Source organism: Streptomyces sp. NPDC016677 (assembly GCF_055562815.1).
This window is the reverse complement of the sequence record NZ_JBVHEO010000007.1, coordinates 256,611-313,760: the sequence shown is the minus strand read 5'-3', so window position 1 is coordinate 313,760 and position 57,150 is coordinate 256,611. Positions and strand designations below refer to the sequence as shown.

The window sequence follows — 57,150 nt, the reverse complement described above, 5'->3', positions numbered from 1 at the left end:
GGAACTCCTGCGGGCCGGTGGCGCGGACGGTGTGATGCTGATGGCGCTGCGCGAGGACGATCCACTGATCCGGATGGCCGACGAGGCGCAGATGCCCGTCGTGTTCGGCGGGCGCCCGGTCGGTCCGGCTCCCCGGTGGTACGTGGACGTGGACAACGTCGGCGGAGCGCGCGAGGCGACCGAGCATCTGGTCTCCCTCGGCCGGAGGCGCGTGGCCGTGATCTGCGGGCGGCTGGACACCGAGGCCGGGCGTGCCCGGTACCGCGGGTACCGGGACGCCATGCTGGGCGCCGGTCTCGATCCGTTCCCGCCGCTGGAGGGGGACTTCACCGAGCCCAGCGGAGCCGCCGCCATGGCCGCGCTGCTGGCGCGACACCCCGATGTGGACGGAGTGTTCGCCGCCAACGACAACATGGCGGTGGGGGCGTTGCGCACCGTGTGGGAGGCCGGCCGACGGGTCCCCGCCGACGTCGCCGTGGTCGGCTTCGACGACCTGGCGGTCGCCCAGGTCGCCGATCCGCCGCTCACCACGGTCCATCAGCCCGTGGAGGCTCTCGGACGGGAGATGGCGCGCATGCTCGTCGCGCTCGTCGACGGGCAGGAGCCCACCCCGCTGGTCCTCCCCACTCGCTTGGCCGTCCGGGCCAGCGCCTGACTCCTCACTGTCCGGGCGGGGCGGGCCCGGGTCCGGACGGGTTGCTCTCGGACGTGGCGCGGGGCGCCCGGGGAGCCGGCCGGGTGGTCGGGATCCAGCAGCCTGAAGCGGCGACCGCCGTCAGCTTCGATGGCTTGGGCACTGGTTGCGGCCTGCTCCCTCTTTCTGGGTGATGCCGGTCGCGGTGCCGGGTCCATCGCGGTCGATGGATCGGTTCAGGGTGTGGACACCTCGAACCGCGTGACGCGGACCGCGCCGCCGAGGGCGTGAGTGGCGTGGTTGAAGAGGGCGAACCGGTAGCCCATGAAGAACCGCCAGTCGTTGCCCATGGAGAAGGCGGGTCCGAGACGGGTGAACGTGATCCCGTCGGTGCTGTAGGAGAAGGTCCCGGGGCGCGGTGCGCCAGGGCGGATGTCCGCGTTCGCGCGCAGCCAGACGCGGCCGCCGGAGACGGTCGCGCTCGCGGTCTCGGTGCCGGTGCCGGTGGTGTTCCAGTTGCCGTCCATGGTCAGCCCGGTGACCATCACCACCCGGGTCGTACCTCCGTCGCGCTTGAGGCCGATCCAGGCGGAGGAGTCACGCAGCAGCGCGAGCCCGGCCCGGTCACCGTCCCGCATCGCGGAGTGGTCGAGCTGGACCGTGGCGGTGGAGGTGGGACCCTGGACGCGGTGGGTGAGGGTGTTGCGGGCCCAGTAGAGGTCGTCGGTGACGGTCGCGGTCCGCAGGGTCAGGCCGTCGCCGACCGACCACTTGGTGTTGTCGGGGTTGTGGTTCCACTCCCATCTCGGTTTCAGGGCCGTACCGTCGAAGGTGTCGATGCCGGTCATCGGGGTGACCTGGCGGGGCGGAGCGGGTACGGCCGGACTGGGGTACGTGGTGCCCCACGCGCCGTTGACGAGCTGTACGACGGGCCAGCCGTCCGCGGTCCAGGTGACCGGTGCCAGGGCGGGCACGCGGCCGCCGGGGTAGGCGTCGACGAAGGCCATGTAGTACCAGGCGCCGCTCTGCGTCCCCACCAGCCCGCCCTGGTGGGGCACGCCGCCGCCGGGGATCGGTCCGCGGAGGTCGAGGAGGACCTGCCGCATCGTGTACGGGCCGAAGGGGCCGTTCGAGGACTTGAGGATGTACTGGCCGTTCGCGGGACGGGTCAGGAAGATGTAGTACTGCCCGTTGATCTTGTAGAACCGGGCGCCCTCCAAGGTGCCGACGTTGGACGGTGTCCTGAACACCTCCTGCGTACGGACCTGGTTGCGGCCGTCGGGCGAGAGCTGGGCCACGCTGATGGTGGTGTTGCCGTACGCCACGTAGAGGGTGTCGTCGGTGTCGACGAGCAGGCCGGCGTCGTAGTAGGGGGTGCTGATCGTCGTCAGCCTGTTCCACGGCCCCTCCACCGCGGTGGCGGTGTAGAGGTACGTCCGGGCGAAGTCGATCTGGCCGAGCCAGTAGAAGGTCCTGTTGCTGGGCCGGTAGGCCAGTGACGACGCCCAGATTCCCCTGACGTAACCGCGGGCGCCGTTCAGGTCGTACTTGGCGCCGAAGTCGAGGACGGGTACCGAATGGCCGGCGATCTCCCAGTTCACCAGGTCGTACGACCGCAGAACGGGCGCGCCCGGCGAGTAGTGCATCGTCGAGGCCGAGGCGTAGTAGGTGTCGCCGACGCGAACGATGTCGATGTCCGCGAAGTCCTGCCAGATCACCGGGTTCGTGTACTGCGCCGCAGCCGCGAGGGCGGCCCCAGGGGGGAGGAGGGCGCCGACGGCCAGGCCGGTGGCGGCCGCGAGCGTGCGGCGACGAATGAAAGGTTGATGTGGCCATGACATGCCCATGGAGGTATTCACCTTGACTTCATCGTCCGGAGTGGCCCTGTCGCATTCGAAATGTCGAACATGGTGCGACGTGTCGAGCATTCTGGATGATAGGAGGTCGGCGTACCCCGTCAACCCTTCCCGCACAAGTCGTGCGCCGTCACGAAATGTTCGTGGCGCCTGGTGTCGAGCCGGTGCGTCTCGGCCTTGCCGCCTTGTCGATCACGCGACGAATCCCGCTCCCCGAGGAAGTGTTGACATGGCCCGTCGCCTCTCTAGTATCCGTGGGGCATCCGAAGTTTCCGAACGGCAACCGAAATTTCGAACCCTCTCCTGTCTCTTTCCCGCCGAAGGAGTCCCGGTGCCCAGACGATCAGTCGGACGACTGTTCCGCCTCCTCACGGCCGCCGCGCTGACGGTGACCGCGTCCGTGACGGCCTCAGCGCAGTCCACCGCCACGGCCGCGCCGGGCAGTCCTGCGCTCACCCCACCGCTGGGGTGGAACAGCTGGAACAGCTTCGGGTGCGGAATCACCGAGGCCCAGGTCCGCCAGGCCGCCGACGCGATGGTGTCCTCGGGGATGCGGGACGCCGGCTACCGGTACGTGGTGGTCGACGACTGCTGGTTCGACCCGCAGCGTGACGCGCAGGGCAACCTGCGGGCCAACCCGACGAAGTTCCCGAGCGGGATGAAGGCCCTCGGGGACTACATCCACAGCAAGGGCCTGAAGTTCGGCATCTACCAGGTGCCGGGCGAGCGGACCTGCGCGCAGACAGTGGGCACTTACCCGGGCTCCACGGGCAGCAGGGGCCACGAGGTCCAGGACGCCGCCACGTTCGCCTCGTGGGGGGTCGACTACCTCAAGTACGACTGGTGTTCCTCGAGCGGCACGCGTGACGAGCAGGTCGCGCGGTTCAAGCTGATGCGTGATGCCCTGCGCGCCACCGGCCGGCCGATCGTCTACAGCATCAACCCCAACAGCTTCCACGCCATCACGGGGTCCACGTACGACTGGGGCGAGGTCGCCGACCTGTGGCGGACGACGGAGGACCTGCTCGACATCTGGCAGAACGGCAACACCAACAGCTACCCGATGGGCGTCGGCAACGTCCTGGACGTCAACGCGCCGCTGGCCGCACAGTCCGGCCCGGGGCACTGGAACGACCCCGACATGCTGGTCGTCGGCCGCCCCGGCCTGTCGCTGACCGAGTCCCGCTCCCACTTCGCCCTGTGGGCGCTGATGAGCGCCCCGCTGATGGCCGGCAACGACATCCGCACGATGTCCGCCGACGTCAGCGCGATCCTGCGCAACCCGCGCCTGCTGGCGGTGAACCAGGACCCCTTGGGCGCGGGCGGACGCAGGGTGCGCGACGACGGCGACGTCGAGGTGTTCGCCAAGCCCCTGGCGGACGGTTCGGTCGCGGTGGGGCTCTTCAACCGGGGCGGGAGCGCGGCCACGGTCACCACGACGACCGCCCAGATCGGCCTGGGCGGAGGACCGTTCACCCTCACCGACCTGTGGACCGGCGGCACATCGAGCACGTCCGGGCAGATCTCGGCGAGCGTTCCCGCGCACGGCGTCGCCGCGTACCGGGTGAGTGGCGGCACCCCGCTGGCCGCCACCACCTCACGCCTGCGGGGCAACGCCTCCGGCCGCTGCGTGGACGTGGACAACGCCTCCACGGCCGCCGGTGCCGCGACTCTGCTGTGGGACTGCCACACGGCTGCCAACCAGCTGTGGACCACATGGGCGGGCGGCGAGATCCGCGTCTACGGCGACAAGTGCCTGGACGCCTACGACCAGGGCACAGCCAACGGCACCCGTGTCATCACCTGGCCCTGCAACGGCCAGGACAACCAGAAGTGGACCGTCGGCTCCGACGGCTCGATCCGCAACGTCCACTCCGGACTGTGCCTTGACGCCAACGGGGCCGGCACCGGCAACGGGACCCCGCTGGTGCTGTGGACCTGCAACGGCCAGGGCAACCAGAAGTGGACGCGCGCGTGAGCGGCACGGCACCGGGGCATGGCCGAAGCGACGGCACCCCGGTCCCGGCCTCCCGCACGGCCGCCCATCCGCCGCCAAGGCCGCCCCGTACGGAGAACCCGTACGGAGAACCCGTGCGGGAGAAGTGCTTGCCTCACCCGACGTCCGGTCAGCGCGGTTACCCCCTATGGGCATCACCGGACAGGTCAGCCCCGCACGCCCGGACCGGCCGTCCGGGCGCCGCGTCCGGGTCCGCGCCGTGACCGGCCTCGCCCCCCTCCCGGTGGCCTTCGCCGTCGCCGCCCCGCTCTGGCTCCACTGCGCCGACCAGTACGCCCACGCCGGCGGCGACTGGACCCCCCACTGGCCCATCGGCCTGGTTCTGTTCGCCGCTTCGGGCACCGTCGGCCTGCTCGCGCTGCTGCTGCTCCGGGAACCGCTGATCTGGGTCCAGTCCGTCCTGCTGATTCCGGGCGGTGGTGTTCTTCTCGGTCGTCTGAGCACACCTGTCCGGACCGCCAGAAGCGCACCTGGATCACCACAGGGACGACGCCGGCTGGAGAAGGGCGGAGGAGCCGGTCACCGAATCCCGAGCGGGCCAGACTCGACCGGCACACCACCGATCACCGGGAAGAATCCTCCGTCGCGCTGGCAGAGTGATCAACCCCCGAAGGGCTTTCTGGAGCTGACCGATCTGGGCTTCACTCATGTTGCGGTGGGCAATGGGCCCCTGGACAGCGGTTTCGGCCTCGATACGGATTCACTCGTGGCCCGTGTTCTTCGTAGGCTTGCCGGGCCGCCCAGGGCCACCTCGCACTCTGCGCCGGGCACCTCACTCGGCAGGAAAGGCGACGCCGATCTGGCGCCGGCCGAACGCCTCGGGGCTGCCATCGCACACTGCCCTGGCGCTTCGCCTCTCGGCTCGGCAAGCTCCCCACGCACCTCTCGACTCGTTGATGATCGGACAGGGCCGGAAGGTGTCATCGTGTCGGCCGCGGGGGACTGGGGGTCACCAGGTGACGGGCAGTTCATGGACGCCGTAGATCAGCGCGTCGTGCTTGAAGGGGAGCTTCTCGAGCTGCGTTGCGACCTCCAATGTGGGGATGCGGCGGTGCAGGGTGCCGAAGACGACCTGGAGCTCGATCCGGGCCAGCGTGTGACCGAGGCACTGGTGCGCCCCGTGGCCGAAGGCGACGTGGCGGCGGGCGTCACGGCGGAGGTCCAGGCGGTCGGGGTCGGGGAATTTCTCCGGGTCGCGGTTGGCCATGTCGTAGGACAGGAACAGGCCCTCGCCGGCCCGGACCAGCTGTCCGCCGATCTCGATGTCCTCCCGCGCCACCCGAGGACGGTCCTGGACGACGGTCAGATAGCGCAGCAGTTCTTCCACGGCCGCCGCGATGAACGTCGGGTCGTCGGATTCACGCAGCTGGGCGAGTTGCTCGGGGTGTTCCATGAGGGCGAGCGCGCCGAGCGCGATCATGTTGGCGGAGGTCTCGTGCCCGGCGAGCAGCAGGAGGACGCCCATCTGGGCGGCCTCCTGCCGGGTCAGCTCGCCCGCCTGGACCCTGGGCACGAGACCGGAGAGCAGGTCGTCGGCGGGGTGGGCCAGTTTCTGCCCCATCAGGTCGCCGAGGTAGTCGGTCAGCGTGGCCAGGGCGGACGTCCTGTCCTCGGGGGACGACGACCGCCTGGCTATGATGTGGGTGTTCTCCCGGAAGAACTGGTGGTCGGAGTAGGGGACACCGAGCAGCTCGCAGATCACCAGCGACGGCACGGGCAGTGCGAACACTTCCACCAGGTCGACCGGGGTGGGCCCGGCGAGCATGTCGTCGATCAGGCCGTCTACGATCCTCTGCACGGAGGGCCGCAGCTTCTCCATCTTCTTCGCCGTGAACGGCGCGGTCACCATGCGTCGCAGCCGAGCGTGCTCGGGGTTGTCCATCACGATGAAGCTGAGGGCGTCCTCGCCGTCGCTGGGAACGGTCTGTGGGTATCCGGGCAGGGTGTTGTCGGCACTGATCTTCGGATCGAGGGACAGGGCACGCAGATCGGCATGGCCGGTCACCAGCCAGGGGGTATTCCCGTCAAAGGTGCGAACCCTGGTGACGGGGCCTTTCCGCTGCATCGCTTTGAGTGCCGGGGGCGGGTCGAATGGGCAGCCCGTCGCCCTGGGCATCGGGTAGTCAGGGGCCGGCGTGGTCGCTTCGGTCGGGCTTCCGGCCAGGGGGTCGGACATGTCTCTCCTCGATGGTGGGGAGTACTCCAGCGGGCGGGTCGGTGAGCCGCGGCTCGGGAACGTGCTGCTGCGCCGTCAAGCCGCACAGGACACGACTTCCACGGTTCAGCGACTCTGTGCCTGACCAGCGAAGACGCCGTCATCAGGCAGGGAAGGGCAACAGCTGCCAGGGCACCTCAGAAGAGGCCACCGCTTGCGTGGATGGTCTGGCCGTTGATCCATGCGCCTTCGTCCGAGACCAGGAACCCGACCACCGATGCGATGTCGGCCGGCTCGCCCAGGCGGCCGAGGGGCGTCTGGCTACGGATGGATGCGGCCACGTCAGCCGGCATCTGAGCTTGCAGGGCATCGGTGAGGGTAGCGCCGGGCAACACGCTGTTCACCGTGATTCCGCGCTGTCCGAGCTCGTGCGCCGCCGTCCGGGCCAGTTGCTCGGATGCCGCTTTGCTCGCGGCGTAGAGGCCCGCGCCAGGATGTGCCACGACGGTCGCACCGCTGGAGATCACGACGACCCGCCCACCGTGGCGCATGTGGAGTGCGGCCTCCTTCAGGGCTCTGAAGACGGGCCAGGTGTTGATGGCGAAGTGCAGCTCCAAGTCCTCGTCCGTGGCATCCGCCAGGGATGTGGGGCGCGCCATCCCCGTATTGCTGACGAGGACATCCAGCCCGCCGTACTCCGCAACGGCCGCCTTGAACAGAGAGCTCAGTTGCGTCGCGTCGCGCACATCGGCTCGCACTGCGGTGGCCTGTCCGCCCGCACGCTCGACGGCGGCCACGGCATCCTTCGCCGCGATCTCGTCCGAGTGGTAGTTGACGATCACCCGCGCTCCATCCGCCCCCAACCGTTCGGCGACAGCGCGCCCGATCCCCCGGGACGCTCCCGTCACGACTGCGACCTTGCTTTCCATGCGTATGCCCGAGCCCTCTCGAAAGGTGGTGATGTCGATAGGTGAGATGCTCTCCTAAATTGTCGATGAGGTCAATCATCTAGACTGTCTCTCATGACCTCGCATGCCCTCGCTGCCGCCGTGACCACGCTGCACCGCGAGGCCGCCGCCCTCTACGCGCTCATCGGGCGCGAGTTCGGCCTGACCACTCAGCAGGCCCAGCTGCTGTGCGTCCTGACTTCCGATCGGCCGTCCTTCAGCGAACTGGCCACCACTCTCGGCTGCGACAGGACCAATGTCACCGGCATGATCGACCGGCTGGAGAAGCGGGGGCTGTTGGCGAGAGAGCGCGACAGCGAGGACCGCAGGGTGAGTCGCGTAACGGCCACCCAGGAGGGCGAACAGCTGATTGTGCGCCTGCGGGAGCGCTTCGCCGAGTCGGTCGCCGACCGGTTCAGCCGTCTCACACCCGAGGAACATGACCGCCTCGCCGCCCTGGCAACCGCACTGACCCCCGGAACGGCACCGCACTCGAAACACTGATGGCCCTGGTGGGAGATCCGGCCGCGCCGGCACCGGACCGTGTCCGGACGCGGGCCGGTCTCCCGGGCGATGCGCGCGTTGGAGCGCCCGCGTGCGGCCTGCAGGGACGAGCTGCGCGCGCATCCGCAGCCGGTACCCGGTCTTGTGGCCGTGGGCCATCGGTTTCAGCCGCTCGCGCTCGGCAGCACGCAAGGTGATGGGACGGGCAGCGGCAACAGGCCAGGCAGACAGGCCGATCGAGAGAAGCGGATCAACGACAGGCCGTAAGCCTGCCGCGTCCCCGGGCGGCCCGGCTTGCCGGGCGGGACGGGTGCCATGCCCACACCCTCGGAACACACCCGCCCGTCCGTGGAGGCACGCCTGGGCGAGCACGCCCGTACCACCTGGCCGCGGATCGATCAGCCGCACGTCCGCCATCGCGGAGCCTTCGCCCACGTCGAGGCGGAACAGGCCCATGGCACACGGGGCAAGCCGACGCGGCTGCGCTGTGCCGGTGCCGTCGGCAGGTGGGGCTTCCCCCGCTACCTGGCCAGCGGCGACCGCTACAAAGACGCCCTGCTGCCCACCGGCAGCGCCACAGGCACCCCCGCGGACGCACTCCACTGCGCCTGCCCACTCCACCTCGCCGCCCCCGACATCCGACCAGACGCAGCCCACAGCACCGCCTCCGCAGTCGACCCCCGGAGAACTCACCGAGCCGATCCGACGGATGCCGTGTTCGGCGGCGTCGGCGAGGTGGTCGCCGGCGAGGTTGGCCGGCTCGCGGGTCGTGATGGCCGACCACAGCCCGTCCACCGTGTCGAGTCCGGGTGCGTAGGCCGGCAGTCGCTCCGGCGTCAGCCAGTCCTGCCCGGCTGCCCAGGTCCGCATACCCCGGCTCCAGTGGGCCGACAGACCGTCCCGTACCAGCGCCACCGGCCCGCCGGCGCAGAAGATCTTGATCTGCGGCGTACCTGCGGCAGCGGCGACACGCCCGATGCGTCGAAGAAGACGATCCAGCACGGTGTTCACTGCCCCTTTTTGATGCGCGGGCACTCGTGGGCGACCCATCGGGCGATCCCGGACTCGTCCCGTTCGACGGCCTGCCGTCTCGACCGCTGCAGAGTCCAACCCAGCCGCACGGTCAGCAGGCGCCGTAGCGAGGCCCGGGCCAGCGTCACCCCACTCACCCGCTGCACCACCACGCCGACCCGTTCCAGGGTCCACAGGTCCGCCTCGAAAGCACAGGCAGTCAAGGAGATGCGCCACCGGCGAGCGGAGGTGCAGGGACAGGCACCGTGCCGGTGTCAGGCCACGTGCGCTCCCAGACCGGTCACCCCCGGTGACACGTCCGGTCGCAGCACGAGGTCATGGTCGTAGTCTCCGCCGTTCTGCGGTCGGTACGCGATCGGCTCGGTCGTCGGAATCGCGAGCAGGCGTTCACGCAGTTCCTCGGCCGCCGCCTTGCCCTCCTCGGGCGTGAACCGGTCGGCACCCGTGATCAGTACCGGGGGCAGCACCTCCGCGCCCGCGTAGAACAGGGTGCCGTGCTGCAGAGGGAACAGCAGTTCGTCGACGGATCCGTGAATGCCCCGCTCACCGTAGAGCCCGGCCGGCCCGCCCATGGTCACAACCGTCATCGCACGCTTGCCCGCGAGGAACCCGTCCCCGTAGCCGATCCACTCGCCGTTCGGACCGCGCATCCCGTATGCGAAGCCCTGGTGCCAGACCCGGTCGAACCAGCCCTTGAGGATGGCGGGCATTCCGAACCACCACATCGGGAACTGGACCACGATGGTGTCTGCCCGGTTGATCTTTTCCTGCTCGGCTCGGATGTCGGCGCTCAGCGCGCCGTTCTCGTACGCCTGCTTCGCAGCGGCAGCGACCTGGAACCGCTTCGCCGGGGGGTGGGCGTAGCCGGCGGTGTCGACGACGGGGTTCCAGCCCATCGCGTACAGGTCCGACACCTCGACCTGGTGACCTTCAGCGCGGAGCGCGCGCTGTCCCTCCGCGGCGAGGTAGCTGTTGAGCGAGCGGGGTTCGGGGTGGGCAAGAATCCAAAGAATGTTCATGACGTCGATGGTGACCGTGCGGCACCGCCACGACGACTGGCCGGATGGACAATATGTGCGAGGATCGGGCCATGGCTGCTTTCGCTGAGGACGGGCGCCACCGAGTGGCGGTCCTGGTCCGTGACAAGGTGCTGTCGTTCGAGCTCAGCATCGTCCACCGGATCTTCGGCCAGGCGCGCTCGGCCGCCGGCGCCGCGCTCTACGAGATCGTGACGTGCGCGACCGAGCCCGGCGCGATGCACACGGACGCCGATTTCTCCATCACCGTCGCTCACGGCCTCGAGGCACTGGCCGAGGCCGACACTGTCATCGTCCCCGGCTCCGAGGACGACTTCGAACCCTGGAGCGGGCCGCTCGACCCCTCGCTCACCGCCGCGCTGACGCGGACTCGACCGGGCACACGGATCGCTTCGATCTGTACGGGCTCGTTCGTGCTGGCAGCGGCGGGCCTGCTGACAGGGCGGCGGGCAACCACGCACTGGCGCTCGTCCGCCCGCTTCCGGGAGCGGTTCCCGGAGGTCGTATTCGACCTGGACGTCCTCTACACCGACGACGACGGCGTCCTCACTTCTGCCGGAGCGGCGTCGGGCATCGACTTGTGCCTGTACATGATCCGCACCGACTACGGCGCAGCGGTCGCCAACGACGTGGCGCGCGGTTCCGTCGTCCCGCCACACCGCGACGGCGGGCAGGCGCAGTACGTGCAGCGGCCGATGCCGGACCCGAGTGTCTCCTCGACCGGCAAAGCGCGCCAATGGGCACTCGCGAATCTCCACCGGCCCGTCACGCTCCGGGAACTGGCAGAGCAGGAATCGACGAGCACGCGAACCTTCACCCGCCGCTTCCGCGAGGAGATCGGCACATCGCCGGGACGGTGGCTCGCCCGACAGCGCGTCGAGCGCGCCTGCTCCCTGCTGGAACGCACCGACCTGCCCATCGAAGAGGTCGCCGTCACCGCGGGCTTCGGCACCGCCGGCTCATTGCGATTGCATCTGCAATCCGAACTAGGGGTCTCACCCAGCGCCTACCGCGCCACGTTCCGCGGCCCCTGACCCGCCACGCGCAAGGGTCAGGGCGACCGTCCCGTCAGGAGTTCTGCGCTTCAGTCCCTGCGCATAGGGCAGGCCACGCTGCGAATTCCCCTGGGGAACGAGCACACCGACGCCCGCACCGGCGTTCGTCCCGTTGTCGGCGGCGTTTCCGAAGCGGTGAACCAGGCAGCCCTCCCGTGATGGGAGACTTCCAGCATGGACATGGGGCGTGAGTCGCGGTGGGAAAAGGACGCGATGACGGTGGAGATCGGTTTCGCCCTGGTGACCGCCGCCGTGCTGGCTGGGGTGATCTTTGCCGGCGCCTGGACGCTCGCCATGGTCCTTGACCTCTCCAGTGCGGCGGACAAGGGCGTACGGGGAGGGGGCGCACTGCTCGGCGCGGTGGCCGGGGTGTGCCGTCTGGTGCGGGTGCTGCTCCGATTCGACGATCAGCGCCGAATGGGCCGCTGACTGCGAGCCCGCTGCCCGCGTGACGCGTTCGACTCGTCATGCGGTTTGTCTTCCAGCGCTGCCCTCGGGGACGCCGCATTCGCGATCGCAGCCATGACGGACGATGTCCCGAGCGGTTGAACACCGAGGCGTCCTTTGCCGCCCTTCGTGGAGCTGGCCCCATTGAATACTCCTTCGGCTGAAGTAGTACGCGCCGGGCGCCTTCGGGATGCGTTCGTCGACGTCTTCTCCCACGAGGCCGGGACGCGGGTCCGTGACGACCTGGCGACGACGTTCTGCAAGCGCGTCGCCACGAAGATCAAGAAGCTCGTACTCAAGGACCTCCACGCGGACGGCCCGGCCCAGCTGGCGCCGGCGAAAGCCGCGGAGCTGACCGCCGAGACCAGGGCGGCCCTTGAGGGGCTGGACGAGGACGCGTCGGCCGACGAGGTGGTCCGGCGGCTGGGCGGCAAGGTCTCCCCGGCCCCGCTCGCCTTCGTCAAGGCCCTGGTCACGGGGCACGCCGAGTCTGTCGGGGGATCCGCCGGACGGTCTTCTCCCGCTCGTCGTCGCGCAGCCGCTGGACGCGCACGGCCTGGTCCGCGGCGAGCCCGATCCGCGCCCGCTGTCTGTTCCGGCGGCGGATCCAACGCGTTCGGCGCGGGATTCCATCCCCACGCTCACGTCACTCCACCTGATCAGAGAGACTGACGAGGTGCCGCGAGTACGTCCCTGAGTACCTTCTCGAGCGTGACGCGGGCCAGTTCGTGTCTCAGGGTCTCCTCGATGTCCTGGTAGATGCCCCGCATTGCCGGCTGGATGCCGTGACCCACCATGCATCCCTGGTCCGGGGTGGTGCGGTGCATCGCGAACAGCGGGCCGGGTTCCACTGCGTCGTACACGTCGAGCAGGGTGATCGACCCCAGCTCGCGCGCCAGCGACCAGCCCGCGCCCGCGCCCCGCCGGGACTCCACGAGGCCGGCCCTGCGCAGCTCGCCGAGCAGCCGCCTGATCACCACGGGGTTGGTGTTCGCACTGGTCGCGATCTGCTCGGAGGTGGCGACCTCGTGGCCCTGGCGCTGGTACAGGCCGATCCAGGCCAGCGCGTGGGCGGCGATGGTCAGCCTGCTGTTGGCGCTCATGATCCCTCCTCCGGTCGCAACGCTCCATGTTACGACAGCGCAGTCGCAACAGTGAAGGTTGCGACAATCTGCCGTAACAATTATCGTTACGACAACCGGGGGAGGGTCGATCACGGACAAGCGCGGACCGTGAGCGTGTTGCGAACTCGAAGGAGAACAGGAATGGAAAGCAACGAAAAGACCATTCGCGAGGCTTACCGGCTCGCGGAAGGGGACGTTCTCGACGGTGACGGTTTCCTGGCCTTGTTCACCGAGGACGGGTCGTTCAACGACATGTCGACCTCGCAGAGTTTCCGCGGAGAGCAGATTCCTCAAGTGATCGCGGGCCTCGCCCGCTCGTTCCCCGATGTGCACCGTGAGCTGCTCGCGGTACATGCGTTCGGTGATGTCGTCGCCGTCGAGTTGCGCATCCAGGGCACGCATCTCGGAGGGTTTCCGACTCCGGTCGGCGAGATTCCACCGACCGGGAACCGGATCGACGTGCCGGCGGCGGACCTCTGGTACCTCCGTGACGGAAAGATCGAGAGGTTCAATTGCTACAATTCGTTGAGCGTGTGGCTTGATCAAATCGGGGTCCACCCTGACTTCAAGTCCGCGGTCGAAGCCACCGAGACGGCAGCCACGAGGGCGTAACTCTGCCGGTCAGCGCCGAGCATGCGACAAGACGCTCCCTTCCTCGGGCCGCATACCCGGCGCTGCTTCTTGAACGAAGTCGTTGTTCGCGCCCAGCCGCCGGCACGACCCGGCGGGCCGACTCATCGAGTATCAGCAGCCCTGGCCGGCAGGTAGGGCAACGACCCACATCGAGTGACGTTCTCCGGGCCCGCCTCCACGAGGCACACGGCTGCGACGAGACCGCGCCCCGAAGGTCATCGAGGTACACGGGGCCGGACTGGCCTTCCCCATGCCGCCAAGCCCTGCGCATCCGACGCTGACCGTGGAAGAGTTCCACACGTGCGCGGACCGTGGAGGGCTCGGCCTGCCATGAGTCCGTGACGATCACGAGAACCGGCGCGGAGGCCGGCGTAAGAGACGGCATCAACCGCGTCCGCGGAAGGCCCAGTTCGAGGAGGCGCTCGTACGGCGCGGGAGATCAAGGCCCACGCCCCGCACTGCGGCGTGACCCCGGTCATCACCGCCGACGTGCTCCACACCGTGCTCCGCCGCCGCGCGGACACCTCACCCGCCAAGGCTCCCTCACCCACTTCGGACGAGGCCGCCACCAGCAGTGGACTCGACGTCCGCCGAGAGCCACCGGCCGGGTCCCAGCACTGTCCCGGTACTGACGTAAGCGAGCCGTCGGCCGGATGTCAGTCAGCTGACGGAGGCTGTCGGTACGGCGGCCGAGCCATTCTCGTGGAGACATCGAATCCGCCCGGCACCCGGGTGGGACCACGAGGAGCGGACCATGAACACCATCGCACAGCACTGGATCAACGGACAGTGGACCGGCTCCGGCTCGGTTCTGGAATCGATCAACCCGGCCGACGGCACCGTCGTCGGCTCGTTCTACGACGGTGGCGAGGCAGAGGCGGCGGCCGCCGTGGACGCAGCCGCCGCCGCGTTCGAGACCACCGAATGGGCGCGCACTCCCTCGCTCCGGGCGACCGCGCTCAGCCGGCTGGCCGACGCCCTCGAGGCCCGGGTACCCGAGGTCGCGGCCATGTTGTCCCGGGAGAACGGCAAGCTGCTGGGTGAGACCACGTGGGAGGTCAGCGGTGCGGTCGGGTGGCTGCGGTACGCGGCGGCCTCGGTGCGCACCCAGACCGCCGGGCGCGCCGCCGAGACGGCACCCGGCCAGTACACCCACTCGGTGCCCGAGCCGCTCGGTGTCGCCGGGATCATTTCTCCCTGGAACTCTCCCGTCATGCTGACCGTGCGGGCACTGGGCCCGGCGCTGGCCGCCGGCTGCGCCGTCGTGGTCAAGCTTCCGGCTCAGACGGCGTTGACCAATGAGCTTTTCGCGCAGGTCCTGGCCTCGGTCCCGGAGATCCCGGCCGGCGTGGTCAGCGTGTTCACCGAGTCCGGCAACACCGGGGCCCCGTTCCTGGTCTCCTCGGACAAGGTCGACGTGATCAACTACACCGGCAGTACGCCGGTCGGGCGCCGTATCGCGGCCGCGGCCTCCACCACACTCAAGCGGCTCGGTCTGGAACTGGGCGGCAAGGCGCCCATGGTGATCTTTCCCGACGCCGATCTGGACATGGTGATCCCCACCGTGGTGCAGTCGCTGGTGCTGATGAACGGGCAGTTCTGCTGCACCGGATCCCGTGTGCTGGTTCACCGGGACATCGCCGACCAGGTGCGCACTCGGCTCACCGCCGCGCTCGCGCAGGTGCGGCTCGGGTCGGGCGACGACGAGAAGGCCCAGCTCGGCCCGGTGATCGACCGGGCGTCCGCCCAGCGGGTGGACGCGATCGTCGAGGAAGCCGCCTCGTACGGCACGGTGCTTCTGCGCGGCGGTGTGGTCACCGACGGCCCGCTGGCCGCCGGAGCGTTCTACCGGCCGAGCCTGATCGAGGTGGACCGCACCGACGTCCGGATCGTGCAGGAAGAGGTCTTCGGTCCGGTCCAGACGTTCGAGATCTTCGATGACGAGGACGACGCCGTGACCAAGGCGAACGCCACCATCTACGGCCTGGCCGCCTCGGTGTTCAGCTCGGACTCGATGAAGGCCCGCCGGATCGCCCGGCGCATCCGCACCGGCACGGTATGGATCAACACCTGGGGAGCCATCAGCGAGGACTTCGAGGAGGGCGGCGTCAAGGGAAGCGGTTACGGCTACCTGTGCGGCCCGCGAGCGATCGAGGAGTTCCAGGCCCTCAAGGTGTACGTGGAGCAGGACCACACCCAGTCCGCCCACTGACCAGATCATCACCTGGCCCGGCGCCCACCTGGGCGCCGGGCAGCCCTCCTGCGCAGGAAGGGCGCACCATGCCTCGCTTCCGTCACCGGAGCGACGAACGCTCTTGGTCTCGCTCTGGCTGAGGAACTGGCGGAAGCCGCGCACCAGTTGCTTCCGCACGTTCGTAACCCGCGGCGACCGGTGCCGGTCGCGCGACGTTTCGGGGCCGGGCAGTACATCGCCGACCTGTCCGCTCTGGCCGAGACCCAGCGACCCGCGGCCGAAGCCACGGCACGGCGCGGTCGCCTCGACGTGCTGGTCGACAACGCGGGTGTGGTGCCACCTGGAACGGCACCATCCGAGGCATGCCGGCGGACGGATACCAGCAGCGGCCGGCGGTGAGCCAGCTGAGCCCTGTGCTTCGATTCGGAGTGCTCCATGAACGAGAGAACTGTTTCCGATGCCTACGGCGCCGACGATCCTGGACTGCCAAGCCCACCGGCGGTGACAGACGTCCGGCACACGCTCCGGGAGCAGAGCCGATCCCTGCCGGTGCGACTCGCTGTACTCGTCCCGGCGGCGGCAGCAGCGATGGTCTGGCAGATCAATCCCCGACGGCAACGGCGTTTCGGAGCTTGGCTCACCAGATGACAAGCAACCCGGCTCCGCCGCCGATGTGCTCCGCGGCGCCCGCACACCACAGACCCACTGCGCAGGCTCACGGCGCGAGGCCGCGACGAGACCCGCCGCGGCGACTCCTCACTGGAGCTCTTCTTCGACCTGTGGTACCGGATCGTCACGCTGATCCAGACAGCCGGCGTGCTCGTCCTGACGGCAGGCGTCGCCCAGGTGTTCGAGCAACACGCGTACCTGGTCGTCGTCCTGGGCTATTTGATCATGCGGCTCGCCATGACGGCGCAGTGGCTGCGCGTGGCGCGGGCGAGCCAGGGCCCCGAGCGGACGATGGCGCTGCCGACAGCGCTGTTCCTGCTCACGGTGTGGGCGCTGCACTCGCGTTTCTACAAGGCGGGGATCGCCCAGCAGTCGGTGCTGCCGGCCACGGTGCTGCTGGTGGTCGTCTGTACGTTCCTGGGGCACTGGGCGGTGCTCGCGGCGGGGCTGGTGGCGGCGCTGGCGGTGGCAGCCGGGGTGACGCTGACGGCGCTCGGGGCGAGCTCGGAGCGCGGGAGGGACGATGAAGGCGCCGCAGTGGCCGGTTCTGTGAGGCCGCCGACGTCGACGCCACCCACATCACCGTCATGAGGCGACTCGAAGGGCTCCCCAAGAAGGCTGACATCGAGGACCTGTTCTCCACCAAGGACTACCTTTGGCTCCACAACAGGGCCACGTCGCCGTCGACGAGGCGGACCTGATCGCTACCGACAAGCCCTTCCCGATCCTCAAGCGCGTTCGGCGAGCTGCTCGACGCGTCTCATCATGACTGCGCAGGACTCTGGAGGACGGCGACGAGGGGGCGGTAGCTGGCGGAGGCGACTGTGTCGGCACGTCTCTGCCGGGGGGAGGAGGAAGACCGGCACGGTGATCCGCGCCCTTGGTGCCGTCGTTGCGGTGGGGCTGCGGCGCCCGACGGGTGTTCCGCATGATCTTCGTTTGGGAGCTGCGGGTGTCGGCGAAGCAGATGGCTTCAGGCTCCGTTCGCCGGTGGGTGCAATACTTCCTGGTCAGGCGCGTGGCCAGTGTTTCGGCTGCTTCGCGAGGCAGGACGAGGGACGCGGCGTATGTGGGCGAAGTCAGGGACAGGCATGGGCGTCGGCCCGACCGGACTGGTCGGGCGGGAGGGCGAGCTCGCCGAGCTTGCGGCGTTCCTGGACATGGCCGGGATGGACGGCGCTGTTCTGCTGCTCACCGGTGATCCGGGCGTGGGGAAGACGGCGCTCCTGGACGCGACCGCCGAGCTGGCGGTGGCGAGGGGAGTGCGGGTCGTCCGCGGGAGCGGTGTCGAGTACGAGACGGACATCAGCTTCGCGGGGCTCCATCAGCTCGTCGGCTCGCTGCCGGACGAGCTCGGTCGTCTGCCGCGTTCCGTGCGGGAGGCCCTTGAGGTCGCCCTCGGTCTCGGCGCCGGTCCCGCGCCGAGCCGGATCGCCGTCCTGAACGCGGCCCTGTCCCTGTTCGACGAGGCCGCGAAGGAGCGGCCGTTGCTCCTCGTGGTCGATGACCTTCATGTCGTCGACCAGGCGAGCCGGGCCGCGGTGGGTTTCGTCGCCAGGAGACTGGGGGGCCGCCGCATCGGGCTGCTCGGAGCACAGCGGGCGGAGTCCGGCGAAACCTTCCGGTCCACCGGTCTGCCGGAGCTCGAGGTCGGGCCGCTGGGCGACGCGGACGCCCTGCGGCTGCTGTCCCGACGTTTTGCTCACCTTCCCCGCCGGGTTCTTTCGACCGTGGCCCACGAGGCGCAGGGAAATCCCCTGGCGCTGCTCGAGTTCGCCGGGTCCACCGGAGTGTCCGGCGACCGACACGGCCGAGAGACGGGCTGGGCGAGCGGCCCGGGGCGGGATGTCCGCGCTCTGTACGGCGCCCGCGTCGGACGGCTGCCGCGGGGAACGCGTGAGGTACTGCTGCTCGCGGCTCTCGAGGGCTCCGGCGACATCGGCGTCCTCGAGGCGGCCGGCGGGCCGGGCAGCCTCGAGGAACTCGCTCCCGCGGAGCGTGACCACCTGGTCATGGTCACGGAGAACGGCCGCGCGGTGCGCTTCAGGCATCCGCTGGTCAGGTCCGCGGTGGTCGACGGTTCCACCGGTGAACAGCGGCGCGACGCCCACCGCCGGCTGGCCGACGCGCTGGCCGACCAGCCCGAGCGGCGCGGTGATCACCTCGCGAGAGCCACGACGGCGCCCGACGAGGCGGTCGCCGCCGTGGTGGAGTCGGCGGCCCGGAGCAGCCTGCGGCGCGGTGACGCCGACGGCGCGATCGCGAGATTGCGGCGCGCGGCCGAGCTGAGCACCGACCGAGCGGACCGCAGGCGTCGCCTGTCGCAGGCCGCCTATGCCGCCGCCTGGGTCACGGGCCATCTGGAGGTCAGCCACGAGATCATGCGTGAGGTCGAGGGCAACCCGGCGGCCCGGTCGCTCTCGGCGGCCGCGACGGCCGGCTTCCTGGTGCTCGTCACGGAAGGCGACGCCGATACGGCCCACGCACTCCTGATGGAGGCGGTCGAGCAGGCCCCGGTGATGCCCGGACCGCCGCACGAGGAGCTGGAGACCGCGCTGTTCACCCTCACCCTCGTCAGCCAGTACTCGGGCCGGCCCGAGCACTGGCAACCTCTGGTCGACGTGCTCGCCGGGGTCCCCGAGGCGGCGCCCGCCGCCGCGGCGTCGCTGGGACGCGTCCACTACGACCTCGGCTCCGTCACGGACGGGATGCTGCGCCGCCTGGACGAGGAGATCGCGCGGCTGAGGGACCAGAGTGACGCCGACGTGGTCATCCGCACCGCCTTGACCGCCTCGTACCTCGACCGGCTTCCGGGCTGTCGCGAGGCCGTGTCCCGGGTCATACGCGACGGCGGCGCGGTGGGGTCGAGCATGCCGGCCCTGATGTTCGTCGCCCTGGACGACCTGTACGCCGGCCGGTGGCAGGCGTCGGCCGGCGCCGCGGCCGAACTCATCGCACTGTCCGAGGAGACGGGGTACCACCTGTTCGCCCAGGTGGGGCATTACGTCGCCGCAATGGCCGCGGCCCAGCGCGGCGCCCTCGACGCGTGCCGGGAGCACTGCGAGGACATCTGGGGGTGGTCGGGTCCCAGGGGTCTGCGGCGGCTGGAGAACTGCGCCCACCAGGCGGCGGCCCGGGCGGCCCTCGGCGCCGCCGACTTCGAGACGGCGTTCCGGCACGCCACGGCGATCTGCGCCCCGGGCGTGCTGCCGGCGTTCAACCCCGAGGCCGTGTGGTCCGCGCCGGATCTCGTCGAGGCCGCCGTGCGCTCCGGGCGGCACGCGGAGGCGCGACGGCACGCGGACGCGCTGCGCGACGCCGGTGTCGGTCACCTCTCGTCACGGTTCGCGCTGAGCGCGGCCACGGTCACGGCGATGACATCGGCTGCCGAGGACATGGTCCGGTGCTTCGAGGAGGCGCTCGGGCTGCCGGGCATCGAGCAGTGGCCCTTCGAGGTCGGCCGCGCTCATCTGGCGTACGGCGAGAGGCTGCGCCGGCAAGGGCTCAACCGTGAGGCCCGGGCGCAGCTGGCCGCCGCCCGCGCCCGCTTCGAGCAGCTCGGGGCCCGTTCGTGGGAGGCCCGGGCCGCGGCGGAGCTCCGCGCCACCGGGATGACGCGAACCGGGCGGGGCAAGGCCGGCGAGGCCCTCACCCCGCAGGAGCTGGAGGTCGCCAGGCTGGCGGCGACGGGGCTGTCGAACCCGCAGATCGCGTCGCGTCTGTTCCTTTCGCCGCGGACCGTGTCGTCGCATCTCTACCGTGTGTTCCCGAAGCTGGGGATCACGTCGCGGGCCGGGCTCCGTGACGCTCTGGAGGCGCTGCCTCCCGAGCCTCCGGCCACCCCGCTGTGAGAGCCACCGGTCGGGTCTCGCCACTGCCCCGGTACTGACATAGGCGAGCCGTCGGCCGGATGTCAGTCAGCTGACGGAGGCTGTCGGCACGGTGGCCGAGCCATTCTCGTGGAGACATCGAACCCGCCCGGTACCCGGGCGAGACCACGAGGAGCGGACCATGCCGTTCGTCACCACCGGCGACGGAGTCGAGATCTTCTACAAGGACTGGGGCTCGGGCCGGCCGGTCATGTTCCACCACGGCTGGCCGCTGAGCTCGGACGACTGGGACGCCCAGTTGCTGTTCCTCGTCCGGCGGGGCTACCGCGTCGTCGCCCACGACCGCCGCGGGCACGGGCGCTCGGCCCAGGTCGGCCACGGGCACGACATGGACCGTTACGCGGCGGACGCCGCCGCCGTGGTGGCGCACCTCGGTCTGCGCGACGTCGTCCACGTCGGCCACTGCGCCGGTGGCGGAGAGGTCGCCCGGTACGTCGCCAGGCACGGTGCCGGCCGGGTTGGCAAGGCCGTCCTCATCGCAGCGGTCCCGCCGCTCATGGTCCAGACGGCATCCAACCCCGCAGGGCTGCCGGCGGAGGTCTTCGACGGCTTCCGCGAGGGCGTGGCCACCGACCGCTCCCAGTTCTACCTCGACATCGCCTCCGGGCCGTTCTACGGGTTCAACCGTCCGGGCGCGGACGTCTCCCAGGGCATCATCCAGAACTGGTGGCGCCAGGGGATGGCCGGCAGCGCGCAGGCGCACCACGAGGGGATCAGAGCGTTCTCGGAGACGGACTTCACCGACGACCTCCGGGCGATCGACGTGCCCACGCTCCTCCTGCACGGCGACGACGACCAGATCGTCCCGGTCTCCCACTCCGCCCGGTCGGCGGTCACGTTGGCCGAGCACGTGACCCAGAAGGTCTATCCGGGCCTGTCGCACGGCATGTGCACCGTCAACGCCGACACCGTCAACGCAGACCTCCTCGACTTCATCAAGAGCTGACCCGGCTCGGTACCGACACACAGCCCGTCAGCTCGGAACACACCACTGAACAGAGAAGGACTCACCATGACCGCAACACCCACCGGCTACGTGACCGTCGTCTGGGACGCGAAGGCGAAGGCGGGCAGGGAGGACGACCTCAAGGCGTTCATCACCGCCGCCGTCACCCCCTCGCGCAACGACCCCGGCAACATCGACTACGAGTCTCACGAAGTCGAGGGCCGACCCGGCGAGTTCGTCATCTACGAACGCTGGGAGACACGCGCCCACCTCGACGCCCACCTCGCCGCGCCCCGGATGCGGGAACTCGTCCCGCAGATGCTCGAACTGATCGACGGATCCATCGAGGACGGCATCCGCCTGCTGCGTCCGTTCCGCCCCGCTCAGTAGAGCAGGGCGCCCGCCGACGTCGGGGTCGACGCCGACGGAGCACACCGCCGCGGAACCAATCCCTCGGGTGCTCCCGGTGACCGCTTTCCGGGAGCGCCCGCTGCGACGACACGTACGGGAGAGACACGACGTGACCACCACATTGATCACCGGCCGCAACAGGGGCCTCGGCCACGAGATCGCGCGCCGACTCGTCCAGGCGAGCCAGACGGTCTGGACCGGAGCCCGGGACGCCGGGAACGGACGCAAGGCCGCCGACCGGCTCGGCGGTCGAGACGCTGGGCGCTCGGGCGGGCCACCTGGACATTCTCGTCACCAACGCCGGGATCCTCGGCGAAGTGACCACGCCCGAGGACATGACGGCCGACCAGATCCGCCACGTCTGCTTGAACCAACTGGGGTCATGCACGCTGACCCACGACCCGGAGCGGGTCGAGTCGCGGTATCCGCTCGCCGCCTACGGCTCGTCGAAGAGCGCGGTCACCCTGCTGGCCATGCGGTACGCCAGGACGATCCCCGACGTCCGCTTCAACGCGGTGGACCCCGGCCAGACCGCGACCGAGTTCACCGGCCACATCGGGCAGAGCGTCGAGGAGGGCGCTGAGGCGGCGGGTGCCTATCACCACCCTGGGGCCCGACACGCCCACCGGCACGGTGACCGACCGCGCCGGCGCACTCCCCTGGTGACGGCGGCCGGCCCTACCCGCCGGCCTTCGGGCCGCGCACCTGACGCGGACCGTGTTGCCCGTTGCTCCGGCATCCCGTCACGACGCCCTGCCCGCCTCGCGCCCCGGGCGTCTACGCGTCGTCGGTGGGGGAGCGCCGGGCGGCGCGGCGGCGCAGGAGCGGCGGCAGCACGTACCGGCGTTTCGCACCTGCGTGACCCACGGCCCACGGCCCACCCGACGGTGGGGGAGACGATCGGCCTTTCCGCCCACCGTCATGCCTCCTTGGCGGTGAGCCGGCCGACGGCCCGGATGACCTGGCGCCGGGTGGCCAGGCGTCGGGCGAGGAAGGCCATCACCCGGTTCATGCGGCCTGCTATGACGCTGGGCGGCGGGTTCCTGCGGTCCAGGGCGGCCAGCGCGGTGCGGACGACGTCGACGGGCGAGGCGAGCCGGGTCCCTCCGGCGGCCTGTGGGGTGCCCACGACGTCGAAGAACTCGGTCCGGGTCGCGCCGGGGGACAGGGCCAGCACCCGCAGACCGGTGCCGCGTGACTCCTCCCACAGAGCCTCGGTGAGGCTGAGCACGAACGCCTTGGTCGCCCCGTAGAGCGCCATGCGCGGGTTGGGCTGGTAGGCGGCCATGCTCGCCACGTTGACCAGTACCCCGCGGCCCGCCGTACGCAGTTGGCCGATGAAGGCACGGCTGATGTCGGCGACCGCGGTCACGTCGACCGCGATCTCCCGGCGCAGCCGGTCCGGGTCCGCCTGGTGGAAGGGGCCGAAGGTGGCGAACCCGGCGTTGTTGACCAGGCTCGTGACGCGCAGGCCGAGCTGGGCAACCTGCGCGGCCAGCGCCTGCCCGGGGTGGTCCGTGGCCAGGTCCATCTCCACCACGTGCACCTGGATCCGATGCTGTTCGCGCAGTTCGGTGGCCAGCTTCTCCAGGCGTTCCCTGCGGCGTGCGACCAGCACCAGGTCGGAGCCGCGGGCGGCGAGCTGGCGGGCGAACTCGGCGCCGAGGCCCGCGCTGGCCCCGGTGATGAGGGTGGTGTGTCCGTGGTAGTCGACGGCCGGCATGGTCATCCTTCTTTCAGTCGCTGTCTTCCTGGCAGTAAATGCCAAGTAGGCGGTCGCTGTCCAGAGGCGTATCCTGACGTCCATGACGACCTTGTGGGAGCGTTAGCGGCAGGCAGGTCGCCGTCCAGGCGATCCTGGATACGGCGGTACGCCTGTTCACCGAGCAGGGAGGAGGAGCTGGGCGAGCCGCTGAAACGGACCGTCGAGCAGAGCCGGCCGAGATGTCGGCTTGGGATGCCCTGTGCGCCGGATTCGAGGTCATTCTGACCGCCAACCACCCCCCCCCGAGCGTGCGCTGGAACTGTCCCGCCTCATCTTCGACACGCCCTCGCCGCACTCCCGCTACATCGAGAAGCGACGGCGCCGGCAGGACGAACTCGTCCCCGTCGTCCGGGCGCGGCTGGGCAACGGCCCCGGCCATCCGGCTCCCGACACGCAGGCCAAGGCGATCGTCGCGACGGTCTTCGCCTGTATCGACACGGCGACCGCACTCTGGGCCGGACATGACGGACGGATCGACCTGGCAGACCTCTGCGACCAGTGCCTCGCGGCGGTGCGGGACCATGGCTGAGGCACGTATCCCCGGCCCATCTTCGGGCGGAACCCGACGTCACCGCGCGCGGTCGACCGCAGCGGTCTGAAGCAGGCGGCAAGGGCCAAGTGGTGGGCCGTGCGCTGGAAGGCTCCACTGAACGCGTTCCAGGTCGCCTCCGGGGGCGCCTGCCCCCGAGCAACAACTGAACACTCAACGAACAGACCAGCCGTCAGATCGACGCGGCCTCAGGAGCCTTGCGGAAGTCAGCGGACGGTGAGCCCGCCGTCGACGGCGAGGATGGTGCCGGTGGTCCACTGGGCCGAGGCCAGATAGGCGGCCGCGGTGGCGACGTCGTCGGCAGTGCCCAGACGTCCCAGGGGGTAGGAGTGCTCGATCTGCTCGTCGTGTGCAGTGCGTTCCTCTGCGGTCATGGGGGCGACATAGGAGCGTTCGTACTGGGGAGTGCGGACGGCCCCGGGAGCGATGGCATTGACACGGACTCCTTGGGGGCCGAGTTCACTGGCCAGCGCCCGGGTCATGGAGTTGAGCGCTCCGCGGGTGGCGGAGTAGGCGGCCGAATGACGGCCGGCGACCATTTTGCGGGCCCAGTAGCTGCTGATGTTGATGACGCTTCCCCGAGCGTTCACGAGGGCGGGCAGGAGTTGCTGGCTCAGCAGCAGCGGCACCTGGACGTTGAGGTGCCACATGGTGTTCATCTCGTCGACCGTGGTGTCGGCGAGGGAGGCGAAGTGTGCGGTGCCGACGTTGTTGACGAGGGTGTCGACCCGGTCGGTCAGGCTTCCGACGTGCCCGGCGATCAGGGCGGGGGCATCGGGCGCGGAGAGATCCGCGGGCACGGTGTGCACGACGGTGCCGTGCCGGCCAAGTTCCTTCGCGGCGGTCTCGAGCTTGTCGCGGTTGCGGGCGACAAGAACAAGGTCCGCTCCGTCGCGGGCGAGGGCACCGGCGATGGCCAGGCCCAGGCCCTCGCTGCCGCCTGTGACGACGGCGAAACGGCTGCTGGTGCGGTGCTCGGACATGTCAGATCGCCTTTGTGTGGTCGGTGGAAACACTCAGCGTCGCGAATCGGCCCAGCTCTTCGAGTTGGTCGCCGCGGGCGTCCCCGATGCCGGCGAGGGCGTCACTGCCGAGAGGGAGGCGCAGCGGGGGGCTCGGCATATCGGCGAGGGCGACGAGGGCCTGGGCCATACGGGCGGGGTCGCCGACCTGCCTTGCCGCGGCGTCCGCGGAGCGCGCCAGCCCTTCATGCACGGGGAGGTAATCGGGGAGGGCGGCGCTGCCGGGCAGCCGACTCGCCCAGTTGGCGCGGAAGTCGGTGCGGGCTGCTCCGGGCTCCACGATCGTCGTCCGGATGCCCAGTGGGGTGAGCTCGGCGGCCAGTGAGACGCTCAGACCTTCGAGGGCGTGCTTGCTGGCCGTGTAGGCGCTCATCCCCGGGGCACCGATCTGCCCTGCCAGCGAGCTGATCTGCAGCACACGGCCCGCTTTCGCCGCGCGCAGGTAGGGCAGAGCGGCGCGCAGGACATTGGCGGCGGCGAAGAAGTTCACTTCGAACTGGGCGCGCAGCTCCACGTCGTCCAGTTCCTCGAAGGGGCCCGCCAGCGCGTAGCCGGCGTTGTTGACGACGACGTCGAGGCGGCCGAACCCGGTGATCGCGTCATCCAGTACCGGACGCAGCGTCCCGGCGTCGGTGATGTCCACGCTCACGGTGCGCAGACGCCCGGGGAAGGCGGCGGCCAGCGGTTGCAGCGGCCCGTCGCCGCGCGTGACCGCGATCACTCGCTCACCCGAACTCAGAACCTCACTGACCAGGGCCTGGCCCAACCCGCCGGACGCGCCGGTGACCAGCCACACGCGGGATCCCATGCTTCGCACCTCTCGCACGAGCCAACAAACGGACCGATCTTGTCCGCTTCAACGAGGGTAGAGGAGGCGGACAGAGGCTGTCCACTTATGGATAAGATGGGGCGATGAACACGGAGCGGCCTGTGGCGACCCAGGGGACGGCGATGCCCGTGCGCGCCGACGCCCAGCGCAACGCCGCGCGGGTTCTCGCGGCCGCGCGTCGTGCCGTCGCCTCTACTGGGCTGGACGTGAGCTACCACGAGATCGCTCGGGAGGCCGGCGTCGGCGTGGGCACCGTCTACCGGCGCTACCCCGAACGCGACCAGCTCATGGCGGCGGTGCTGAGCGATATCCTCACCGAACTGATCGACACCGCACACCAGGCTCTGGACTGCGATGACGCCTGGGAGGGCTTCTCGTTGCTGTTCACCAGCCTGGCTCTGCGCACCGCTCAGAACGCGGGACTGTCCGGCTCCCTGGATCAGCACGGCGGGCCCGCTGTCGCCCAGCAGCGCCACGAACTCCTCGACCTCACCCGGAGGGTCATCGAACGCGCCCAGGACCAGGGACGTCTTCGCCGGGATCTGGCCTGGCAGGAAGTGCTGCGGCTGACCGGCGCCCCAGCGGCACAGGGATGCGTGCTGGGACTTGAGCCTGACCCCGCTCGCGGTCACCACTTGGTGCTGACCGTTCTTCTCGACGGTCTGCGAACCGGCTGACACCGGCGACGTACCGAAGCTCCCAGGAGCGGATGACATAGTCCGGGAGTGGACGACACCGCCGGGACGATGCCGTGCACCCACTCGGCGCGTTCCATGAATGCGAGTCTCCCGACACCGGGTGTACCGGCCCTCGCCAGTGACCCGGTGAGCCGACCCCGGACGGTCCCCCTCGAACCCGTTCACGCCAGGGGCTGAATGGTCTCCAAGCCCTCAAGGAGGGGGCCCAGCCGACTTCACCTACACGTAGAAAGAGCCGCATCCGCCCGCTAAATGCCGAAATTACCCAGACGAGTGACAGTTCCGCACGAACGAGGTGGTACGAGGCGCCGACAGTACGACACCACCTCGGGAACTTCCCCACAGTTCACCCCGGCGTGCAGAGGTCAGTATCGGCGTACAAGCCAAAAACCTTGACTGCAACGTCGGCGCGGTCGTCAGTGAAGGTGTCTGGGAGGCCGGCGAGTAGTTCGAAGTCTCGCTTGCCGGTCGCCGCGTCGGCCACGGTACTGAGGGGCAGGGTGTCGCACTCTGAAGCGGACAAGGCAGCGTCCACCGCGACAGCGTGAGCGGCCAAGGACGCGAAGACCTCCATGAGCCGTTCCCCCGCCGCCTCCCACATGCGCGCAGGCTGGGTACGGGACGGGGCCGGACGTTGTCTCAGCGGTTGACTTCGAGGTTCGTCAGGACGAGCAGGGCGCGCAGGTGATCGATCTCCTGGCTCTTCGGATGCCGCCGCCTGACCGTCCGCTCCGAACGCAAGGGCAGTCACTTCCTCGCCTGCCTCGGGCTCGCCGCGGTCATGACCTGCTACAAGGGGCTCTCCAGGATCGCCACGTGAGACACCCTCTCTTCGCTGAGTTGGAGGCGGCCCGTACGGTCGTTCGACCCGAATTGCCGAACGGACCGTACGGACAACTTCTACACGCGACCCGCGCAGGGCGATTCGTTACGAATGCCGGACGAGGTTCGCGCGCAGCATCTTTTCGAGGTTCAGCTCCACCTCGCGCGTGTGAACCCCGGCCGCGAGCGCTGCCCGGGCAAGCTCTCCAGACGCGGGAGTAAACGTTTCACCGAGCAGGCGGTTTTCCGCGCGCAATGCGTCCTCAAGCGTGCCGTCGGCCGCGTCGATTGCTTCGGTAGCCGCGGCGCGGACACCGTCGGGCAGGGACGCGATGGCCAGTGCGACCCACTCGACATATTCATCCAGTTCTGCGGCGGGCAGAGCTCGGTTCACCCAACCCCACCGCTCGGCAGTCGCCGCGTCGACGAGCCCGCCTGTCAGCACGATCTCGAGAGCGCGAGCGCGACCCACGAGGCGGGGCAGGTGGGCAGTCGCACCGGCTCCAGGGACGATGCCGATCAGTGCCTCGAACTGGCCGAACGCCGCAGTCTCGAGGGCCGCGAATCGCAGATCCAGGCTGGAGACCAGCTCGGCTCCACCGCCACGGGCGAGTCCCGCGACCTTGGCGATGGTGGTCTGAGGCAGACGCCGCCAGCGTTCGTGAAGCCGCATCATCGGGCCCGTCCCGACAAGCGTTTCCTCCGCGACCGGGAGGGCGGCGTAGGTCGCGGGGTCCTCCACGAATGACAGGTCGCCGTGCGCCAGGAAGAACTCCGGATTGGCGCTCTGGACCACGATGACGTGCAGATCGGAATCATTCTCGGCCGATGCGGCGACGGCGTCCAGGTCGAGCATGAGCTGTGCCGTCATCAGGTTGACGGGCGGAACGTCGATCGAGACCCACAGCACTCCGTCCTGGCGCTTGAGATTGAGGCTGGGCAGGGACTGTTCGGTCATGAGATTCCTTTGGGTTGCCGGTATATCTGGTATACCTGGTACATGGCAGGTACTTCAAAGAAACCTGGTATCCGCGAAGATCGGGCCGGTCACGAGACCATCGTTGGCCCGCAGCGCGAGCTCCTCGATCAGCTGCTGGACAAGTGGGGTCATCTGCTGCTGGCCGCGTTGTGCCGACAGCCGCGACGCTTCAACGAGCTCAAGAGAGAGCTCGAGGGGGTCACTCAAAAATCGCTGACGCAGGCACTGCGACGGTTGGAACGCAACGGCCTCGTCGAGCGCCGGGTACTGATGCAACGCCCCGTTGCTGTGGAGTACCGGATCACACCGCTGGGCCGCACGCTTGAGGAGCCCTTCTCGATCCTGCGCTCCTGGACCGCCGACCACCTCCCCGAAGTCGAACGACACAGGGAGGCATTCGACAAAGGCGCGGACACCCATCACTGATACTTTCGGGATGAGTAAGGTGTGAAGGCTTGGCGATCGGATCCGGTGGCGGCAGAGCGGTCCAGGTGTCGGATGATCTTGTGCTTGATACTCCGTGGGAACGTGTCGCGCCGCTGCTCCCTCCTCGGCCGCCGCGGCCGTCGGCGGTATCCGGGCCGCCTGCCGGTGGATGACCGTGCGCCGCGCGGGATCATCTACGTCTTGCGCGGGTGTGACCTGGGCGGATGTGCCGACCGAGCCGATCGGCTGCAGCGGGGTGACGTGCTGGCGGCGCCTGCGGGACTGGACCGAGGCCGGCGTCTGGCCCCGCCTGCACGAAATCCTCCTCGCGGAACTCCGCAGAGCCGTCCCCTTTTTGCTGTTCTCGTGGCTGCCATCACGGTGTGCGACGGCTGACTTCGGCAGCGGTGGCCGCAGTACACCGTCCCGCACCGCGTCCTGCGGCACTCAAAACACTCGCCGACTCACCCGAGGAACGCGCCCTTTTCGATCGGCTCCAATACGCCGATTCCATAGGGAAGTGCGGGGCGTCCACCACCCGGTCGACCCGGACCGGATGCACCAGCTCCGCGGCACCCTCCGCGACGAGCTGGCCGGCATGGGCCCCTTCCAGGTCCAGCTCGGCCCGGTGTGGCCAGGCGTCACCGCCGTGACCGTCGCGGTCTACCCGGAGCGCGGGATGGCCGCGCCCAACGGCCGCGTCCGCACCGCGATGGAGAAGGTGCTCGGGTTCTCGCTGAGGCCGCCTGAGCCGCGCTCTTGGGCCCGCGCGTCGCTCACTTAGAGTCCGTAACGCGATCATGGGCGGGCCTTCTTGAGGCGTCTGCGGCAGATGAGGCTACAGGCCAACGAGACGAAGGCATCGTGGAGTTCGGTTCGGCGTTCCCAACGGACGGCAAGGCCTTTGAACTGGTGGAGCGGGGCGAAGGTCTGCTCGACGACGTAGCGGAGCTTGCCCAAGCCCTTGCGCCAACAGCAGGCTGGCCATCGCCGCCCCTTCATTGTTACGACAGCCCAGTCGTAACAATGAAGGTTGCAACCAACTGTCGTAACAATTAGCGTTGCGACTGCCGGAAAAGGTCAAGCAACGAGGTGAGAAGGTTGAGCAAGACACTCACGGGCAAGGTCGCCCTGGTCACCGGGGGGTCACGCGGACTGGGAGCCGCGACCGTACGGCTGATGGCCGAGCAGGGCGCCGACGTAGCCTTCACCTACGTCAGCTCCGAGAAGCAGGCGCGGGCCGTCGTCGACGAGGTGCTCGGCAAGGGAGTCAAGGCCGTCGCCTTCCAGTCCGACCAGGCGGACACAAGCCGGGCGCCGGCGCTGATCGACGACGTGGTCGCGCACTTCGGTGGCCTGGACATACTCGTCAACAACGCGGCGATCTCGGTGGAGCAGGGGCGCACGGTGGACGACCCGGACGCCGACACAGCCGCACTGGACCGGATGCACGCCACCAACTACCTCGGCGTGATCGCCGTCATCCGGGCCGCCTCCCGAGTGCTGCGCACGGGGGGCCGCATCATCACGGTGAGTTCCGGACTGGGCTCCCGGGTCGGCGTCCCGGGCGTTGCCGACTACTCGGCGACCAAGTCAGGCATCGAGAGGTACACCATGGGGGTCGCACGGGACCTGGGGCCCCGCGACATCACAGCCAACGTCGTGGAAGCCGGACTGATGGACAGCGGCATGCAACCGCCGGACCCCGACACCCTCAAGGCCCTGCTCAGCTCGCTGTCCCTGCAACGCATGGGGCACCCCGACGAAATCGCCGCGGCGATCGCCTTCCTGGCGAGCCCCGCCGCCTCGTACGTCACGGGCGCGGTGCTGGACGCCCACGGCGGCTACAACGCCTGAACCCGAAACCCTGCCGCGCGCCCCGAAGGACATCGCGTCTTCGGGGCGCGCGCCGCCAACGACCCGCGTGCGCGTGGACACGCCTCAAGAAGCCCGGATCGTGATCGTGTTACGAGTTCTTAGGGGTGCGAAATGCCAGAAGCTGGTCGGCCAGTGGCGCTGTCTTCTCTGTCGGTAACGCCTCTGGAGGATCGTGAGCTGAGGGCTGGGAGGGAGAGCGAGCGTTCAAGAGCGCGCCTGCTCTGTCCCTTGAGCTACGAGTGCTGACTGCGTAAACACAGCCTTCGGGCGCTGTTCCCCGGGGCGCGGGGGACACATGGGGGAATCGCGGATTCCTGGCGGCCAGGGGACGCGGGCGCCCCCCGGTCGGGGTGTGTAGGGTCTCCCGCCACCTTCACGCCGTGGGTGCACAGGTGGGCTTCGGCACTGACCACGGCGCTCAGCGTGGCGCGTTCGCTGAGGGCGTCCGGCAGCAGGTAGTGCCGTTTGTGATCGGTGAGGAAGCCGTGCTGGACGAGGACGCCGTGTGCCGTGTCGGTGGTGGCGGTCGCGGTGACGGCGCCGTCGGCGGAGCGGAAGGTCACATCGGGCGTGGGCGGGTTCTGCCCGCCGTCGTGGCGGCGGGTGGTCCAGGCCAGGTCGACGAGATCATGGGTGCAGGCCATCAGCCCGTACGCGGCGACGCCGGCGCGCTCGTGGGCGTCCTCGGCGGTGTCAGGCGGCAGGAGGTAGACGGTGCGGCCGTGGAGCCGGCGGGCGGTGAAGCCGGCGTCGGTCAGCATCTGCGGGGCTTGGGGGATGCGGCGGTTGAGGATGAGGAAGGTGTGTCCATCGACGGTCGCGCCGATGAAGACGTCGTGGTGGTCGGTGAGAGCCATGCTGCTTTCGGAGAGGCCGTTGGATCAGGCGGCTGTGTTGTAGTCGCTCCGCTGGGGGGTGTGCTTGGCGACGGCCCGGTCGGTGATGGCCTTGGACGCGCGGGCTGAGGCGGCGGACAAGGCGTCGGTGTCGGGTTCGAGGTACCGGGGCGCAGGTCGAGGAGGGCCCGTCCTCTGCTACCGCAGTGCCGTGGCGTTGGCGGGTGAGCCGACTCCGCCCGTGAGGTGCAGTGGTTTGACCGTCAGGAGACTGTCCCAGCGGCCGGTGGCCCGGCAGTCGGCGGCCAGGGCTGTCAGGTTCCACAACTCGCCCAGGGGGAGCCCGAGTTTGGCGATCAGTTCCTGGTGCATCATGCCGTCGTCCTCGGGAGCGCTGTGCAGGAAGTCGCTGTCCGACAGGACGGGCAGGACCTCCACGGCGAAGGTGTCGGTGGCCATCAGGGCGATGCGGTGGTCCCAGCACCAGGCGGCGAAGTCACGGGACTGGGCGAAACCGGTGGCGCGCCGCGACTGTCTCGTTTCGGCGCGGGTGTCGGGATCGGTGGTGAGGTACCACTGGGCCCAGCCGGTGTGGACGAGGACGAGGTCGCCGTCTTCGACACGGGAACCCTGTGCGTCCAGTGCCGCGTCGAGCAGGTCCGGGGTGAGGGCGGGGCCGGCGGCGTGGTCGAGCGGGGTGCCGCGGTCGCGCAGCAGGCCGTCGATGTCGATGAACAGCCCTCGTCCGGCCAGCGGTGTCTCGGCCCACAGCTGGACGCCCAGGCGTGGGCTGCGCGGGGTGATGTCCTCGTCGGGGACACCGTTGTAGAAGCCGTGTCCGGAGGCGCGACGGTGACGCAGTCCGTCGATCTGGGTGCTCGCCTGGAGGTGGAAGTCGTCCAGGACGTCGTCGCGGGCCTGGTCGTGCTTGGCGGTGATGCGGTGCCGGGGAATGCCGCGCGCCTTGGACATGGGCGGGTCGAAGGCGTCGAGGGGGTAGTCGAGATTGAGGGCACGCCCGTCCCGTACGCACCGCGCGGCGCGCAGGATCTGCTGGGAGCCGGCGAGGTTGGCCATGCCGCGTTCGGGTTCGCCGTCGAAGAGGTGCCAGCTGGATCCGGGGGGCGCGTCGGTACGTTGGAGGAGTTCGTCGTAGGTCGGCAGGAGCTGCACGGGGGGCCTTCGGTTCAGGGGCAGCGGGCGGCGATGGCCCGCGCCGCGTGGCGGACTTCGGTGATGATGCGGGTGTGGTCGGTCCCGGGCAGGTCGCCGCTGGGCCCGACGACGCTGAGCGCGCCCAGCAGGTGGCCGTCCTTGAGGACGGGGGCGCTGACGGACGTGACGTCCAGGACGCGTTCGTCCTGGGACAGGGCGTATCCGTTCTCCTTGATGGCGCGCAGTTCGGCGATCAGATCCTCGGCGGTGATCTGCCGGCCGGAGGCCCGGGTGAAGGGCACGGCGGCGGTGACACAGCTCTCCTGTTCGTTCTCGGGCAGCCAGGCCAGCAATGCCTTCCCCGCGCCCAGGTGGAGGGGCAGCTTGTCTCCGATGGGCAGTTGGTAGCGCAGCGGGTTGCGGCCCTCCACGCGGGCGATGGGCACACGTGCGGTTCCGACGCGGACGAACAGGGTCGGGGTGAGGCCGGTGGTGGCGGCCAGTTCCTGGAGGACGGGCAGGGCCACGGGGGTGAGCCGGTTGTTGACCAGGAAGGCGTGAGCGGTGGCGACGGCGGCGGGGCCGGCCACGTAGCCGGCGTTCTCCTTGGCCGCGTAGCCGCGGTCGACCAGGACGTTCAGGATGCGCTGGGCGGTGGCCACGTGGAGGTCCGCACGGCGGGCGACGTCACTCAGACGCAAGGGCAGACGGGCGTCCTCCAGGACGCCCAGCACGTCCAGGGCCCGGTCGACCGAACGCATGGTGCTGGCGGAGGTGGGGGCCATCGGCGGGTCTCCTGTGGCAGTCGGCATGGCACTCGGTGTGCCGTAGTCCGATAAGAGTTATCAGACTGCCGCTGCCGGTAGGCGCGGTCGCCCCCTGGGTGGCTCCGGCCCCCGCCTTGACTACGCGTGTGGGCTGCCGGCGGGCTGCAGTTCCTTGGCCGGGCTGGAGCTGTTCTCCGCTTCCTCGGGTGTCAGGTAGGACAGGAGGAAGGCGATCAGTCCGCTGATGCCGGCGACGACGAAGGTGGGCGGTCCGGCGTGTTCCTCCACGGCGGCGACCCAGCCGGCGTCGCCGACGATGAGACCCAGAGTCTGGCCGAGGACGAGGAGGAGGCCGCCGGCGAGGAAGCCGATGACGGTGAGGCGGAAGAGGAACTGGAGCTGTCGGACGGGCATGGGGGCCTCCGGTTCAGACGGGCAGGACGCCGGTGGCCACGGCGGCGCCGATGAGCAGGATCGGGATGCAGTAGTAGGTGAGCAGGGGGACGAAGGTGCGGGACGGGTCCACGCCGGCGATGCCGCTGGCGACGTAGATGGGCGCTCCGGACGGCGGTGAGGCGCCTTCGGTGGAGGCGAAGATCAGGACGGCGACACAGGCGGTGGCCGGGGAGACACCGGCGCCCATCAGCGCGGAGACCGCGACCGGCCCGATGGCGGCCATGGTGGCGCTGGCGGTGAGCGGGATGGCGACGCCGACCACGAGGACGCCGACGATCAGGGCCATGACCCACAGCGGCGCGTCCACGCCGGAGAGCAGTTCGGTGAGCTGCTCGGGCAGGCCGAGTTCGCCCAGGGCTCCGGCCGCGGCGAAGGCGGCGACGATGGTGACGCCGAGGACACCGAACTTCGGGGCAGCCCCGCCCAGCAGGTCCCACCACGCCTTGCCTGTGCTGGGCAGGTGGCGGCGGCCGAGTACCAGGACCAGGGCGATCATCAGGACTGGTATCCAGGTGATCAGGCTGATCATGTCGGACATCTTCACGCCGTCCGTCCACTGACCCAGCGCACCGGCGAGCGGTCCGCGGGTCAGCAGGAGCGGCACCGCGATGCCACCGAACAGCAGCAGGCTGGTCCAGCCCGCGCCCAAGGTGCGCCGCAGTGGCTTGAGTTCGCCGGTGTCCACCGCCTGGATGCCGTGCCGGCGGACCATGACGAACGCGGCGACGAGCCGGTAGCCCAGGCACCACAGTCCGCCCAGGAACAGCGGCAGCACGATGTCGTCGGTGGACACCACCGAGGCGACACCCGCCGAGCCCATGAGGATGAACATGGTGGAGCTGAAGGGGAAGGTGACACCCATGCCCGCGCCGCCGGCGGCGACGGTCGCCGCGAGTTCGCCACTCACGCGGGAGCGCTTCATCCAGGGAATGGTCACCGAGCCGACGGCCGCGGTGACCGCCGCCCCCACATGCGCAATGGCACCGAAGACACCGGCGGCCACGGTCGAGGTGTAGATGGGGCCGCCGCGCAGACGGCCGAGCAGCGAGTTCAGGATGTCCAGGAGGTGGTCGAGAACCGGGGTGCGGGCCAGCACGTAGCTCATGAAGACGAAGGCCAGGGCGGCGAAGGTCACCTCCTCCTGCATCGCCTCGGCCAGACTGCCCCACATCACGTGGAGGATGTCGCCGCCGGAGAACAGGCCGGTGACCAGGAACCCGACGATCAGCGCCTCACCGATGTTGCGCTTGAGGACGGAGTTCCACACGAGGATGGCCGCGATGTAGCAGCCCAGCGCCCATACGGCGATCACGACTCTCCTCCGCTTGTGGCCTGGCCGCCCGTGGTGGCACGGATCCGGGCGCGGCGGTCGGCCTCATCGGCTTCGACCGCGCGGGCGGCGTCGAGCACCGACCCTGCCTTCTCGGCCGCGACCACGGCAACTCCGTCGCTGTCCGCGACGACCAGGTCACCGGGGCGGCAGACCAGCCCGCCCACCGCCACCGGCACGTTGACGTGTCCGGGACCGAACTTGTAGGGCCCGGCCGGGGTCACCGCCCGCGCCCACACCGGGAAGCCGATCTCGGCCAGCACATCGACGTCACGCGCGGCGCCGTCGAGGACCATGCCCACCACACCACGGGCCTTGGCGCGCTCGGCGATCAGCTCGCCGATCAGGGCGCGGGAGGTGTCGCCCTCGCCGTTCACCACGATGATGTCGCCGGGGGCCGCGGTCCTGACGGCCTCGTGGATGGCCTTGTTGTCGCCGGCCCGCGTCCACACCGTCAGGGCCCGCCCGATCGCCCGCGCACCCGGCCACAGCGGCCGGATGCCCGAGTCGAGGAGGGCGAGACGGTCGACCGCGTCGCCGATGTTCGCCGTGGCCACGTCCTGGTGCGCGGCCAGGAGTTCGTCCGTGACCTGCGGTATGGCACGCAGCCCCTCGGGACGGGCGGCGAGCTGGTGCACGTGGCCGATCGCGCGGGCGAGTTCGGCGTCCAGGTCGAGGTCGGCCATGAGGTCCGCGGCGGCCGATGCCTCGAAGGCGCGGCGCACCCCGTGCTTGGCGGTCCCGGTGTACAGCCGGTCCAGCGTGCTCTCTCCACCGGCCAGCTCGGACGCGATCTGCTCACGCACCCACGTCTCCTCCCCCGCGGCGCGGCCCGCCTCCACGGTCTGCACGATGATCGCGCCCAGGCCCTTCATGAACACGCTGCGCAGCAGCTTGCGGGCCGAGGCGGCCCCCGGCTCCGAGCCCAGGTCCTCCACCGGCGCCCCCAACGCGCCGAAGTGGTCGGCGACCGCGGTGGCACCCGGGCCACTGGTCACCAGTGCCGTGCGGTGACGGTACGTGGGGACGGAACCGATCACCGACACGTCCGCGAACACGGCCTTCGACGAGGCGGTGACGGCCTGGGCGATCTCCCCCTTCAGTCCGGGAGCGGCGGCGTTCATGTCCGCGTACACGGTGGCGGATCCCAGGTGCGGAGCTGCCTCCCGGGCCACCGCGAGCGCCGCCCTCGCCCCGGTCAGTCCGAGGACCAGGTCGCAGCCGCGCACCGCGGCCTCGATACTGCCCGCTCGCTCGACGCCCTCCGGAGTGGGCACGTCCCCCGGGTCGTAGCCCGTCACCGACCAGCCGTTCTCCAGAAATCCGGCGGCATAGAGGCTTCCCGCCTCACCCAGTCCCAGCACTCCGACGCGCATGCGTGGTCTCCTTGCCACCCGCACAGGGGATTATCATTGCGTGATAACGCTTATCGTTTAATGAGCAGTTGGATGTTGCCTGCGCGTGAAGCGGGCGTCAAGAGCTGGAGAATGATCGATCAAACGCCCCTTGAGGCGCAGGCGGGGTGTGGGTGTCGCCCACCTGGAACTCCTGTCGGAATGACTTCAGGCGCCATCAGCCGATCAGCGAACAGCCCAGGGTGAGGAGGTGCTTGTGGCCGCCCTGCCCGAAGCCCAACGTGACGCGGTGCGCGAGCACCTCCTCACCAGTCACACCACGATCGACCAAGTCGGGCGGGACGTCGCGGAACCGGCGGGAGCCGAACAGCTGGTCCTCAACCATCTGGTCCCCGCGACGAATCCGGCCCGCCGCTGGAGAGCCGCGCAGCGCGGTTACTCCGGCAGGCTCGTCGTGGGCGAGGATCTGTTCACCCTCGGTGTCGGGCGGCGTGATCGTGAACCCGTAGCCGCAAGGAACCGGGAAGGCGCCCCACGGCGCCTTCCCGGTCGCAGGACCCCTTCGGCAGCCCGGCCGGGGCATCGAGGAGTTCCCGTCCTCACGGTGCGCCCACTCGCCTCGGCCGGGCAGGCCCGTCACGCTTCGGTGACGGGCCGTCCCGGGGGAGCGCCGTACGCCCGCCACGGCGAGCAGAGCGCCGAGCACACACAGGACGGCCCGGAGACCAGAACGGTGCTGTGGACGCCGTTCATGAACGCCTGGTGGCTGCCCTCGACATCCGCCGACATGAACGAGGCGGACATGTCACCGGAGACCGGGGTGATGCCCACGGCCACCGCGCCCTGCACCTCTGACAGGCCGCGGGCCCTGTCGGCGGGCATGCCGGAAAAGATCGGTTCCCCACTCAGGGTCGAAGCGACTCGACTGCTGATGAGGGAGATCAGGACGGATGCGCCGAGCGCGCCGCCGACCTGGGGGGCGGTGGCCTGGAGGCCATCCGCGACGCCACCGTCCTTGGCCGGCGCGTCGCCGACGACGGCGTCGGGCGAGGAAGCCATCACCATGCCGACGCCGAGGCCGAGCGCGATGAACGGGGCCACATCGCGGTGTACCAGGAGTGCACGTTCCAGCCGAGCATCGTGAAGCAGGCAACGGCTAGGAGGGCCATGCCGAGCGGCATCGTCCAGCGCGGGCCGAACCTCTCGGTTAGCGCTGCGCCCAGCGGGGAGGCGACCACGGAGGCGAGGCTGAGCGGCTGCAGGCCCGCCGCCGCCCACGGCCGGCCGGGCATTGTGCTCGGCGGGGCGGCGAAATCCGGCGACGGTCCGGTGCACGCCGCCCGGATCTACAAACTGCCAAGGGCTCCGCGGTCAAGGCCCGCACCCAGGCGATCAATCAGCTCAAGGCCGTCCTGGTCATCGCCGACCCCGCCCTGCGGGAACGCACGTCGAGCCTCGGCAACGCCGAGCTGTTCCGCACCTGCGCGCGCCTCGTCCCACCCGCCGGTGGGGGAGAGGAGGACGCGGTGACCCAGGCCACCCACATGACGCTGCGCATGCTCGCCGAGCGCATCGAACAGCTCACCGGACAGATCAACGAGCTCAACCAGCGACTGACCCGGCTCGTCGAACTCCACGCCCCGCAGCTGCTCGAACCGGTGGGCATCGGCCCGGACAGCGCCGTCACTCTCCTGATCACCATGGGAGGCAATCCCGAGCGGCTGAACACCGAGGCGTCCTTTGCTGCCCTTTGCGGAGTCAGCCCCGTCGAGTACTCCTCCGGCCGGCGGCGCACGCGCCGGCTCAACCACGTCGGTGACCGCCAGGCCAACGCCGCCCTGCACCGCATCGTGTTCACCCGGCTACGCCACGACCCGCGCACCCAGGCGTACTACGAACGCCGCACCCAGGAAGGCAAGACCCGACGTGAGATCATCCGATGCCTCAAGCGGTATGCCGCCCGCGAGGTCTTCAACCTGGTCAGACCAGTGTCCAGCACCCCCGCGTTATAGGGGCGTCTGTGAGACGTGAGAGGGTCTAGGACGTGAGTGAGACACCGTCGAACACCCTGCAATACCGCTTTGACGGGCCAGAAGAGGCCCCGGTCCTGATCCTCGGTCCCTCACTGGGTACCACACGGCACAGGTCGTAGAGGCCGTCTTCAGACGTCCACGCCAGTCCATACTGGGCGAGTGGTGGCAGGTCAGGGCATCGCAGTCCGGGGGTGTCGGCGTAGTTGGTGACAGGCGCGTGACAGCGGCGGTGATAGATCGAGGCCCCGCCGAGGAGCATCCTTGGCGGGGCCTCTGTTTGGAGCCATAGGACAATGCCCCACCGGGGCGCTCCGGTGGAGCATCGCCGTGAAGTTGACTGTGCGTGCACGCGTGACGCGCTCGGCTCGTCATGGAGTTTGTCTTCCAGCGCTGTCTCGGGGAGGCTGAATATGCGATCGCAGCCATGACTGACGATGTCCCCGCCGGGCAACTGGGCGGGGGCGGCTGATCCCCGATGCGGTGGAGACCACCGGATGTCGGACGGATAACGTCGGCGAGCACGCCGAGCAGGGGCGACTCGCCGCTGCCGTAGGGTCCCACGAGCACCGGCGTCGCCAACTTCGGCCGTTCCGCTGTTTCCACCAGGGACCCGGCGGCCTGGGTCCCCGTTACACAACGGCAGAGGTGGAGTTGAGCGGTCCGATCAGGGGGCGAGGTGGGCGAGGGCTGGGGGTTTGCCCGCCGCGGGACCGGACCCGGTCCTCGGCCACGACGGAAGAGTGCTGCGTACGGACGCACACGTGGCGGGGTGCCCGGTGTCGCTCGTGGGGAGGGCGGACGGCTGTCGGGGACGTGCGGAACGCGTCGGCCCACACGTCCCGTCACCGACCCACGGGATCACCGTCGGCACCGTCGTTCCGGGCGCGTAGTGTCAGGTGGCCGCCGTGATGCAGCGGTGTGCTCAGCCGCGGACGCGCCGCCTCGTGGCCGGTCTCCGCGTCGAGGATGTGCACCTCGCCGTGGCCGCCCCGGGTGACGGCGATCCAGTCGGAGGCCGGTGAGGCGGCCACCGCGCGACGTTGGACGCCCTCCCAGGGGGTGCCGCCGCGACGTGGAGCACTGTCCATACCGGGCAGGGGGAAGCGGCGGGCGGCGCCGTCGGCGTCGAGCAGGATCAGCTCGTCGCCGTCGGGATGGACACGGGTGAAGGCGGTGTGGCGCCGGGCGAGGGCCAGCCGGAAGACGAGCCCGGGACCGAGGTCCGTGAGCAGCGTCCGGCCGGTCCCTAGCTCGTGGTGCCATGCCTGGTTGGTCCACTCCGGCCAGCGCAGCGGGTCCGGGTCACCGCCACGCAGCGTGGTCCACAGTGCCTGACGCCGGGTGTCGAGCCGGAGGTACCAGCCCCGGGCGGGCGATCCCCACGGAATGACCGCCTCGGCAACGAGGATGTCGCCCTGTCTGCGGGCCCGGTGCACTCCCTGGCTCGTGGCCGCGAACACCTGCTCCGAGCCGGGTGCCTGTGCGTCCCCGTGTCCGTCGTCCGGCAGCGGCAGGAGCGCGTGAGGCGTGACCGGGGGACAGCCAGGCGGAGCCGCGAGGAGGTCCGCGAACCGGTGGACGGCCAGCGCACCGGGCTCGCGGTGCCGCAGTACGACCAGAGGGTCGGTCTCACCCAGCACGGTTACGCCCGGTTCGCCGACGCGGGTCCGCACCCGTGCGGCATCCCCGGTGGCCAGGTCGAGGACCGTCAGCAGGTCCGACCACGGTTCGCTGTTCTTGCCGAGGCCGGTGGTGACGGCCAGCAGGCGGCCGGACGGGTCGCAGGCGAGGTGCTCGGCCGGCACGGCGACCGGAATCGCGCGTTCCACGAGTTCCTCGGCGTAGGGGTTGAGCACCAGCAGTTCCCCGCGGCGGTCGTCGACGCAGGCCACCCGCCCACCCGGCAGCGCCAGGAACCCGGCGTGCTCCGAAAGGTGACGGCCGGCGAGACGTCCTATGACGGCACCGTCGGGCACGGTCAGCAGGTGTACGGCTCCGGCCACATGGTCGGAGACGAGCAGGACGGGTGTGGCAGCAGGCATGAGTCCTCCAGAAACCGGTCTGGTGAAAACGATTATCATGTATCTTCGGTGCGTTCCCGGTACCTGAAAAAGAAGCGAGGGCATCGATGCTGCGCTCACCGTCGAGATTCGTTCGTAGTTGGCTCACCGCAGCGGCGGTGGGTTCGCTCCTGGTCGGCTGCGGCTCGTCCTCCGAAGAGTCCGCGAACGACAAGGCCAAGCCCGCGGCGAAGACGGAGGTGACCGTCGAACCCATCAAGGCGTCAACGGAGTTGACCGACGTCAACGGCGTCAGGATCTCCTTGCAGAAGGAGCCCGAGCGGATCGTCTGCCTGTTCGCACTGTGCGACGACATCCTGACCGAACTGGGCATCGTCCCGACGGCCACCAACAGCGCGGTGCTCGCCCACCCGGACTTCCTCGGGGAGGAGAAGGCCAAGGAGGTGGACATCATCCCCGGCGGCTTCATCGCCCCGGAGGTGGAGGCGATCCTCTCCCACAAGCCCGATCTCGTGATCGGCCTCGGGGACACCCACGGCAAGCTCGCCCCGGCGCTGAAGGGAGCGACCACGTTCTGGGCCATGCAGCCCGAGACGTGGCAGGACAGCGTGGGCTACCTGCGCGACACCGCCGCGCTCACCGGCCGCACCGCGCAGGGGGAGAAGGCGGAGAGGACCTTCCGGGTGAAGCTCGCCGAGGCCGAGAAGACCCCGAGCGACAAGACCGCGCTCATCATCTACGGCAGTGACGAGAACTTCGGCGTCGCGACGCCCGAGGGTGACGTGGCCGCCAGCCTGTTCCCCAAGATCGCCGACTACCCGTGGAAGTCCCGCGGCGTGGAGGGCAGTTACAGCCTCGAGGAAATCCTCGCCAAGGACGTCGACGTGCTGTTCGTCGAGACGCTGAGCTTCGGCGACGCGGACGGCGAACTGTCCGAGAAGCTTGCCGGGAACCCGCTCTGGGGCAAGATTCCGGCGGTGAAGAACGGTGACGTCCACGAGGTGAACTCAGAGGTCTGGGCCAAGGGGCGCGGCACCCGTTCACTGGGCATCGTGCTCGACGAGGCCACGGCCGCGCTGCGGTGAGGACGTCTCTTCCAGTGCCCGCCGTAGCCGATCGCGCCGCGGCGGGCGGAAAGCGGCCGTCACGCGGTGCACGGAGGTGGCAACCGCTTCTGGTGGTCGTGTTGCTGGCCGTCTCCTCGGTCTGCGCGCTCAGCCTCGGCACCCCCTACGTCCCCCCACACCGACTGGTCGCCGCCGTGCTCGAGGGGGACACGACCCTCGCCGGGATCGTCGTGAGTGAACTCCGCGTGCCCCGGCTGCTGCTGGCGCTGGTCGCCGGAGCCTGTCTGGGGGCGGCCGGGCTGGTGCTCCAGGAGGCGCTGCGCAATCCGCTGGCGGTGCCGGAGATGCTGGGTGTGTCGTCCGGGGCCGCGCTGGGGGTGGCCGCGCCGCTGGTGCTGGCCTTCTCGCTGCCCGCCGCCGTCCAGCCTCTGCTGGCCATCGGCGGGGCAGCCCTGGGTGGCGGGCTCACGTTGCTTGTCGCCGGGATCGGCCGCAGTCCGTCCGCCGTACTGCTGACCGGCGCGGCGGTGGCGGCCGCGTTGCAGGCCGCGCTGCTCGTGCTGATGGTCATGGCCGACCAGTTGGACCTCCAGCTGATCTACCGCTACCTGCTCGGTTCCCTCTCCGCCCGGACGTGGGACGACGTGACGGGCCTGTGGCCGTGGCTGCTCGTCGCGGTGCCCGCACTCGTGCTGTGCGCGCCGGTGCTGTCCGTGCTGCGGCTGGGCGACGAGGACGCGGAGGCGCTCGGTGTCCGAGCTCAGCGCGCCCGGCTGGCAGCGCTGGCCATCGCCGTGGTGCTGATCGCTCCGGTGACGGCCGTGTGCGGGCCCGTCGCCTGGGTGGGTTTCCTCGCCCCGCACCTGAGCCGCTGGTTCGATCCCGCGGCGGGAGCGGTGCGCTGGCTCCCCTGGTCCGCGGCCTGGGGCGCTGTCGTCGTGGTGGTCGCCGATGTCCCGGCCCGGCTGGCGTTGGCACCCGTGGAGACGCCTGCCGGTGCGTGGACGGCCCTGCTGGGGGTGCCGGCCGGCGTCGCGCTGATGCGGTCGGGTGGCCGTCGCCGGGCGGCGGCCCGGCGCGGGCCGGCCGCTTCGGCCGGGGTGCGCGAGCAGCTGTCCGGGCCGCGGAAGGCGGCTTCGGGCGTGGCGGACGAAGTACCTCCTGCCGGGGCACCGCCTCACGCTCACCGGGGCGGACCCGGGCCCGACGAACCGACCTCGCCGCCTCTCGGGACGATCAGAACGGAGGATGTGCGGTGACCCGGCGATTCACGGCCCTCGCGGCACTGGCCCTCATGTGCGCCGCGGTGGAGGTGGTGGCCGGGCGCGGCATGTCACCGGGGGCGGTCTGGGACGTCCTCAACGGTGGCGGTGACGCGACGGAGCGCCACATCGTGTTCCAACTGCGTCTGCCGAGGCTGCTGGTGGCCCTCGGCGCGGGCGCCTGTCTGGCCGTGGCAGGGCTGGTCCTGCAGTCCGCCCTGCGCAATCCCCTGGCCGGGCCGGAGGTGACGGGCGTGACCCCGGGGGCGGTCCTCGGCGCCGTGACCGCGACCGCCCTGGGGCTCGCCGGGTGGGATTCGCCCCTGGCCGTGGTCCTCGCCGCGTGCGCGGGCGGGTGCGCCGGAGCGGCGCTGCTGTGGCTGCTCGCCGGCCGCGGTCGCGGTGATCCCGCCCAGACCGCCGTGCACGGGGTGCTGGTGTCGGCGGTGCTCGGCGGGCTCACCGCCATGGTGCTGCTCGTCGAGCCGGGTGAGCTCGGCAGCGTCGTGCAGTGGCTGGTGGGCACCACGGAGGGCCGGGTGTGGCAGCACTGGCACCTGCTGTGGCCGTGGGCGCTCGTCTGGGGGGTTGCCGCCTGGCTGCTGGCGGGGCCGTTGACCCTGCTGCGCTGCGGGGACGACATCGCCCTCGCCGCCGGCCTCTCCGCTCGCCGGGCCCGGACCCTGGCCCTGCTGTGCGCGGTGGCCCTGACCGCCGGCGCCGTGGCCGCCGTCGGCGCGCTGGGTTTCATCGGGTTGCTCGTTCCGCATCTGGCCGTGGCCGTCTTCGGTGCGGACCTGCGCCGGAGCCTTCCCGGCGCCGCCCTGACAGGCGCGGTTGTGGTGTGCGGGGCTGACGCGGCGGCCCAGTTGTCCTCGCGGCTGCTGGCGACGGCGCTGGACTCCGGACGGCTCACGCTGCCGGTGGGGGCGCTCACCGCCTGCCTCGGTGCCGCGCTGCTACTGCTGGTCGTGCGCCGCACGCCGAGCCGTACGTTCTGACGTCGAATTGAGGACAGAGCATGATCGAGTCCGTGGGGATCCACGTCGAGGGGGTCCACTTCGGCTACCCCGGACGGCCCGTGCTGCGGGGCGTCGACCTGACCGTCCGGCCGGGCGAACTGACCGCCCTGATCGGCCTGAACGGCTGCGGCAAGTCGACCCTGCTGCGGCTGGCCGCCGGGCTGCTGCAGCCCGACGAAGGGCGCGTGCTGCTCGGCGAGGACGACATCGCGCGGCTTACAAGACGCGCCACGGCCCGGAGGGTTGCCTTGCTGCACCAGTCGGCCCCGGCCGTGCCGGGCATGACGGTGCGCCACCTGGTCCGTCAGGGGCGGTATGCGGCACGTGGCCCGCTGGGCATGCTGCGCGAGGGCGACGACCCCGTCGTGCGCCGGGCGCTGCGTGACGTCGGGGTGGAGGACTGGGCCGACCGTGACGTCGACGCGTTGTCCGGCGGCGAGCGGCAACGCGTCCGGCTCGCGATGGCACTCGCTCAGGACACCCGGGTCCTGCTGCTCGACGAGCCGACCACGTACCTGGATCTGCACCACCAGCTCGACGTACTGCAGACCGTGGTGCGTCTGCGGGAGGAACGCGGGCTCACGGTGGTGATGGTGCTGCACGACCTGGCTCACGCGGCCCGCTTCGCCGAGCGGATCGTCGCCCTGCGGGAAGGCCGTGTGGTGGCCGACGGAGCGCCGAAGCAGGTGGTCACGCCGGGGTTGTTGGCGGAGGTGCTGCAGGTGGCAGGCCGGGTCGGTGAGGATCCGGAAGGGGGGTGGCCTGTGTGTTACCCAGATCACCCCATCGCAGCTCTGGAATATGAAAATCAGATTCATTAGGTTGGGTCGCGGCGCTCATCCGAACGCCGTATCTCCCTGCTGATGAAGGAGAGTTCATGGACAACGAGCAGGTCTTCGCGCCGATCGCCGACCCGGGTCAGCTGGCTCACGACTCGGCCTCTCACTCCAACGCGCTCGTCGAGAACCCCTTCGAGGACACCGAGGAGTAAGTGAGGGCCTAGCCACCCTCGACCGTGGGCCCGCCCGATGCCTTCCGGGCGGGCCCACGCCCGTAGCCGCTCCCGCCGACAGGAGGAACACCGTGTCCCGTAGCCGACTCGTCCCCGGTGTCGAGGTCGTCACCGTGCCCGGGCGGGGGCTTGCCGTCCGCACTCCTACGGGGGAGTTCTTCAGTGTCAGGACGGGAGACGTCGACGAGGACGCCTTGCTCTCCCTGCTCACCGGGGAGACCACAGCCCCGGTGGACGAGGGGACGGATCGCGTGATCCGGGCATTCGAAGAAGCCGGCTATCTGACGGAAGGGCCGCTGGGCCCGAAGTGGCCCGCCGCTCGCCAGGACGTCACAATCCTCGGCGACCCGGTCCTGACCGAACCGCTCGCCGTACAACTGGCCGCCCTGGGCGCGCGGCCCCGCACGACTCCGGCCGTGACCGCCTCCGGCAGCTCGCCGGTGGGCATCGAGGACCTGCTCGACGGAAACCCCTCCGCGGTCGTGTGGTGCCTCGACGGGCCCGTGCCGGACGGCTTGTGGGACGCCGCCGACCGGCTGCCGGAGCACGGTGTCGCGTGGCTGCGCTGCCACCGCGAGGGCTGGCAGGCGTACGTCGAGCCGGTGGCCGCCGCTCCCGGGGACGTCACCTCGGCGCACGTCCGGTCCCGCCGGCTCGCCGCCACGCCCGCTCACCGCGAGCTGGCCGCGTACTGGAGCGGACCGCGTACCTCCGGCGCGCCGGTCCCGGTCGCCGCGCCCGCCGCCACGCTGCTCGCGGCGCTGCTCGCGGACGATCTCGGCCGGTGGGCCACCGGCGCTCCCGACGCGGTCGGCCTCCCGGCCCGGCGCCGACTGCGACGGGTGGACCTGCGCACGCTGACCGTCACCGAGCACCCCGTGCTGCCGGTGCCCGACGTCGCGCCGATGCCGAAGAAGGACGGATGACGGCGTTCAGCACGGCCGTGGAGGAACTCGCCACCGACGTCCTGCTCCCAGCCGGTGACGGCCCCTTCCCGACCGTCCTGATCCGCACCCCCTACGACCGGACCCGGCACGAGGCCGAGGCGCGCGGCTGGGCCCGCCGCGGGTTCGCCGCCGTCGTCCAGGACGTGCGGGGGCGGTTCGCGTCGCCGGGGCAGTGGCACCCGTACGCGCACGAGACCGCGGACGGAACGGCGGCCGCCCGCTGGATCCGGCGCCAGCCGTGGAGCGACGGGCGGCTGGTGGCCGCCGGCGCCTCCTACGCCGCCCACTGCGCCCTCGTCCTCGCCCTCGACGCGCCCGGGGACGCCCGGCCGGATGCCGTCATCGCGGCCGTGCCCGCCCTCGGCCTGGCGGAGACGGCCCGTGAGGCATCCGGCGTGGAACGGCTGCTGGCCCGCGCCGGATGGTGGGCCGCCCACGGCGACCGGCGCGACTCCGACGAAAGCGCGCTGAACAAGGCCCTCGCCGAGGACCCCGGCCTGCTCACGCACCTGCCGCTGACCGCCCTGCCCGAGCGGCTGGGCCGCGCCCTGCCCTCCTGGCCGGGGCTGTGGCGCCGACCCGGCCGCGGGCACCTCGTGGCGCGGGCCGCGCACGCCGGGCCGCCCCTGTTCGCGGTGGGCGGCCACCACGACCACTTCACCGAGGAGACCGTCGCGCTGTGGCGCGCCTGGGGCGGATCCTCGGCGCGTCTGCTGCTCGGCCCCTGGGGGCACCCGCTGACCGCTGCTCCGGGACCGGACGCGAAACCCGCCCACCGGCTGAACCTCGGCGAGCTTTACGTGCGCTGGGCCCGCCGCGCCCTGACCGGCGACCTCGCCCCCGGCCACCACGGAGCACTGGCGCTCGGCTGCGCCGGCCTATGGCTGCCCGCCGACGCCGAGGGAGAACCGCGTGCCCACCGCACGCGCCTGCTGCACGGCTCCGCCTTCACCGCCGACCCCGCCCGGCCCGTTCGCTCCGACGACCTGACCGTCCCCGCCGACGGCCCGCCCGACCGCTGCCTGCTGGTCACACCGCCGTCGCCGCGTCCGCTGGACCTCGTCGGCCCCGTCAGTGTGCGGCTGCGGGCCATCGCCCACACACCGTCCGCCGACTGGGCCGTCAGGCTCGTCGCGCTCCCACCGGACGGGACCGCCGAGCGGCTCGCCGTCGGCATCGTCCGGCGTGCCGAACCGGCCGGCCGGGAAGCGGCGTTCACCGTCGGTCTCGGCCGGCTCGCACGCCGGCTCCGGGCCGGTACCCGGCTGCGCCTGGAGATCGCCGGACACCACTTCCCGGCCCACGCCCGCAACCCCCACACCGGGGGCGACCCGATGACGGCCGCACGGCTGCTCGCCTCCCGGCGGGAGGTCGACCCGGACAGCGTGGTGCTGAACCTGCCCGTCCTCCCGTCCCGTCCCGCCCCCACCGACCCCGCCGAGGAGATCCTGCGATGACGGCTCTGCCGCTGGAAGCGCTCGTCGACCCCGTCTGCGGAATCGTCCGCAAGGTCAAGCCCGTCGAGCACCCCGCGGGCGCCCCGCCCCGCTACACCGCGCTCACGGCCGAGGTGTCCGACGCCCGCAGACACGGCCTGTGGCCCGCCGACCGGGTCTCCCTCGGCACCACCTTCGGCGACCCCGAGCAGGCCCGCGTCGCCGCGATAGCCGAGGGGATGGAGCGCTACTGCGGCAACCGCGTTCCGCCGCCCGGCCACCCGGACGCACCCCTGCGCGCCACCGCCGCCGAACTGGCGGACAAGGGTCTGCGCTTGTACGGCCCGGCCGATCTGCCCGCCTACGCACCCTGGCAGTACGCCCGCGCGAAGTTCCCCTACCGCCCGCTCACCGCCGACACCCCAGCGCTGTGGACACGGGGAACGGAGCGACTGCCCGGCGGGACCGCCGCCGAGGTCTGGGCGCCCGTCTCGCTCACCCATCTCAACTGGCGCCAAGGTGACCTGCGCGAACTGCCCCGAACCCACCACCTCAACTACGCCGGGATCGCCACCGGACAGGGCCTTGACGACGCGATCGAACGCGGCCTGTTGGAGATCGTCGAACGCGACGCCCTGGAACTGTGGTGGCACCTGGACGGCCCGGCCCGGGGCATCGACCCGGCGAGCGTGCCCGGTCTCGCCGACGACCTCGCCGGCTCCGCCCTCGACGTCCACCTCGTCGAGATGCCTTCGGAGTTCGCCCCCTGCATGGCCGCGCTCGTCCATGACCCGCGCCTCGGCCTGTACGCCGCCGGCTTCGCCTGTAAGTACGACCCGGCCGAAGCCGCCCGCAAGGCCGTCCTGGAAGCCGTCCACACCTGGGTCTTCACCCAGGGCCTGACCGATCCCGACGGCTGGGTGTTCCAGGCCGTCGAGGCCGGGCTGCTCGCCCGTGGGCTGTACCTGGAGTACCGGGCCGACGGCCGTTACCTCGACGTGTGCGGCGAGCAGTTCGAGCATGTGCGGGACCTGGGAGCGCACGTGCAGGTGTGGCTGGACGAGCGGATGGCGGTCGAGGCCCGGAGGTTCACCGAGCCCGCGCTCGGGACGGTATCCGTGGCAGAGGTCGAGCCTGGCAGCCGGGAGCGGCTGGAGAGCACGCTGCGCGGGGGCGGTCACCGTGTCATGACCTTCGACCTCACCACCGAGGACGTGGCGGAGACCGCGCTGCGCGTCGCCCGTGTCCTCGTCTCCGGACTGCTGCCCAACGCGCCCGCCGCCTTCGGCTACTTCGGATGCCCGCGCTTTGCCGAAGCCGCGACCGCGCGCGGATGGCGCACGACCGCGCCCAGCGAGCCGGAAACCTTCACGCTGGCGCCTCCGCCACACATGTGAGGACCGTCGTGGAACATTCCCGCGAGGACCGCCCGGTGGACCTCGCCACCGCCCTCGCCCGCGCCCGCTCCCCGGAGCTCCCCGGCCCCGACACGCCCGCCGGAGCACCCGTCCGGGCCTGGGCGGGCCCGCCGCGCCCGCTCCCGGAGGCCGGCCCCGCGGACCTCGACCTGCGGGCCTTGTTGCGTCTGTCGCTGGCGGCCTCCGACACCTCCGGACGCCTCAGGCCCACCCCCTCCGCCGGTGCGCTGCACCCGGTGGACACCGAACTGGTCGTGGGCACCGGCTGCTCCCTGCCGCCCGGCCGCTACGGCTACGACCCGCTGCGCCACCGCGTCCACCACGTCGGCCCGCCCGTCGACGGCACGCCACCAGGGGTGACCGCCGCACTCACCGTCACCGCACAACGCACGGTGTCCCACTACGGCCACCGGGCCTGGCCCCTGCTGTTGCTGGACACCGGGCACGCCGCCGCGGCGCTGCTCCTGGCGGCCCGCGTCCTGGGCACGGGCGGATCCGACGTACGGCTGGACGGACGCACCGAGAACCCCCTGGCCGTCGTACGCATCCCACCGCCCGACGGGCGGTGCCCGAAGCGCCCCGCAGGGACTGAGGACCCGCCCACCCCGGCCGACCTGCTGGCGCGCCGCAGTACCCCGCCACCGCTGCCGGGCCTCCCACCCCGCGATGCACTGCGGGCAGTTCTGGCCACCGCCGAACGAGCCGGGAACGGGGGCCTGCTGCGCTGGAGCGCCGCGGTCGGCCCGCCCCGGCCCGGACTCATGGAACTGGCCCCCGAGGGCACGACCCTGCGGCGCTACGCGTCCGGTGAGGCCCGTCCGACGCTCGCGGCCTGGGCGGCGGGCCAGGCGTGGCTCGCGGACGCCGGCGCCGTACTGCTCGCCCACGGCTGCCCCACGGACGCAGACGCCGCGCACATCCGCCGCGCCCACCTGCGAGCCGGTTTCGCCGTCCACCTGGCCCATGTCACAGCCCTGCGCCACGGGCTGGCGGCCCGGCCCGTCGGCTCCTGGCAGCAGGCGGATTTTGGCGCCGCCCTCGGCGCCGCGCCGGGCCGTGACTGGGTCGTGCACGCCCTGGCCCTCGGCACCCGCCACGCCGACGAGGAGAACTCCACGTGATCGTCCACCCCGAGCTGCGCCGCGCCGCACGACGCGCGCGGCACCCCCTGCTCGCGGCCACCATCCTGCAGGGAGCCGTCACCCTCACGCACCTGGCGCAGGCCGCGCTGCTGGCCCTCGCGCTCGCCGGCCTGGCCGGCGGTGACACCGGCCGACTCCCGTGGCTGCTGGCCGCGGTGCTCGCCGTCGTCGCCGCCCGCGCCGGGCTCGCCCTGTGGCAGCGGCGCACCGCCACCCGCGCCGGGTCCCGGGTCAGGGTGGCACTGCGCGACGAACTCCTCGCCCACCTGGGCCGGCTGGGGCCCGCGTACCTGACCACAGCGCGGGCGGGAGCCGTCCGCACCACCCTGGTCGAGGGGGTGGAGGGCGTCGATGCCTACGTCTCCCGCTATCTGCCCCAGCTCTTGGTGACCCTCGCGGTACCGCCCTTGGTCCTGGCCGTCCTGGCCGTGGTCGAACCCCGGGCCCTCCTCGGCCTCGTCCCCGCCCTGCTCCTGGCCCTGCTGGGGCCGCGCGCCTGGGACCGGCTCCTCGCCGCCCGAGGAAAGGAACACTGGGACACCTACGAAGGGCTGGGCGCCGACTACCTGGAGGCTCTCCAGGGCATGCCCGCCCTGCGCGCCGCCGGCGCGGTCGGCCGCACCCGGGCTCGCCTGGAGGAGCGGTCCGCGGCCCTGCACCGCGCGACCGTCGCCAAACTGCGCGTGTCCCTGGTCGACACCGGCATCACCGACCTCGCCATCCAGGGCGGCACCGCCGCCGCCGCGCTCCTGGCATGCTGGTCGGCCGTCACCGGATCCACCACTGCGACCGGTACCTATCTGGTGCTGCTGCTGGCCTCCGAGTGCTTCCGCCCGGTCCGCGACCTCGCCCGGGAGTGGCACGCCGGGTACCTGGGGGTGTCGGCCGCCGACGGGCTGGCGGCCCTGCGCACGGCCGAGCCGGCAGTCCCCGACACCGCAACGGCGCCCGCGCACGGGCACACCCCGCCCGAACTCCGTTTTCACGAGGTCCGGTTCACTTACGACGGTGCTCCCGCGCCCGCCCTGGACGGCGTCTCCTTCACCGCGCGAGCGGGACGGACCACCGCGATAGTCGGGCCGTCCGGCGCGGGCAAGTCGACCCTACTGGCCCTGCTCCTGCGCCACCACGACCCCCAGGAAGGACGGATCACCCTCGACGGCCGCCCCACGACCGCGTGCGCGCTCGACTCGCTGCGGCAGGGCATCGCCGTGGTCTCGCAGGAGACGTACCTGTTCCACGCCACCATCGCCGACAACCTGCGCCTGGCCCGGCCCGGCGCCACGGACGACGAGCTCACCCGGGCGGCGCGCGCCGCCGGGATCCACGACGAGATCGCCGCCCTCCCGGACGGCTACGCCACCGTCCTCGGCGAACGGGGCGCCACGCTGTCCGGCGGCCAGCGACAGCGGCTCGCCCTCGCCCGGGCCCTGCTGTCCGACGCTCCGGTCCTCGTTCTCGACGAGGCCACCAGCGCGGTCGACGAGCGACGCGAGGCGGACATCGTCCGGGAGCTGCTGAAGGCGGTCGGCGGGCGGACCGTCCTGGTGGTCGCCCACCGGCTCGCGGCCGTCCGGCAAGCCGACCAGATCGTCGTCCTCGACGCGGGACGGGTGGACGCCGTCGGCGACCACACCGGCCTGTTCGAGGCCGGCGGCGTCTACACCCGGCTCGTCGAGGCCGGCCGCGCCCATCGAGGGGAACTCGCCGCATGAGCACCGTCACCGGTCCCGCCGCCACCGGGGCGGACGTCCCCGCGCGGGGCGCGCTGCGCGCCCTGCTGCCCGCCCTCGCCGGGCACCGCGCCATGACCGCCCGCACCTGTGCCGCCGCGCTCCTCGAGCAGGGCTCCCTCGTCGCGCTGGTGACCCTGGCCGCGCACACCGTGGGCACCGCCGTCATCGAAGGACGCGCCCCCACGGCCGGCACCGTCACCGCGCTCGTCGCCCTTGCCGTGACCCGCGCCCTGATGACCTGGCGGGAGATGGACCTCTCCCACGACCTCGCCTACCGGGTCCTGGCCGCACTGCGGGTCCGCGTTTTCGACGGACTGGCCCGCAGCGCGCCCGCCCGGGTCGCGGGCCGCCGCAGCGGCGACCTCGCCGCCACCGCCATGGCCGACGTGGAGGCGTTGGAGTTCTTCTACGCCCACACCACCGCCCAACTGCTCGCGGCAGGAACGGTCTTCACCGGCGGATCGGTACTTCTGGCCCTGGTGGAGCCGTGGCTGCTGGTGGCCGTCCTGCCGGTCGCGGCCCTGCTCACCGTGGCGCCCTTCGCCGACGCCCGCGCGCGCACGGAACGCGGCGGCCGCACCCGCACGGCCGTGGCCGCGCTGTCGGCCGACACGGTGGAGACCGTCGACGGGCTGCGCGAACTGCTTGCCTTCGGCGCTCTGGCCGGACGCCGCCGCAAGCTGGCGGAGCGGGGGCGGCAGGTGGGCGACGCCCAGCGCGCCGAGGCCACATGGGAGGCCATCGCCGCCGCCGTCCGTGACCTCCTCATCGTGATCGCGGTCCTCGGCGTGGTTGCTGCGGCGGCGCAGTCCGTGACCTCCGGACGGCTGCACGGTGCCTGGGCCCCGGCCGCGATGGCGCTGGCCCTGTCCGTCCTCGGCCCGGTCGCGGAGTCGGCCCGCGCCCTGAGCCAGGCCGTGGCCCTGCGCGCCGCCGCCGCCCGCGTCGACGCGGCCGTCAAGGCCCCCGCCCTGGCACCGCCGCCCGCCGCACCCCGCCCCCTGCCTCCCGGACCACTGGGCATCCGGTTGCACTCAGTGAGGTTCGACTACGGCGGCACCCCCGTGCTGGACGGCGTCGACCTCACCGTCCATCCCGGCCGGACCCTCGCCCTCGTCGGCGCCTCCGGCGCCGGCAAGTCCACCTGCGCCCACCTGCTGGCCCGCTTCTGGGACCCGTCCGCCGGTGAGGTCCAGCTGCTGCCCGCCGATGGCGATCCCGTGGACGTGAGGGAGGTGAGCGACGCGGAGCTGCGGGGGGCGTTGGTCTTGGTGGGGCAGGACGCTCCCCTCTTCCACGGCACCCTCGCCGAGAATCTGCGGCTCGTCGCACCCGAGGCCGATGACCGGGCGCTGGCCGAAGCTGCGCGGCTGTGCGGCGTCGACCGGATAGCCCCCCTGGACACCCTCGTCGGCGAGCGGGGCGCCACGCTCTCCGGCGGTCAGCGGGCCCGTGTCGCCCTGGCCCGTGCGCTGCTGGCCAAACCGCGTGTCCTCGTGCTCGACGAGTCCACCGCTCACCTGGACAACACCGGTGACGCCGAACTCGCCGCCGCGCTGCGGCAGGAGAGCCGCACGACGATCTTCATCGCCCACCGCCCGGCCACCATCCGCCGCGCCGACCGCATCGCTGTCTTGGAGGAGGGCCGCATCACGGAAGAGGGAACCTGGGAGGACCTCACAAGCAACCCCGGCAGCGCGCTCAACCGCATCCTCAGCGGCACCACCTTCTCCGAGCACGGCAGGTCGCCTCGGGAACCGGTCCAGTGACGCTTGGAGGCGGGCGTACCTGGAAACGACTGCTCCCGGCCGATCGTCGCGTCGGCGGTCGGCCGGCACGGGGGGTGCCCCTATGTCTTTGGTCAAGGGAAACGGGGGTGCGTCGGGTCGGTGAGCCGGGGCAGCATGGCGGGGTGGCTGATCTGCTGTGGGATGACGTGAAGTGCTTCTTCGACCCTGACTTGATGGGGTCGCTGCCGGACGTGCTCGTCCCGGATGCCTCGGTGGAGGACTGGCAGGCGGTCCTCGATCTTGTCGCGGAGAAGGGCTGGAAGTGCCAGTACTCCGAGGGAGGAACAGTGCTTCCGGTGCCCCGGGCGGAGGCCGTGCTGTCCCGCCCGGCGGATGCCGAGTGCCCGGACCTCCGGGTCTGGCCGGCTGCCGATGTGCTGGCGATCTTCCGTTTCCATGCCGATGATGAAGTCGACTTCGACGTCGATCTGCGGGAGTTGCAGGGCCAGGATCGACTTGATGTGTTCTGCGGGTTCCTCCGGGAGATCGGGCGGCGGCTGGGCAAGCCGGTGCTGATGGACCCGGAGGGCGATGATGGCCATCCGGTGCTCGGCTTCGATGTCGAGGCCGATCGAGTCGTTGTCCTCGCAGACCCGCTGGTCAGGTGACTGTGGCCGACGGCTGGGGTTCGTAGAAGGTTCCGTCGCGGAGCATCGCGAACAGGACGTCGGCCCGGCGCCGGGCAAGGCAGAGCAGGGCCTGGGTGTGGTGCTTGCCTTGAGCGATCTTCTTGTCGTAGTAGGCCCGGGAGGCAGGGTCGCCCAAGGCGGCGAACGCGGAGAGGAAGAAGGATGCTGCAACCGCGGCCCGTCGCAATCGGCATCGGTCCCGGCCACTCACCACCGGCAGGGCTCACCCCGAGCAGCGAGGAGACATGGCGCAGGGACCCCGGGTGGCGAACAGTCCGGGGCCCCTGCGCTGTCTGCAGGTCAGCCCATGCCAGCGGTTCTCGATAGCATCCCTGGCATGGAGCCGTTGAGTGTCCAGCGTGTCAGGGTTCTGGTCGACTATTACGGGCTGTGCCTTCAGGACGCTGATGACGCGTGGCTTCCTGCGATGTTCCCGGAAGGCTTCGCTGCCGGGGACTTCGGTACGGAACGGCCCGGGCGGATCGATTTGACGTCGGCGGGGCACACGCAGCACGTCGCGGTCACCGCGGAGATCTGGGAACACGAGCCTCAACTTCTTGAGGGCCCGTGGGACAAAACGGCGACGGCTCGGATCGAGTGCCGGTCCGGGACGCTGCGGCTGTGGTCGATGGGCGGCCCCCGGTCTGGAGGACATCTCACTGCCGTCCGCCCCGGCGACGTGGAACGCCCGGATCTTCTGTACTGGGCGTCAAGAAACAGCCGCGGCGAGCAGGGACGGTGTGCCCGACGGGGTGGAGCAGTACGTGGTGCAGTTCTGGCCGGTGGAGGGGGCGGGGTGAGCCGTCATTGGCTCACCCCGCTCGGTGGTTGTGGTCAGCCGGTGATCTGGACGAGGTAGCCGTCGTCGGGGCCGTCAGGCACTCCGGCGGCGGGCTGCGTGTGGTCGAGGGAGAATCTCTTATGTCGCGAGGATGGAAGATCACGGTCATTGTGCTGGCGGCGGTCGGAGTTGTGTCGACACCGCTGGTCTGGCTTTTGGACGGTCCCGGTGCCGGACAACTGGCCGGGGCCACGGTCCAGGCCGCTGTCGGTATCGCCGCCCTGGTGTGGGCCTTACTGCAAAGCCCGCCCTCTACTGGGCCCACGGACAGAGCCACCCGGACCGGGGTGGCCAGCCGCGGAGGCATCACCGGAATCCGGCGGCCCGGCGGCCGTGGACGTGGGTCGGCGACAGCTGAGCGGACGGGAGAGGCGAGCGGCACCAACTCCGTCTCCGGCATCGACTACACGAGCTAGGCCGGGCATCCATGGCGAAAGCATCTTCCCGCACGGAACGAAACGAGAAGCCCGAACCGACAGTGACCGTGGCGGGCACCGGCAACGCGGAGGCCAGTGGTGATGAGACGGCCGTGACCGGCCACCGCGGTCCAGCCCCGGGAACCGGCCGCGCTTCCTTGAGCTCACTCCACGTCTCCAGGACTGGGGACGCCACCGCGATCGGGGCCGGGGCGATAGCGGTCAGCGGGAACTTGACCGTGCAGCGCGCACTGCAGGAACCGGCCCCATGGCCGCATCAGGTCGGGGTCATCCCGCCTGAAGCGCAGTCCTTCCAGCACCGCGCCGAGGCAGACCGGTTGCGGGCGACAGTCGCCGGTGGGGGCACCACGATGCTGTCCCAGGTGCTCACCGGGATGGGCGGGGTCGGCAAGACCCAGCTCGCCGCCGCCCATGCCCGGGCTGCCTGGGACGACGGCCGCCTGGATGTCCTGGTCTGGATCACCGCGAGCGCCCAGTCGTCCGTGGTGAGCGGATACGCACAGGCCGGCGTCGAACTGTGCCGAGCCGACCCGGACGACCCTGAGCGGGCCGCGAAACAGTTTCTGGCCTGGCTGACCCCCAAGCCCGGGCAGCCGCCGTGCCGGTGGCTGATTGTCCTCGACGACGTCGCCGATCCGAGCGATCTGGTGGTCCGCGCTGAGAATGCCGGCAGTCACTACAGCCTGTGGCCACCCGCGAGCCCGCATGGTCAGGTACTGCTCACCACCCGCCGCCGCGACGCCGCCCTGTTCGGGGAGGGACGGCGCCGGATCGATGTCGGTCTGTTCACCCCCGCCGAATCCGACGGCTACCTCACCGCATCCCTGACAGCCCTCAGCCGCACCGAGCCCGCCGACCATCTCACCGCCCTCGCCCGTGACCTCGGATACCTACCCCTGGCCCTGGCCCAGGCCGCCGCCTATCTCATCGACTCCGGTGACAGTGCGGCCGCCTACCGAGAACGGCTGGCCGACCGCGCCATCGCTCTCGCCGACCTTTCCCCCGAGACCCTGCCCGACGAGCAGGCCGCCGCCCTCGCCGCCGCCTGGTCCCTGTCCATCGACCGTGCCGACACACTACGTCCCGTCGGCTTGGCACGGCCCATGCTTCACCTGGCTGCCCTGCTCGACGCCAACGGCATCCCACAGTCCGTCCTGACCAGCGAACCGGCCCGCGCCTACCTCGCTGCACACCACACCACAGCCAGCCGCAAAGGCGGGCGGCTACCGAAGTGGCGGCCCGGCAGACGCCAGCGCCTCGCAAAACCGGTCTCCTTCGAGGAGACCCTCGGTGCTCTCAGGGCCCTGGACCGGCTCAGCCTCGTTGACCACTCACCCGCCAGCCCCCGCCAGGCCGTCCGGGTACACCAGCTCATCCAGCGGGCCGCCCGCGACAGTCTCACCTCCCACCAGCACGACCAGGCCGCACGTACCGCCGCCGACGCCCTGCTCGCCGCCTGGCCCGAGATCGAACGCGACACCGGCTTCAGCCAGGACCTGCGCATCAACGCCGTTTCCCTGATCCGCCACGCTGAAGACGCCCTGTACCGGCCGGACGCCCACACGGTGCTGTACCGCCTTAGCGAAAGCCTCGGCAAAAGCGGTCAGGTCACCGCCGCCGTCGACCACTCCCGCAACCTCGCCAGCAACACCCATAGTCGCCTCGGCGCCGACCACCTCGACACACTCATCGCCCGGAGCCACCTTGCTCACTGGCAGGGGGAGGCGGGGGACGCGGCCGGAGCGGTGCGGGCCCTCACCGACCTGCTGGCCGACCAGGTGCGGGTGCTGGGCCCCGACCGCCCCAGCACCCTTCTCACCCGGTATAAACTCGCCTCCTACCGGGGGGAGGCGGGGGACGCGGCCGGAGCGGTGCGGGCCCTCACCGACCTGCTGGCCGACCAGGTGCGGGTGCTGGGCCCCGACGACCCTGACACCC

General features: G+C 70.9%; 50 protein-coding genes and 3 pseudogenes (1 of these 53 cut by a window edge). 32 read left to right on the top strand and 21 right to left on the bottom strand.

The window, feature by feature from the left end; translation table 11 throughout:
- Positions 1-655, top strand: the 3' portion of a protein-coding gene (locus tag ACZ3IG_RS21590) for a LacI family DNA-binding transcriptional regulator (RefSeq protein ID WP_467434016.1). It extends 359 nt beyond the left edge of the window; only the last 655 of its 1,014 coding nucleotides appear in the window; its start codon lies beyond the left edge, outside the window; the stop codon is at positions 653-655.
- 215 nt (positions 656-870) lie between these two features.
- Here the strand turns inward: ACZ3IG_RS21590 and ACZ3IG_RS21585 are convergent, their stop codons facing one another.
- Positions 871-2,475, bottom strand: coding sequence for a glycoside hydrolase family 43 protein (locus ACZ3IG_RS21585; protein WP_467434015.1), 1,605 nt, complete (start codon positions 2,473-2,475; stop codon positions 871-873).
- Positions 2,476-2,821: 346 nt separating this feature from the next.
- Here ACZ3IG_RS21585 and ACZ3IG_RS21580 point away from each other — a divergent pair, with 346 nt between their 5' ends.
- Positions 2,822-4,468: a glycoside hydrolase family 27 protein gene (locus ACZ3IG_RS21580; protein ID WP_467434014.1), complete on the top strand. Its 1,647-nt coding sequence runs from the start codon at positions 2,822-2,824 to the stop codon at positions 4,466-4,468.
- A 988-nt stretch (positions 4,469-5,456) separates the two neighbouring features.
- Here the strand turns inward: ACZ3IG_RS21580 and ACZ3IG_RS21575 are convergent.
- Both ACZ3IG_RS21575 and ACZ3IG_RS21570 read right to left on the bottom strand, forming a co-directional pair.
- On the bottom strand, positions 5,457-6,683 hold the full coding sequence (locus ACZ3IG_RS21575; protein WP_467434012.1) for a cytochrome P450: 1,227 nt from the start codon (positions 6,681-6,683) through the stop codon (positions 5,457-5,459).
- A gap of 176 nt (positions 6,684-6,859) precedes the next feature.
- Positions 6,860-7,591, bottom strand: a complete 732-nt coding sequence (locus ACZ3IG_RS21570; protein WP_467434011.1) for an SDR family oxidoreductase — start codon at positions 7,589-7,591, stop codon at positions 6,860-6,862.
- Between the two features lie 93 nt (positions 7,592-7,684).
- Between ACZ3IG_RS21570 and ACZ3IG_RS21565 the strand changes: the two genes are divergently transcribed.
- On the top strand, positions 7,685-8,113 hold the full coding sequence (locus tag ACZ3IG_RS21565; RefSeq protein WP_467434010.1) for a MarR family transcriptional regulator: 429 nt from the start codon (positions 7,685-7,687) through the stop codon (positions 8,111-8,113).
- 1,007 nt (positions 8,114-9,120) lie between these two features.
- Here ACZ3IG_RS21565 and ACZ3IG_RS21560 read toward each other — a convergent pair.
- Both ACZ3IG_RS21560 and ACZ3IG_RS21555 read right to left on the bottom strand, forming a co-directional pair.
- A complete protein-coding gene (locus ACZ3IG_RS21560; RefSeq protein ID WP_467434008.1) occupies positions 9,121-9,348 on the bottom strand; it encodes a helix-turn-helix domain-containing protein in 228 nt (75 codons plus the stop codon).
- A 51-nt stretch (positions 9,349-9,399) separates the two neighbouring features.
- Positions 9,400-10,164 carry an NAD(P)H-dependent oxidoreductase gene (locus ACZ3IG_RS21555; protein WP_467434007.1) on the bottom strand — a complete coding sequence of 255 codons (765 nt, stop codon included), beginning with the start codon at positions 10,162-10,164 and terminating at the stop codon, positions 9,400-9,402.
- A 44-nt stretch (positions 10,165-10,208) separates the two neighbouring features.
- Here ACZ3IG_RS21555 and ACZ3IG_RS21550 point away from each other — a divergent pair, with 44 nt between their 5' ends.
- Positions 10,209-11,216 (top strand): GlxA family transcriptional regulator, encoded by a 1,008-nt coding sequence (locus ACZ3IG_RS21550; RefSeq protein WP_467434006.1) that lies wholly within the window; start codon positions 10,209-10,211, stop codon positions 11,214-11,216.
- Positions 11,217-11,411: 195 nt separating this feature from the next.
- The gene (locus ACZ3IG_RS21545; RefSeq protein ID WP_467434004.1) at positions 11,412-11,666 is read left to right on the top strand and encodes a DUF6332 family protein; all 255 of its coding nucleotides are present in this window, start codon (positions 11,412-11,414) and stop codon (positions 11,664-11,666) included.
- A 677-nt stretch (positions 11,667-12,343) separates the two neighbouring features.
- On the opposite strand, the gene ACZ3IG_RS21540 is transcribed toward ACZ3IG_RS21545, so the two are convergent.
- Positions 12,344-12,787 (bottom strand): Rrf2 family transcriptional regulator, encoded by a 444-nt coding sequence (locus tag ACZ3IG_RS21540; RefSeq protein WP_467434003.1) that lies wholly within the window; start codon positions 12,785-12,787, stop codon positions 12,344-12,346.
- 162 nt (positions 12,788-12,949) lie between these two features.
- On the opposite strand from ACZ3IG_RS21540, the gene ACZ3IG_RS21535 reads away from it, so the two are divergent.
- The 7 genes from ACZ3IG_RS21535 (at position 12,950) to ACZ3IG_RS21505 (ending at position 21,530) form a co-directional block, all read left to right on the top strand.
- Positions 12,950-13,420: a nuclear transport factor 2 family protein gene (locus ACZ3IG_RS21535; protein ID WP_467434002.1), complete on the top strand. Its 471-nt coding sequence runs from the start codon at positions 12,950-12,952 to the stop codon at positions 13,418-13,420.
- 775 nt (positions 13,421-14,195) lie between these two features.
- Positions 14,196-15,653, top strand: a complete 1,458-nt coding sequence (locus ACZ3IG_RS21530; RefSeq protein WP_467434000.1) for an aldehyde dehydrogenase family protein — start codon at positions 14,196-14,198, stop codon at positions 15,651-15,653.
- Positions 15,654-15,665: 12 nt separating this feature from the next.
- Positions 15,666-16,034, top strand: a complete 369-nt coding sequence (locus ACZ3IG_RS21525) for an SDR family NAD(P)-dependent oxidoreductase (protein ID WP_467434082.1) — start codon at positions 15,666-15,668, stop codon at positions 16,032-16,034.
- A gap of 417 nt (positions 16,035-16,451) precedes the next feature.
- On the top strand, positions 16,452-16,895 hold the full coding sequence (locus ACZ3IG_RS21520; RefSeq protein WP_467433999.1) for a hypothetical protein: 444 nt from the start codon (positions 16,452-16,454) through the stop codon (positions 16,893-16,895).
- 500 nt (positions 16,896-17,395) lie between these two features.
- Positions 17,396-20,155: an ATP-binding protein gene (locus ACZ3IG_RS21515; RefSeq protein WP_467433997.1), complete on the top strand. Its 2,760-nt coding sequence runs from the start codon at positions 17,396-17,398 to the stop codon at positions 20,153-20,155.
- Positions 20,156-20,315: 160 nt separating this feature from the next.
- Positions 20,316-21,140, top strand: a complete 825-nt coding sequence (locus ACZ3IG_RS21510) for an alpha/beta fold hydrolase (RefSeq protein ID WP_467433996.1) — start codon at positions 20,316-20,318, stop codon at positions 21,138-21,140.
- A gap of 66 nt (positions 21,141-21,206) precedes the next feature.
- Positions 21,207-21,530, top strand: a complete 324-nt coding sequence (locus tag ACZ3IG_RS21505) for a putative quinol monooxygenase (RefSeq protein ID WP_467433995.1) — start codon at positions 21,207-21,209, stop codon at positions 21,528-21,530.
- A gap of 940 nt (positions 21,531-22,470) precedes the next feature.
- On the opposite strand, the gene ACZ3IG_RS21500 is transcribed toward ACZ3IG_RS21505, so the two are convergent.
- Positions 22,471-23,274 (bottom strand): SDR family NAD(P)-dependent oxidoreductase, encoded by an 804-nt coding sequence (locus ACZ3IG_RS21500; RefSeq protein WP_467433994.1) that lies wholly within the window; start codon positions 23,272-23,274, stop codon positions 22,471-22,473.
- A gap of 241 nt (positions 23,275-23,515) precedes the next feature.
- Between ACZ3IG_RS21500 and ACZ3IG_RS21495 the strand changes: the two genes are divergently transcribed.
- Complete coding sequence (locus ACZ3IG_RS21495) at positions 23,516-23,845, top strand: hypothetical protein (RefSeq protein ID WP_467433992.1); 330 nt, start codon at positions 23,516-23,518, stop codon at positions 23,843-23,845.
- A gap of 227 nt (positions 23,846-24,072) precedes the next feature.
- On the opposite strand, the gene ACZ3IG_RS21490 is transcribed toward ACZ3IG_RS21495, so the two are convergent.
- On the bottom strand, positions 24,073-24,849 hold the full coding sequence (locus ACZ3IG_RS21490; protein ID WP_467433991.1) for an SDR family NAD(P)-dependent oxidoreductase: 777 nt from the start codon (positions 24,847-24,849) through the stop codon (positions 24,073-24,075).
- Between the two features lies 1 nt (position 24,850).
- Positions 24,851-25,696, bottom strand: a complete 846-nt coding sequence (locus ACZ3IG_RS21485) for an SDR family oxidoreductase (RefSeq protein ID WP_467433989.1) — start codon at positions 25,694-25,696, stop codon at positions 24,851-24,853.
- 104 nt (positions 25,697-25,800) lie between these two features.
- Between ACZ3IG_RS21485 and ACZ3IG_RS21480 the strand changes: the two genes are divergently transcribed.
- Positions 25,801-26,394, top strand: coding sequence for a TetR/AcrR family transcriptional regulator (locus tag ACZ3IG_RS21480; protein ID WP_467433988.1), 594 nt, complete (start codon positions 25,801-25,803; stop codon positions 26,392-26,394).
- A gap of 367 nt (positions 26,395-26,761) precedes the next feature.
- On the opposite strand, the gene ACZ3IG_RS21475 is transcribed toward ACZ3IG_RS21480, so the two are convergent.
- Together ACZ3IG_RS21475 and ACZ3IG_RS21470 are read right to left on the bottom strand one after the other, a co-directional pair.
- A complete protein-coding gene (locus ACZ3IG_RS21475; protein WP_467433987.1) occupies positions 26,762-26,989 on the bottom strand; it encodes a hypothetical protein in 228 nt (75 codons plus the stop codon).
- A 354-nt stretch (positions 26,990-27,343) separates the two neighbouring features.
- A complete protein-coding gene (locus tag ACZ3IG_RS21470) occupies positions 27,344-28,195 on the bottom strand; it encodes an enoyl-CoA hydratase/isomerase family protein (RefSeq protein ID WP_467433985.1) in 852 nt (283 codons plus the stop codon).
- A 42-nt stretch (positions 28,196-28,237) separates the two neighbouring features.
- On the opposite strand from ACZ3IG_RS21470, the gene ACZ3IG_RS21465 reads away from it, so the two are divergent.
- From ACZ3IG_RS21465 to ACZ3IG_RS21450, 4 genes and pseudogenes are all read left to right on the top strand, one after another.
- Entirely contained in the window at positions 28,238-28,642 is a 405-nt protein-coding gene (locus ACZ3IG_RS21465) for a winged helix-turn-helix transcriptional regulator (RefSeq protein WP_467433984.1), read from the top strand.
- A 65-nt stretch (positions 28,643-28,707) separates the two neighbouring features.
- Positions 28,708-28,988: pseudogene (locus tag ACZ3IG_RS21460) on the top strand (transposase); the annotation flags it as partial.
- A 174-nt stretch (positions 28,989-29,162) separates the two neighbouring features.
- A complete protein-coding gene (locus ACZ3IG_RS21455; protein ID WP_467434084.1) occupies positions 29,163-29,426 on the top strand; it encodes a hypothetical protein in 264 nt (87 codons plus the stop codon).
- A gap of 317 nt (positions 29,427-29,743) precedes the next feature.
- Entirely contained in the window at positions 29,744-30,499 is a 756-nt protein-coding gene (locus ACZ3IG_RS21450; RefSeq protein ID WP_467433983.1) for an SDR family NAD(P)-dependent oxidoreductase, read from the top strand.
- 254 nt (positions 30,500-30,753) lie between these two features.
- Here ACZ3IG_RS21450 and ACZ3IG_RS21445 read toward each other — a convergent pair whose 3' ends face one another.
- The 8 genes and pseudogenes from ACZ3IG_RS21445 to ACZ3IG_RS21410 all read right to left on the bottom strand — a co-directional run.
- Entirely contained in the window at positions 30,754-31,377 is a 624-nt protein-coding gene (locus ACZ3IG_RS21445; protein ID WP_467433982.1) for a hypothetical protein, read from the bottom strand.
- A gap of 177 nt (positions 31,378-31,554) precedes the next feature.
- Complete coding sequence (locus ACZ3IG_RS21440; protein WP_467433981.1) at positions 31,555-32,529, bottom strand: cyclase family protein; 975 nt, start codon at positions 32,527-32,529, stop codon at positions 31,555-31,557.
- A gap of 14 nt (positions 32,530-32,543) precedes the next feature.
- Entirely contained in the window at positions 32,544-33,296 is a 753-nt protein-coding gene (locus ACZ3IG_RS21435; protein ID WP_467433980.1) for an IclR family transcriptional regulator, read from the bottom strand.
- A 120-nt stretch (positions 33,297-33,416) separates the two neighbouring features.
- A complete protein-coding gene (locus ACZ3IG_RS21430; protein ID WP_467433978.1) occupies positions 33,417-33,692 on the bottom strand; it encodes a hypothetical protein in 276 nt (91 codons plus the stop codon).
- 13 nt (positions 33,693-33,705) lie between these two features.
- On the bottom strand, positions 33,706-35,046 hold the full coding sequence (locus ACZ3IG_RS21425; protein ID WP_467433977.1) for a TRAP transporter large permease subunit: 1,341 nt from the start codon (positions 35,044-35,046) through the stop codon (positions 33,706-33,708).
- The gene (locus tag ACZ3IG_RS21420) at positions 35,043-36,440 is read right to left on the bottom strand and encodes an RraA family protein (RefSeq protein WP_467433975.1); all 1,398 of its coding nucleotides are present in this window, start codon (positions 36,438-36,440) and stop codon (positions 35,043-35,045) included. The genes ACZ3IG_RS21425 and ACZ3IG_RS21420 overlap by 4 nt, the downstream gene beginning before the upstream one ends.
- 196 nt (positions 36,441-36,636) lie before the next feature.
- Entirely contained in the window at positions 36,637-36,804 is a 168-nt protein-coding gene (locus tag ACZ3IG_RS21415) for a hypothetical protein (protein ID WP_467434083.1), read from the bottom strand.
- A gap of 267 nt (positions 36,805-37,071) precedes the next feature.
- Positions 37,072-37,675: pseudogene (locus ACZ3IG_RS21410) on the bottom strand (MFS transporter); the annotation flags it as partial.
- Between the two features lie 270 nt (positions 37,676-37,945).
- Here ACZ3IG_RS21410 and ACZ3IG_RS21405 point away from each other — a divergent pair.
- Positions 37,946-38,431, top strand: coding sequence for a transposase (locus tag ACZ3IG_RS21405; protein ID WP_467433974.1), 486 nt, complete (start codon positions 37,946-37,948; stop codon positions 38,429-38,431).
- Positions 38,432-39,294: 863 nt separating this feature from the next.
- On the opposite strand, the gene ACZ3IG_RS21400 is transcribed toward ACZ3IG_RS21405, so the two are convergent.
- Positions 39,295-40,494 carry a hypothetical protein gene (locus ACZ3IG_RS21400; protein ID WP_467433972.1) on the bottom strand — a complete coding sequence of 400 codons (1,200 nt, stop codon included), beginning with the start codon at positions 40,492-40,494 and terminating at the stop codon, positions 39,295-39,297.
- Between the two features lie 86 nt (positions 40,495-40,580).
- Between ACZ3IG_RS21400 and ACZ3IG_RS21395 the strand changes: the two genes are divergently transcribed.
- The 12 genes from ACZ3IG_RS21395 to ACZ3IG_RS21340 all read left to right on the top strand — a co-directional run bounded on the left by ACZ3IG_RS21395 (position 40,581) and on the right by ACZ3IG_RS21340 (position 53,913).
- The gene (locus ACZ3IG_RS21395) at positions 40,581-41,558 is read left to right on the top strand and encodes an ABC transporter substrate-binding protein (RefSeq protein ID WP_467433971.1); all 978 of its coding nucleotides are present in this window, start codon (positions 40,581-40,583) and stop codon (positions 41,556-41,558) included.
- 92 nt (positions 41,559-41,650) lie between these two features.
- Positions 41,651-42,799 (top strand): FecCD family ABC transporter permease, encoded by a 1,149-nt coding sequence (locus tag ACZ3IG_RS21390; RefSeq protein WP_467433970.1) that lies wholly within the window; start codon positions 41,651-41,653, stop codon positions 42,797-42,799.
- Between the two features lie 35 nt (positions 42,800-42,834).
- Positions 42,835-43,803 (top strand): FecCD family ABC transporter permease, encoded by a 969-nt coding sequence (locus tag ACZ3IG_RS21385; RefSeq protein ID WP_467434080.1) that lies wholly within the window; start codon positions 42,835-42,837, stop codon positions 43,801-43,803.
- 20 nt (positions 43,804-43,823) lie between these two features.
- Entirely contained in the window at positions 43,824-44,645 is an 822-nt protein-coding gene (locus ACZ3IG_RS21380) for an ABC transporter ATP-binding protein (RefSeq protein WP_467433968.1), read from the top strand.
- A 56-nt stretch (positions 44,646-44,701) separates the two neighbouring features.
- Positions 44,702-44,815 (top strand): streptamidine family RiPP, encoded by a 114-nt coding sequence (gene amiA / locus ACZ3IG_RS21375; RefSeq protein ID WP_241270818.1) that lies wholly within the window; start codon positions 44,702-44,704, stop codon positions 44,813-44,815.
- A 92-nt stretch (positions 44,816-44,907) separates the two neighbouring features.
- Complete coding sequence (locus tag ACZ3IG_RS21370) at positions 44,908-45,762, top strand: hypothetical protein (protein ID WP_467433967.1); 855 nt, start codon at positions 44,908-44,910, stop codon at positions 45,760-45,762.
- Positions 45,759-47,240: a CocE/NonD family hydrolase gene (locus ACZ3IG_RS21365; protein ID WP_467433966.1), complete on the top strand. Its 1,482-nt coding sequence runs from the start codon at positions 45,759-45,761 to the stop codon at positions 47,238-47,240. The genes ACZ3IG_RS21370 and ACZ3IG_RS21365 overlap by 4 nt, the downstream gene beginning before the upstream one ends.
- Positions 47,237-48,616, top strand: a complete 1,380-nt coding sequence (locus ACZ3IG_RS21360; RefSeq protein ID WP_467433965.1) for a YcaO-like family protein — start codon at positions 47,237-47,239, stop codon at positions 48,614-48,616. Before ACZ3IG_RS21365 ends, ACZ3IG_RS21360 begins: the two co-directional genes overlap by 4 nt.
- 8 nt (positions 48,617-48,624) lie before the next feature.
- Positions 48,625-49,758: a SagB/ThcOx family dehydrogenase gene (locus tag ACZ3IG_RS21355; protein WP_467433964.1), complete on the top strand. Its 1,134-nt coding sequence runs from the start codon at positions 48,625-48,627 to the stop codon at positions 49,756-49,758.
- Positions 49,755-51,494, top strand: a complete 1,740-nt coding sequence (locus ACZ3IG_RS21350; RefSeq protein WP_467433963.1) for an ABC transporter ATP-binding protein/permease — start codon at positions 49,755-49,757, stop codon at positions 51,492-51,494. Before ACZ3IG_RS21355 ends, ACZ3IG_RS21350 begins: the two co-directional genes overlap by 4 nt.
- Complete coding sequence (locus tag ACZ3IG_RS21345) at positions 51,491-53,284, top strand: ABC transporter ATP-binding protein (RefSeq protein WP_467433961.1); 1,794 nt, start codon at positions 51,491-51,493, stop codon at positions 53,282-53,284. Before ACZ3IG_RS21350 ends, ACZ3IG_RS21345 begins: the two co-directional genes overlap by 4 nt.
- 143 nt (positions 53,285-53,427) lie before the next feature.
- The gene (locus tag ACZ3IG_RS21340) at positions 53,428-53,913 is read left to right on the top strand and encodes a hypothetical protein (protein ID WP_467433960.1); all 486 of its coding nucleotides are present in this window, start codon (positions 53,428-53,430) and stop codon (positions 53,911-53,913) included.
- Here ACZ3IG_RS21340 and ACZ3IG_RS21335 read toward each other — a convergent pair.
- A pseudogene (locus ACZ3IG_RS21335) lies at positions 53,906-54,094 on the bottom strand (IS110 family transposase); the annotation flags it as partial. The gene ACZ3IG_RS21340 and the pseudogene ACZ3IG_RS21335 sit on opposite strands and share 8 nt — an antisense overlap.
- 1,336 nt (positions 54,095-55,430) lie before the next feature.
- On the opposite strand from ACZ3IG_RS21335, the gene ACZ3IG_RS21330 reads away from it, so the two are divergent.
- A partial coding sequence (locus ACZ3IG_RS21330) for an NB-ARC domain-containing protein (protein ID WP_467433959.1) occupies positions 55,431-57,150 on the top strand: 1,720 nt, incomplete at its 3' end.

Bases quoted from the DNA above. Each gene is read 5' to 3' on its own strand.
- ACZ3IG_RS21585 (WP_467434015.1), bottom strand. From the start codon at position 2,475: ATGTCATGGCCACATCAACCTTTCATTCGTCGCCGCACGCTCGCGGCC.
- ACZ3IG_RS21575 (WP_467434012.1), bottom strand. From the start codon at position 6,683: ATGTCCGACCCCCTGGCCGGAAGCCCGACCGAAGCGACCACGCCGGCC.
- ACZ3IG_RS21570 (WP_467434011.1), bottom strand. From the start codon at position 7,591: ATGGAAAGCAAGGTCGCAGTCGTGACGGGAGCGTCCCGGGGGATCGGG.
- ACZ3IG_RS21565 (WP_467434010.1), top strand. From the start codon at position 7,685: ATGACCTCGCATGCCCTCGCTGCCGCCGTGACCACGCTGCACCGCGAG.
- ACZ3IG_RS21555 (WP_467434007.1), bottom strand. From the start codon at position 10,164: ATGAACATTCTTTGGATTCTTGCCCACCCCGAACCCCGCTCGCTCAAC.
- ACZ3IG_RS21550 (WP_467434006.1), top strand. From the start codon at position 10,209: ATGGACAATATGTGCGAGGATCGGGCCATGGCTGCTTTCGCTGAGGAC.
- ACZ3IG_RS21545 (WP_467434004.1), top strand. From the start codon at position 11,412: ATGGACATGGGGCGTGAGTCGCGGTGGGAAAAGGACGCGATGACGGTG.
- ACZ3IG_RS21540 (WP_467434003.1), bottom strand. From the start codon at position 12,787: ATGAGCGCCAACAGCAGGCTGACCATCGCCGCCCACGCGCTGGCCTGG.
- ACZ3IG_RS21535 (WP_467434002.1), top strand. From the start codon at position 12,950: ATGGAAAGCAACGAAAAGACCATTCGCGAGGCTTACCGGCTCGCGGAA.
- ACZ3IG_RS21530 (WP_467434000.1), top strand. From the start codon at position 14,196: ATGAACACCATCGCACAGCACTGGATCAACGGACAGTGGACCGGCTCC.
- ACZ3IG_RS21515 (WP_467433997.1), top strand. From the start codon at position 17,396: ATGGGCGTCGGCCCGACCGGACTGGTCGGGCGGGAGGGCGAGCTCGCC.
- ACZ3IG_RS21510 (WP_467433996.1), top strand. From the start codon at position 20,316: ATGCCGTTCGTCACCACCGGCGACGGAGTCGAGATCTTCTACAAGGAC.
- ACZ3IG_RS21505 (WP_467433995.1), top strand. From the start codon at position 21,207: ATGACCGCAACACCCACCGGCTACGTGACCGTCGTCTGGGACGCGAAG.
- ACZ3IG_RS21500 (WP_467433994.1), bottom strand. From the start codon at position 23,274: ATGCCGGCCGTCGACTACCACGGACACACCACCCTCATCACCGGGGCC.
- ACZ3IG_RS21490 (WP_467433991.1), bottom strand. From the start codon at position 24,849: ATGTCCGAGCACCGCACCAGCAGCCGTTTCGCCGTCGTCACAGGCGGC.
- ACZ3IG_RS21485 (WP_467433989.1), bottom strand. From the start codon at position 25,696: ATGGGATCCCGCGTGTGGCTGGTCACCGGCGCGTCCGGCGGGTTGGGC.
- ACZ3IG_RS21480 (WP_467433988.1), top strand. From the start codon at position 25,801: ATGAACACGGAGCGGCCTGTGGCGACCCAGGGGACGGCGATGCCCGTG.
- ACZ3IG_RS21475 (WP_467433987.1), bottom strand. From the start codon at position 26,989: ATGGAGGTCTTCGCGTCCTTGGCCGCTCACGCTGTCGCGGTGGACGCT.
- ACZ3IG_RS21470 (WP_467433985.1), bottom strand. From the start codon at position 28,195: ATGACCGAACAGTCCCTGCCCAGCCTCAATCTCAAGCGCCAGGACGGA.
- ACZ3IG_RS21465 (WP_467433984.1), top strand. From the start codon at position 28,238: ATGGCAGGTACTTCAAAGAAACCTGGTATCCGCGAAGATCGGGCCGGT.
- ACZ3IG_RS21445 (WP_467433982.1), bottom strand. From the start codon at position 31,377: ATGGCTCTCACCGACCACCACGACGTCTTCATCGGCGCGACCGTCGAT.
- ACZ3IG_RS21435 (WP_467433980.1), bottom strand. From the start codon at position 33,296: ATGGCCCCCACCTCCGCCAGCACCATGCGTTCGGTCGACCGGGCCCTG.
- ACZ3IG_RS21430 (WP_467433978.1), bottom strand. From the start codon at position 33,692: ATGCCCGTCCGACAGCTCCAGTTCCTCTTCCGCCTCACCGTCATCGGC.
- ACZ3IG_RS21420 (WP_467433975.1), bottom strand. From the start codon at position 36,440: ATGCGCGTCGGAGTGCTGGGACTGGGTGAGGCGGGAAGCCTCTATGCC.
- ACZ3IG_RS21415 (WP_467434083.1), bottom strand. From the start codon at position 36,804: ATGGTTGAGGACCAGCTGTTCGGCTCCCGCCGGTTCCGCGACGTCCCG.
- ACZ3IG_RS21400 (WP_467433972.1), bottom strand. From the start codon at position 40,494: ATGCCTGCTGCCACACCCGTCCTGCTCGTCTCCGACCATGTGGCCGGA.
- ACZ3IG_RS21395 (WP_467433971.1), top strand. From the start codon at position 40,581: ATGCTGCGCTCACCGTCGAGATTCGTTCGTAGTTGGCTCACCGCAGCG.
- ACZ3IG_RS21385 (WP_467434080.1), top strand. From the start codon at position 42,835: ATGTGCGCCGCGGTGGAGGTGGTGGCCGGGCGCGGCATGTCACCGGGG.
- ACZ3IG_RS21380 (WP_467433968.1), top strand. From the start codon at position 43,824: ATGATCGAGTCCGTGGGGATCCACGTCGAGGGGGTCCACTTCGGCTAC.
- amiA (WP_241270818.1), top strand. From the start codon at position 44,702: ATGGACAACGAGCAGGTCTTCGCGCCGATCGCCGACCCGGGTCAGCTG.
- ACZ3IG_RS21365 (WP_467433966.1), top strand. From the start codon at position 45,759: ATGACGGCGTTCAGCACGGCCGTGGAGGAACTCGCCACCGACGTCCTG.
- ACZ3IG_RS21360 (WP_467433965.1), top strand. From the start codon at position 47,237: ATGACGGCTCTGCCGCTGGAAGCGCTCGTCGACCCCGTCTGCGGAATC.
- ACZ3IG_RS21345 (WP_467433961.1), top strand. From the start codon at position 51,491: ATGAGCACCGTCACCGGTCCCGCCGCCACCGGGGCGGACGTCCCCGCG.